The 55,019-nt window shown below is 64.3% G+C and carries 57 protein-coding genes (1 of these 57 running past the window's edge); 38 read left to right on the top strand and 19 right to left on the bottom strand.

Annotated elements, in window-relative coordinates:
• A protein-coding gene (locus AAG821_RS00285; RefSeq protein ID WP_341909135.1) for a branched-chain amino acid ABC transporter substrate-binding protein crosses the window boundary here: on the bottom strand, positions 1-634 show its 5' portion. 572 nt of this gene lie to the left of the window's left edge; 634 of the gene's 1,206 nt are visible here — the first part of the coding sequence; the start codon lies at positions 632-634; its stop codon lies beyond the left edge, outside the window.
• Positions 635-876: 242 nt separating this feature from the next.
• On the opposite strand from AAG821_RS00285, the gene AAG821_RS00280 reads away from it, so the two are divergent.
• Positions 877-1,110 (top strand): DUF1127 domain-containing protein, encoded by a 234-nt coding sequence (locus tag AAG821_RS00280; RefSeq protein ID WP_341909136.1) that lies wholly within the window; start codon positions 877-879, stop codon positions 1,108-1,110.
• Between the two features lie 55 nt (positions 1,111-1,165).
• Here the strand turns inward: AAG821_RS00280 and AAG821_RS00275 are convergent, their stop codons facing one another.
• Positions 1,166-3,442 (bottom strand): NADP-dependent malic enzyme, encoded by a 2,277-nt coding sequence (locus AAG821_RS00275; protein ID WP_341909138.1) that lies wholly within the window; start codon positions 3,440-3,442, stop codon positions 1,166-1,168.
• A gap of 197 nt (positions 3,443-3,639) precedes the next feature.
• Here AAG821_RS00275 and mutS point away from each other — a divergent pair, with 197 nt between their 5' ends.
• Complete coding sequence (mutS, locus tag AAG821_RS00270) at positions 3,640-6,252, top strand: DNA mismatch repair protein MutS (RefSeq protein ID WP_341909139.1); 2,613 nt, start codon at positions 3,640-3,642, stop codon at positions 6,250-6,252.
• Positions 6,253-6,255: 3 nt separating this feature from the next.
• Here the strand turns inward: mutS and AAG821_RS00265 are convergent, their stop codons facing one another.
• Positions 6,256-6,867: a hypothetical protein gene (locus AAG821_RS00265; RefSeq protein WP_341909140.1), complete on the bottom strand. Its 612-nt coding sequence runs from the start codon at positions 6,865-6,867 to the stop codon at positions 6,256-6,258.
• Positions 6,868-7,058: 191 nt separating this feature from the next.
• Between AAG821_RS00265 and AAG821_RS00260 the strand changes: the two genes are divergently transcribed.
• From AAG821_RS00260 to AAG821_RS00245, 4 genes are all read left to right on the top strand, one after another.
• Positions 7,059-7,811 carry a transporter substrate-binding domain-containing protein gene (locus AAG821_RS00260; RefSeq protein WP_341909141.1) on the top strand — a complete coding sequence of 251 codons (753 nt, stop codon included), beginning with the start codon at positions 7,059-7,061 and terminating at the stop codon, positions 7,809-7,811.
• Between the two features lie 279 nt (positions 7,812-8,090).
• Entirely contained in the window at positions 8,091-8,300 is a 210-nt protein-coding gene (locus tag AAG821_RS00255) for a cold-shock protein (RefSeq protein ID WP_341909143.1), read from the top strand.
• Positions 8,301-8,328: 28 nt separating this feature from the next.
• The gene (locus tag AAG821_RS00250) at positions 8,329-8,643 is read left to right on the top strand and encodes a YkgJ family cysteine cluster protein (RefSeq protein ID WP_341909144.1); all 315 of its coding nucleotides are present in this window, start codon (positions 8,329-8,331) and stop codon (positions 8,641-8,643) included.
• 403 nt (positions 8,644-9,046) lie between these two features.
• Complete coding sequence (locus AAG821_RS00245; protein ID WP_341909145.1) at positions 9,047-9,823, top strand: outer membrane beta-barrel protein; 777 nt, start codon at positions 9,047-9,049, stop codon at positions 9,821-9,823.
• 84 nt (positions 9,824-9,907) lie between these two features.
• Here the strand turns inward: AAG821_RS00245 and AAG821_RS00240 are convergent, their stop codons facing one another.
• Positions 9,908-10,273 (bottom strand): GFA family protein, encoded by a 366-nt coding sequence (locus tag AAG821_RS00240; RefSeq protein WP_341909147.1) that lies wholly within the window; start codon positions 10,271-10,273, stop codon positions 9,908-9,910.
• Positions 10,274-10,645: 372 nt separating this feature from the next.
• Here AAG821_RS00240 and AAG821_RS00235 point away from each other — a divergent pair, with 372 nt between their 5' ends.
• Genes AAG821_RS00235 through AAG821_RS00225 form a run of 3 tightly spaced genes read left to right on the top strand, consistent with a single transcriptional unit; the run spans position 10,646 to position 12,938 of the window.
• Complete coding sequence (locus tag AAG821_RS00235) at positions 10,646-11,896, top strand: threonine synthase (RefSeq protein ID WP_341909148.1); 1,251 nt, start codon at positions 10,646-10,648, stop codon at positions 11,894-11,896.
• A 12-nt stretch (positions 11,897-11,908) separates the two neighbouring features.
• Entirely contained in the window at positions 11,909-12,439 is a 531-nt protein-coding gene (locus AAG821_RS00230) for a PAS domain-containing protein (protein WP_341909149.1), read from the top strand.
• Between the two features lie 7 nt (positions 12,440-12,446).
• The gene (locus tag AAG821_RS00225; protein WP_341909151.1) at positions 12,447-12,938 is read left to right on the top strand and encodes a hypothetical protein; all 492 of its coding nucleotides are present in this window, start codon (positions 12,447-12,449) and stop codon (positions 12,936-12,938) included.
• Here the strand turns inward: AAG821_RS00225 and AAG821_RS00220 are convergent.
• From AAG821_RS00220 to AAG821_RS00195, 6 genes are all read right to left on the bottom strand, one after another.
• Positions 12,935-13,447, bottom strand: a complete 513-nt coding sequence (locus AAG821_RS00220) for a DinB family protein (protein ID WP_341909152.1) — start codon at positions 13,445-13,447, stop codon at positions 12,935-12,937. The genes AAG821_RS00225 and AAG821_RS00220 overlap by 4 nt on opposite strands.
• A gap of 69 nt (positions 13,448-13,516) precedes the next feature.
• Positions 13,517-13,870: a VOC family protein gene (locus AAG821_RS00215; RefSeq protein ID WP_341909154.1), complete on the bottom strand. Its 354-nt coding sequence runs from the start codon at positions 13,868-13,870 to the stop codon at positions 13,517-13,519.
• A 70-nt stretch (positions 13,871-13,940) separates the two neighbouring features.
• Positions 13,941-15,095: a TAXI family TRAP transporter solute-binding subunit gene (locus tag AAG821_RS00210; RefSeq protein ID WP_341909155.1), complete on the bottom strand. Its 1,155-nt coding sequence runs from the start codon at positions 15,093-15,095 to the stop codon at positions 13,941-13,943.
• Positions 15,096-15,120: 25 nt separating this feature from the next.
• The gene (locus AAG821_RS00205) at positions 15,121-17,154 is read right to left on the bottom strand and encodes a TRAP transporter fused permease subunit (RefSeq protein WP_341909157.1); all 2,034 of its coding nucleotides are present in this window, start codon (positions 17,152-17,154) and stop codon (positions 15,121-15,123) included.
• Between the two features lie 130 nt (positions 17,155-17,284).
• Positions 17,285-17,701, bottom strand: a complete 417-nt coding sequence (locus tag AAG821_RS00200; protein ID WP_341909159.1) for a hypothetical protein — start codon at positions 17,699-17,701, stop codon at positions 17,285-17,287.
• Positions 17,702-17,772: 71 nt separating this feature from the next.
• A complete protein-coding gene (locus tag AAG821_RS00195; RefSeq protein WP_341909161.1) occupies positions 17,773-18,372 on the bottom strand; it encodes a TetR/AcrR family transcriptional regulator in 600 nt (199 codons plus the stop codon).
• Between the two features lie 166 nt (positions 18,373-18,538).
• On the opposite strand from AAG821_RS00195, the gene AAG821_RS00190 reads away from it, so the two are divergent.
• Complete coding sequence (locus tag AAG821_RS00190) at positions 18,539-19,132, top strand: intradiol ring-cleavage dioxygenase (protein ID WP_341909163.1); 594 nt, start codon at positions 18,539-18,541, stop codon at positions 19,130-19,132.
• Positions 19,133-19,181: 49 nt separating this feature from the next.
• Positions 19,182-19,814 carry a LysE family translocator gene (locus tag AAG821_RS00185; RefSeq protein ID WP_341909164.1) on the top strand — a complete coding sequence of 211 codons (633 nt, stop codon included), beginning with the start codon at positions 19,182-19,184 and terminating at the stop codon, positions 19,812-19,814.
• A 29-nt stretch (positions 19,815-19,843) separates the two neighbouring features.
• On the opposite strand, the gene AAG821_RS00180 is transcribed toward AAG821_RS00185, so the two are convergent.
• Both AAG821_RS00180 and AAG821_RS00175 read right to left on the bottom strand, forming a co-directional pair.
• Positions 19,844-20,374, bottom strand: a complete 531-nt coding sequence (locus tag AAG821_RS00180; protein WP_341909166.1) for a hypothetical protein — start codon at positions 20,372-20,374, stop codon at positions 19,844-19,846.
• Between the two features lie 151 nt (positions 20,375-20,525).
• The gene (locus AAG821_RS00175; protein WP_341909169.1) at positions 20,526-21,008 is read right to left on the bottom strand and encodes a hypothetical protein; all 483 of its coding nucleotides are present in this window, start codon (positions 21,006-21,008) and stop codon (positions 20,526-20,528) included.
• Positions 21,009-21,100: 92 nt separating this feature from the next.
• Here AAG821_RS00175 and AAG821_RS00170 point away from each other — a divergent pair, with 92 nt between their 5' ends.
• From AAG821_RS00170 to AAG821_RS00145, 6 genes are all read left to right on the top strand, one after another.
• On the top strand, positions 21,101-21,880 hold the full coding sequence (locus tag AAG821_RS00170; RefSeq protein ID WP_341909171.1) for an SDR family oxidoreductase: 780 nt from the start codon (positions 21,101-21,103) through the stop codon (positions 21,878-21,880).
• Between the two features lie 49 nt (positions 21,881-21,929).
• Complete coding sequence (locus tag AAG821_RS00165) at positions 21,930-24,710, top strand: [protein-PII] uridylyltransferase (protein ID WP_341909172.1); 2,781 nt, start codon at positions 21,930-21,932, stop codon at positions 24,708-24,710.
• A 117-nt stretch (positions 24,711-24,827) separates the two neighbouring features.
• The gene (murJ, locus tag AAG821_RS00160) at positions 24,828-26,375 is read left to right on the top strand and encodes a murein biosynthesis integral membrane protein MurJ (protein ID WP_341909174.1); all 1,548 of its coding nucleotides are present in this window, start codon (positions 24,828-24,830) and stop codon (positions 26,373-26,375) included.
• Between the two features lie 119 nt (positions 26,376-26,494).
• Positions 26,495-27,505, top strand: coding sequence for a tryptophan--tRNA ligase (gene trpS / locus AAG821_RS00155; protein WP_341909176.1), 1,011 nt, complete (start codon positions 26,495-26,497; stop codon positions 27,503-27,505).
• A 77-nt stretch (positions 27,506-27,582) separates the two neighbouring features.
• Positions 27,583-28,545 carry a DUF2333 family protein gene (locus AAG821_RS00150; RefSeq protein WP_341909178.1) on the top strand — a complete coding sequence of 321 codons (963 nt, stop codon included), beginning with the start codon at positions 27,583-27,585 and terminating at the stop codon, positions 28,543-28,545.
• Positions 28,546-28,606: 61 nt separating this feature from the next.
• Positions 28,607-29,113 (top strand): universal stress protein, encoded by a 507-nt coding sequence (locus AAG821_RS00145; RefSeq protein WP_341909180.1) that lies wholly within the window; start codon positions 28,607-28,609, stop codon positions 29,111-29,113.
• 10 nt (positions 29,114-29,123) lie between these two features.
• Here the strand turns inward: AAG821_RS00145 and AAG821_RS00140 are convergent, their stop codons facing one another.
• Both AAG821_RS00140 and AAG821_RS00135 read right to left on the bottom strand, forming a co-directional pair.
• Entirely contained in the window at positions 29,124-29,693 is a 570-nt protein-coding gene (locus AAG821_RS00140) for a PAS domain-containing protein (protein ID WP_341909182.1), read from the bottom strand.
• A gap of 52 nt (positions 29,694-29,745) precedes the next feature.
• On the bottom strand, positions 29,746-31,026 hold the full coding sequence (locus AAG821_RS00135; RefSeq protein WP_341909184.1) for an adenylate/guanylate cyclase domain-containing protein: 1,281 nt from the start codon (positions 31,024-31,026) through the stop codon (positions 29,746-29,748).
• 173 nt (positions 31,027-31,199) lie between these two features.
• On the opposite strand from AAG821_RS00135, the gene AAG821_RS00130 reads away from it, so the two are divergent.
• The 7 genes from AAG821_RS00130 (at position 31,200) to AAG821_RS00100 (ending at position 37,693) form a co-directional block, all read left to right on the top strand.
• A complete protein-coding gene (locus AAG821_RS00130; protein ID WP_341897964.1) occupies positions 31,200-31,769 on the top strand; it encodes a NifU family protein in 570 nt (189 codons plus the stop codon).
• Positions 31,770-32,026: 257 nt separating this feature from the next.
• Positions 32,027-33,139 (top strand): glucosaminidase domain-containing protein, encoded by a 1,113-nt coding sequence (locus tag AAG821_RS00125; RefSeq protein WP_341909186.1) that lies wholly within the window; start codon positions 32,027-32,029, stop codon positions 33,137-33,139.
• A 181-nt stretch (positions 33,140-33,320) separates the two neighbouring features.
• Complete coding sequence (locus tag AAG821_RS00120; protein ID WP_341909187.1) at positions 33,321-33,818, top strand: RT0821/Lpp0805 family surface protein; 498 nt, start codon at positions 33,321-33,323, stop codon at positions 33,816-33,818.
• Positions 33,819-33,822: 4 nt separating this feature from the next.
• A complete protein-coding gene (locus tag AAG821_RS00115; protein ID WP_341909189.1) occupies positions 33,823-34,836 on the top strand; it encodes a tetratricopeptide repeat protein in 1,014 nt (337 codons plus the stop codon).
• A gap of 12 nt (positions 34,837-34,848) precedes the next feature.
• Entirely contained in the window at positions 34,849-35,826 is a 978-nt protein-coding gene (locus AAG821_RS00110; RefSeq protein ID WP_341909192.1) for a DnaJ C-terminal domain-containing protein, read from the top strand.
• Positions 35,827-35,979: 153 nt separating this feature from the next.
• Complete coding sequence (locus AAG821_RS00105) at positions 35,980-36,816, top strand: N-acetylmuramoyl-L-alanine amidase (RefSeq protein ID WP_341909194.1); 837 nt, start codon at positions 35,980-35,982, stop codon at positions 36,814-36,816.
• Positions 36,817-36,916: 100 nt separating this feature from the next.
• A complete protein-coding gene (locus AAG821_RS00100; RefSeq protein WP_341909196.1) occupies positions 36,917-37,693 on the top strand; it encodes a sulfite exporter TauE/SafE family protein in 777 nt (258 codons plus the stop codon).
• Here AAG821_RS00100 and AAG821_RS00095 read toward each other — a convergent pair.
• Positions 37,673-38,569, bottom strand: a complete 897-nt coding sequence (locus AAG821_RS00095; protein WP_341909198.1) for a LysR family transcriptional regulator — start codon at positions 38,567-38,569, stop codon at positions 37,673-37,675. The two genes, AAG821_RS00100 and AAG821_RS00095, sit on opposite strands and share 21 nt — an antisense overlap.
• Positions 38,570-38,697: 128 nt before the next feature.
• Here AAG821_RS00095 and AAG821_RS00090 point away from each other — a divergent pair, with 128 nt between their 5' ends.
• Positions 38,698-39,864, top strand: coding sequence for a mandelate racemase/muconate lactonizing enzyme family protein (locus AAG821_RS00090; RefSeq protein ID WP_341909200.1), 1,167 nt, complete (start codon positions 38,698-38,700; stop codon positions 39,862-39,864).
• Positions 39,865-39,930: 66 nt separating this feature from the next.
• Positions 39,931-40,173, top strand: a complete 243-nt coding sequence (locus AAG821_RS00085; RefSeq protein WP_341909201.1) for a DUF2798 domain-containing protein — start codon at positions 39,931-39,933, stop codon at positions 40,171-40,173.
• Positions 40,174-40,183: 10 nt separating this feature from the next.
• Here the strand turns inward: AAG821_RS00085 and AAG821_RS00080 are convergent, their stop codons facing one another.
• A complete protein-coding gene (locus tag AAG821_RS00080; RefSeq protein WP_341909203.1) occupies positions 40,184-41,485 on the bottom strand; it encodes a transcription antitermination factor NusB in 1,302 nt (433 codons plus the stop codon).
• A gap of 136 nt (positions 41,486-41,621) precedes the next feature.
• Here AAG821_RS00080 and rpe point away from each other — a divergent pair, with 136 nt between their 5' ends.
• Genes rpe through AAG821_RS00065 form a run of 3 tightly spaced genes read left to right on the top strand, consistent with a single transcriptional unit; the run spans position 41,622 to position 44,494 of the window.
• On the top strand, positions 41,622-42,296 hold the full coding sequence (gene rpe, locus AAG821_RS00075) for a ribulose-phosphate 3-epimerase (RefSeq protein ID WP_341909205.1): 675 nt from the start codon (positions 41,622-41,624) through the stop codon (positions 42,294-42,296).
• A gap of 57 nt (positions 42,297-42,353) precedes the next feature.
• The gene (locus tag AAG821_RS00070; RefSeq protein ID WP_341909207.1) at positions 42,354-43,955 is read left to right on the top strand and encodes a heparinase II/III family protein; all 1,602 of its coding nucleotides are present in this window, start codon (positions 42,354-42,356) and stop codon (positions 43,953-43,955) included.
• On the top strand, positions 43,931-44,494 hold the full coding sequence (locus tag AAG821_RS00065) for a HutD family protein (protein ID WP_341909209.1): 564 nt from the start codon (positions 43,931-43,933) through the stop codon (positions 44,492-44,494). Before AAG821_RS00070 ends, AAG821_RS00065 begins: the two co-directional genes overlap by 25 nt.
• Positions 44,495-44,496: 2 nt before the next feature.
• Here AAG821_RS00065 and AAG821_RS00060 read toward each other — a convergent pair whose 3' ends face one another.
• Positions 44,497-45,492, bottom strand: coding sequence for an adenosine kinase (locus AAG821_RS00060; RefSeq protein WP_341909211.1), 996 nt, complete (start codon positions 45,490-45,492; stop codon positions 44,497-44,499).
• Between the two features lie 65 nt (positions 45,493-45,557).
• Between AAG821_RS00060 and AAG821_RS00055 the strand changes: the two genes are divergently transcribed.
• The 4 genes from AAG821_RS00055 (at position 45,558) to AAG821_RS00040 (ending at position 48,950) form a co-directional block, all read left to right on the top strand.
• A complete protein-coding gene (locus tag AAG821_RS00055) occupies positions 45,558-47,006 on the top strand; it encodes an amidase family protein (protein WP_341909213.1) in 1,449 nt (482 codons plus the stop codon).
• Positions 47,003-47,680 carry an EI24 domain-containing protein gene (locus AAG821_RS00050; protein ID WP_341909215.1) on the top strand — a complete coding sequence of 226 codons (678 nt, stop codon included), beginning with the start codon at positions 47,003-47,005 and terminating at the stop codon, positions 47,678-47,680. Before AAG821_RS00055 ends, AAG821_RS00050 begins: the two co-directional genes overlap by 4 nt.
• A 66-nt stretch (positions 47,681-47,746) precedes the next feature.
• On the top strand, positions 47,747-48,475 hold the full coding sequence (locus AAG821_RS00045; RefSeq protein ID WP_341909217.1) for a polymer-forming cytoskeletal protein: 729 nt from the start codon (positions 47,747-47,749) through the stop codon (positions 48,473-48,475).
• Positions 48,476-48,512: 37 nt separating this feature from the next.
• Complete coding sequence (locus tag AAG821_RS00040; RefSeq protein ID WP_341909219.1) at positions 48,513-48,950, top strand: hypothetical protein; 438 nt, start codon at positions 48,513-48,515, stop codon at positions 48,948-48,950.
• Here the strand turns inward: AAG821_RS00040 and AAG821_RS00035 are convergent.
• Together AAG821_RS00035 and nth are read right to left on the bottom strand one after the other, a co-directional pair.
• Positions 48,947-49,405 carry a hypothetical protein gene (locus AAG821_RS00035; RefSeq protein ID WP_341909222.1) on the bottom strand — a complete coding sequence of 153 codons (459 nt, stop codon included), beginning with the start codon at positions 49,403-49,405 and terminating at the stop codon, positions 48,947-48,949. The two genes, AAG821_RS00040 and AAG821_RS00035, sit on opposite strands and share 4 nt — an antisense overlap.
• Positions 49,406-49,407: 2 nt before the next feature.
• On the bottom strand, positions 49,408-50,055 hold the full coding sequence (gene nth, locus AAG821_RS00030; RefSeq protein WP_341909224.1) for an endonuclease III: 648 nt from the start codon (positions 50,053-50,055) through the stop codon (positions 49,408-49,410).
• Positions 50,056-50,098: 43 nt separating this feature from the next.
• Between nth and AAG821_RS00025 the strand changes: the two genes are divergently transcribed.
• The 5 genes from AAG821_RS00025 to AAG821_RS00005 all read left to right on the top strand — a co-directional run.
• Positions 50,099-50,779 carry a hypothetical protein gene (locus AAG821_RS00025; RefSeq protein ID WP_341909226.1) on the top strand — a complete coding sequence of 227 codons (681 nt, stop codon included), beginning with the start codon at positions 50,099-50,101 and terminating at the stop codon, positions 50,777-50,779.
• Between the two features lie 124 nt (positions 50,780-50,903).
• Positions 50,904-53,072, top strand: coding sequence for a methyl-accepting chemotaxis protein (locus tag AAG821_RS00020; protein ID WP_341909228.1), 2,169 nt, complete (start codon positions 50,904-50,906; stop codon positions 53,070-53,072).
• Between the two features lie 209 nt (positions 53,073-53,281).
• Positions 53,282-54,145, top strand: a complete 864-nt coding sequence (locus AAG821_RS00015) for a hypothetical protein (RefSeq protein ID WP_341909230.1) — start codon at positions 53,282-53,284, stop codon at positions 54,143-54,145.
• Between the two features lie 10 nt (positions 54,146-54,155).
• Entirely contained in the window at positions 54,156-54,548 is a 393-nt protein-coding gene (locus tag AAG821_RS00010) for an STAS/SEC14 domain-containing protein (RefSeq protein ID WP_341909232.1), read from the top strand.
• A 147-nt stretch (positions 54,549-54,695) separates the two neighbouring features.
• Positions 54,696-55,019 (top strand): hypothetical protein (locus AAG821_RS00005; RefSeq protein ID WP_341916187.1); only part of this gene is annotated, 324 nt, incomplete at its 3' end.

Below are 55,019 nucleotides of genomic sequence, written 5' to 3'. Positions count from 1 at the left end.
CATAGGGCGAGAAGTCGTTGATCTTGGCCAGCGGATGCAGGTCGTCGCCCACGATCTCGATATCGGGGCGCAGGCGCTTCAGCATCTCCAGCGCGGCGGCACGCACGGCCTGGCCGAAGGAGTAATCCTGGTTGATCAGGTAGACGCGCTTGATCTGCGGCTGCGTGGCGATGAACTGCGCCAGCGCCATCATCTTCATGTCGGCATGGGCATCGAAGCGGAAATGCGCCGGGCTGCATTTGTCATTGGTCAGCGCCGGATCAATCGCCGAGATGTTGAGGAACAGCACCGCCTTGTCGGGGTTGCGTTCGTTATGCTTCATGATGAATTCATTCAGCGCGCCGGCGGCCGCCGAACTGTTGCCGGCCACGATGATGCGGATGCCGGCATCAATCGCCTTCTGCGCCTGGATGATGCTCTCCTGCGCATTCAGCTTGTTGTCATAGCCGGTGATCTCATAGGCCGTCTGTTTGTCGGACAGCCGCTCAGCCATGAATTTCAGATGGTTCAGCGCATTCTCGGTGACGGCGGCAGCCGGGCCCGACAGCGGATCAATGAAGGCGATGCGCAGGGTTTGTTGCGCATGGGCTGCGGCGGTGACAAGAAACACAGTCAGGAAAGCGAGAATGCGCATGATGGACTCCGGCAAAAAACTGCGCGGAGCCTATGCGAATACCGTGACGGTGCAAGATGTTCGGCGATCAAATAAATGGATGCATACTGATAAAGCGCCATGCATTTCGGCGATTGACTTCACACTGCGCTGTATTACCCTTCACGGCCACCGGGCCTTCGACAACCGCCCGGTCAGCGACCTCCATCCAATCCGCGATCATGGGCCGCCAAGCGTTGTCTCGCTCCTTTCGGAGGTGAGACATGTCTTGTGGACATACCGATTCCCAAATTCAACCGCAGATGTTGCGGCCCGAACTGGCGCTGGAGTGGCAACTGCCAACGCCGCTCGGCTGGCTGGCATGGCTGGTGCACCAGCAGCGGCGCTGGCGCATCCGTGCCGAACTGCATGGCCTGAATGATGCGCAACTGCGCGATGTCGGGCTGACGCGGGCGCAGATCGAATCTGCGCTGGCACGGCCGTTCTGGCAGCCCTGAACGCATAACGGCCCCGGCTGCAGGGCAGCCGGGGCCGTCAAAGCAACAGCCGGTTTCAGCGTGCGTTATACGCAGCCAGTGCGGCGAGGTTGACGATATCGCTCACCGAGGCGCCCATCTGTGCGATCTGCACCGGCTTTTCCAGGCCGATCAGCAGCGGCCCGATCACGGTGCCGCCGCCCAGATCCTGCATCAGCTGCGTCGACAGCAGCGCCGAATGCAGGCCGGGCATGATCAGCACATTGGCCGGACCCGACAGGCGGCAGAAGGGATACAGCTTCATCAGGTCGGGATTGAGCGCGACGCGGGCATTCAGCTCGCCGTCGTATTCGAAATCCACCTTGTGGCCACCGGCATCCAGCGCATCCAGTTCCATCACCGCATGGCGCACCACCTCCACCACGCCGCCCGGCGCGTTGCCGAAGTTGGAATGCGACAGCAGCGCCACGCGCGGTTCCTGGCCCATCTGGCGTGCGGCTTTCGCCGCCTGGATGGCGATCTGGCAGAGATCGCTGGCCGACGGCGTCTCGGTCACCGTGGTATCGGCGACAAACACCGTGCGCCCCTTGGCGACGATGATGGACAGGCCCATCACGCGCTGGCCGCGCTGGGCATCGACCGCCATGCGGATGCCGTCATAGCTGACCGAATAGGTGCGGGTCACGCCGGTGATCATCGCATCGGCATGGCCGTTCGCCACCATGCAGGCGCCGAACACATTGCGGTCGAGGTTGACCAGGCGCTGCACGTCGCGATGCAGCAGGCCGCGCCGCTGGTGCCGCTTGTAGAGGAAGTCGGCATATTCGGCATTGTGCTCGCTGATGCGGGCATTGTGCACCTCGCAGCCATCGAGATTCTGCAGGCCGATGGCCTTCATCGTCGCCTCGATGCGCTCGCTGCGGCCGATCAGGATCGGCGTGCCATAGCCGGCCGCCTTGAATTCAAGCGCGGCGCGGATCACGGTCTCTTCCTCGCCCTCGGCGAAGACGACGCGCTTGGGATTCTGCACCACCTGGTCGAAGAAGATCTGCAGCGAGCCGACGGTGGGATTGAGCCGCGCCCGCAGCTTGGCGGCATAGGCGGCCCAGTCGGTGATCGGCTTGCGGGCCACACCCGACTTCACGGCGGCTTTCGCCACCGCCAGCGGAATCTCCACGATCAGGCGCGGATCGAAGGGCGAGGGGATGATATAGCCCGGGCCGTATTTCGGCCGCTCGCCCTTGTAGGCGGCCGCCACTTCATCGGGCACGTCCTGGCGCGCCAGCAGGGCGATGGCCTCGGCGGCGGCGATCTTCATCTCGTCGTTGATCGTCTTGGCCCGCACATCCAGCGCACCGCGGAAGATATAGGGGAAGCCGAGCACGTTGTTGACCTGGTTCGGATAGTCCGACCGCCCGGTCGCCATGATCACATCGCCGCGGGTGGCCAGCGCATCTTCCGGGGTGATCTCCGGGTCCGGGTTGGCCATGGCGAACACGATGGGGTTCGGCCCCATCGAGCGCAGCATCTCCGGTGTCAGCGCGCCCTTGACGCTGAGGCCGAAGAAGATATCGGCACCCTTCAGTGCATCGGCCAGGGTGCGCGCATCGGTCTTCACCGCATGCGCCGACTTCCACTGGTTCATGCCATCGGTGCGGCCCTGGTAGACCACGCCCTTGGTGTCGCAGAGGATGACATTCTCGTTCTTCATCCCCATCGCCTTGACCAGCTCGGTGCAGGCGATGCCAGCGGCGCCGGCGCCATTCACCACCATCTTGGCGGTCTTGAAGTCGCGGCCGGTCAGGTGCAGGGCGTTGATCATGCCGGCGGCCGAGATGATCGCGGTGCCATGCTGGTCGTCATGGAAGATCGGAATGTCCATCAGCTCGCGCAGGCGCTGCTCGATCACGAAGCATTCCGGCGCCTTGATGTCTTCCAGGTTGATGCCGCCGAAGCTGGGGCCGAGATAGCGCACCGCATTGATGAAGGCCTCGACCTCTTCGGTATCCACTTCCAGGTCGATCGAGTCGACATCGGCGAAACGCTTGAACAGCACCGCCTTGCCTTCCATCACCGGCTTCGACGCCAGCGCCCCGAGATTCCCCAAGCCCAGCACGGCGGTGCCGTTGGAGATCACCGCCACCATGTTGCCGCGCGAGGTATAGTCGTAGGCGGTGTCGGGGTCTTTCTCGATCGCCAGGCAGGGGGCGGCGACGCCGGGGCTGTAGGCCAGGCTGAGATCGCGGGTGGTCGCCATCGGCTTGGTCGGTACGACCTCCAGCTTGCCGGGCTGGCCCATCTTGTGGAATTCGAGGGCGTCGTCGTAAAGAGACTGGCTTTTCGGATCGCTCATTTTTCTCTGCGGTTTTCCGGTTGCTTACGCGGGCGTTGTGCTCCCGTGGCACATCATAAGGCCAAGCGCCGAGGGGTTAAAAGAGCCGCCGCCTGTGCTATGTCTGCGGCCTGCATTATTTCGCATCGAGTCTTCCCGCGACCGCCGACGGCATGAACAAACCCGAACTCGCCTTACCCCCCGGTACGTCCCCCCTGATGGCCCAATATTTGACCATCAAGGCGGCATACCCCGAATGCCTGCTGTTCTATCGCATGGGGGATTTCTACGAATTGTTCTTCGACGACGCCGCCCGGGCGGCGCGGGCGCTGGATATCGCGCTGACCAAGCGCGGCGAACATGATGGCGAGCCGATCCCGATGTGCGGCGTGCCGGTGCATGCGGCAGAAGCCTATCTCTCCCGCCTGATCCGCCAGGGCTTCAAGGTCGCGGTCTGCGAACAGGTGGAAGATCCCGCAGACGCGAAGAAGCGCGGCTCCAAATCGGTGGTCAAACGTGACGTCGTGCGCGTGGTGACGCCGGGAACCATCACCGAAGACAGCCTGCTGGATGCGCGGCGCAACAATTATCTTGCTGCACTTGCACAAAGCGGCGGCAGCGAGGGCGCACTGGCGCTGGCCTGGCTCGACCTGTCGACAGGGGAATTCGGCCTGACGGAAACAACCTCAGCAGGCCTTGCGGCCGATCTGGCCCGGGTCAGCCCGCGCGAACTGGTGCTGCCCGAGGGGCTGCTGGCGCGGGCGGAACTGCGGGCGATCCTTGAGCAGAGCGAGGCGGCCCTCTCGCCGCTGCCCTCGGCCCGCTTCGACTCGGTGGCCGGCGAACGCCGCCTGAAAGCCGCGCTCGGCGTTTCGGCGCTGGATGCCTATGGCGATTTCAGCCGCGCCGAATTCTGCGCCGCCGGTGCCCTGCTCGATTACGTCGACCTCACCCAGTGCGGCAAGCTGCCGCGCCTCGATCCGCCGGTGAAGCAGCCGCCGCTCAGCGTGATGGCGATCGACCCGGCCACCCGGCGCAATCTCGAACTGGTGGAAACCACATCGGGCCAGCGCGACGGTGCGCTGCTCGACTGCATCGATGCCACCCTCACCGGCGCCGGTGCGCGGCTGCTGGCGCAACGGCTGCAGGCGCCGCTCACCGATATTGCGCTGATCGCCGCGCGCCACGATGCCGTGGCCTGCCTGGTCGACACCCCGCGGCTGCGCGACGATATCCGCACCGCGCTGTCGAAAGTGCCGGACCTGGCGCGTGCACTCTCAAGGCTTTCGCTGGGCCGCGGCGGCCCGCGCGATCTGTCGTCCATGCGCGATGGCCTCACCCAGGCCGGCGACCTGCGCCAGCGCCTTGCCGCTGAAACCGCGCTGCCGCCCGAACTGGTTGGCCTGCGCGATGCGCTCGGCGACCATGCGGCGCTGGTGCAGTCCTTAAGTGAAGCGCTGGCCGATGAACTGCCGCTCATGCAGCGCGATGGTAATTTTGTCCGCCCAGGCCATCACCCGCCGCTGGATGAACTGCGCGTCCTGCGCGATGAAAGCCGCCGCCATATCGCGGCGCTGCAGGACAAGTATGCGGCGGAGACCGGCATTTCCGGCCTGAAGATCCGCCACAACAACGTGCTGGGCTATTACATCGAGATCACGCCCACCCATGCGGCGAAGATGGGCCAGCAGTATATCCATCGCCAGACCATGGCCAATGCCATGCGCTATGCCACGCCGGAGCTGGGCGAGCTGGAAAGCAAAATCAGCCAGGCCGGCGACCGCGCGCTGGCGCTGGAGCTGGAGATCTTCGATCGCTTGGTCAGCGCGGTGTTGTCAGAAGCCCAGGCGATCACCCGTGCCGCCAACGCACTGGCGGCGCTGGATGTGGCCGCCGCGCTGGCGCATCTGGCCATGCAGCGCCGCTGGGTGCGGCCGCGCATCGACGACAGTCTCGATTTCCGCATCACCGGCGGCCGCCACCCGGTGGTGGAAACCGCGCTCGAACGCGCCGGTCAGGGCGAACGCTTTGTCGCCAACGACTGCGACCTCTCCGAAGGCCAGAAGCTCTGGCTGCTCACCGGTCCCAACATGGCGGGTAAATCCACCTTCCTGCGCCAGAATGCGCTGATCGCGATCCTGGCGCAGATGGGCAGCTTCGTGCCGGCCATGAAAGCCGAGCTTGGCGTGGTCGACCGGCTGTTCAGCCGTGTCGGTGCCGCCGACGATCTGGCGCGCGGCCGCAGCACGTTTATGGTCGAGATGGTGGAGACGGCCGCCATCCTGCATCAGTCCGGCCCGCGCGCGCTGGTGATCCTCGACGAGATCGGCCGCGGCACCGCCACCTTCGATGGTCTCTCCATTGCCTGGGCGGTGGTGGAATACCTGCATGAAAAGAACCGCTGCCGCGGTCTGTTTGCCACCCACTATCACGAACTCACCGCGCTCAGTGAAAAGCTGCCGCAGCTGTCCAATCATACGCTGAAGGTGAAGGAGTGGGATGGCGAGCTGATCTTCCTGCATGAGGTCGGCCCGGGCGCCGCGGATCGCAGCTACGGCATCCAGGTGGCGAAGCTCGCCGGCCTGCCCGATGGCGTGCTGCAGCGCGCCTCGCAGGTGCTGCATACGCTGGAACAGTCCGACCAGACCGGCAAATCCGCCAAGCTGATCGATGACCTGCCGCTGTTCTCGCTGGCCGCGCCAGCCAAGGCATCCGTCGTCGCACCGCCCTCCGCCGTCGAAGCGGCGCTGAAAACGGCCGATGTCGATGCGCTGTCGCCGAAACAGGCGCTCGACCTGCTGTACCAGCTCAAGGCGCTGCTGAAGGGCTGATACTCAAGGATGAGCGGTTGCTACTAAAGTGCCGATAACGGCGGACAGCATCTGCTCGACCTTTTCGTCGTCGATATCGCTGCGGCCGAGTGCCATCATATAGTTGCTTCGCCAGTAATTGCGCTGATCTGACAGATTCCAGAGAGATGCCTCGAAGGTCAGCGAAGATCCGAAGGTGCTTGTCTCCCCGCTGGCCGGCCATATCAGCAACCAGTATATCGGCCTTTGCGGATCGCGGGCTTTTGCATCCTCGGCCTTGGATTTCATTTCATCAAACATACGATGCTGGGTCACATAGGTGGTCACAGTCCCTTGCAATCCGTTGCGCTGAAAGATTTCGGGTGCCAGTTTCATAATCTTTGCGTCCACACTATGGACGCCTTTGCTATTGAGCTTGGTTGCGGCAGCGTTGGCGCGCTGCGTCTGCAGAGCTGCATTCATCTCGCCGTAAATGGAAAAGCCGGATGGCATACGCGAATAATCTGGCTGCAAGCCGCTGCTGACATAAACGATATGAATGGTGTCGAGAGCAGCAGGTAAGGCAGCTATGAGGCGCGTCTGCGGGGCCGTGGTTTTTGAGCACCCACCGATAAAGGCAAGCAGGATAGCCGTCATCAGGGCCATCCAGGTTCGGTTTCGTCCCAAGTCATCCCCCGGAAGTGCGATTAGAACAATGATAGTTCGACCTGCTGTACCAGCTCAAGGCGCTGCTGAAAGGCTAAAGCGGAAAGCGGGGATGCCACGGCTAAGCCCGGGCATCCACGAGTTGCTTGGCACCGGTTGCAGGCCAGCGGTAAACTGGTGCCATGCTTCTGCGCGCCGCCCGTCTGCTTCTGCTGCCAGCCTGTTTTGCTGCGGCACTCCTGTTGTCTTTCGCCGCTGCGGCGCAGACGACTGCTCGTGTACTTATAAACGATGCGCCGCCCTATCGGATCGTCGGCTCGGCCAATGGCGCGCCGTATTACAGCGGCATCTATGTCGACATCCTGCGTCTGGTGGCGGCCGAAACCGGTCTGCAGCTGGACTTCATCGAGCTGCCCTTTGCGCGTGCCTTCCGCGTCATGCAGGCGGGCGAGGCCGATATCATGCTCGGCCCCAACCGGTCGGCCGAGCGCGAGGGCTATCTGCACTATCTTGAACCGCCGCTGCCGCAGGAGCCGAAGATTTTTCTCCACGCGCGCACGGCATCACCGATCCGCGACTATGACGATCTGCGGGGCCGCAGCATCGCCGTGTTGCGCGGCGCCACCTATTTCGACCGCTTTGATGCCGACGAAGACCTGGTCCGGATTGCGGTCGATGATTATACCTCGGCGCTGCGACTGGCCGTGGTCGGGCGCGTCGATGCCGCGATCATGCCCGAGCTGCAGGCGCTGTGGCTGCTGCGCCAGACCGGCTTCCCGCTGCAGATGTCGCCCTATCACGTGCCGGGCCGCGACTCCTATATCGTGGTGTCGCGGCAATCGCCGATGGTGCAGCAGGCCGGCCGCCTCGAAGCCGCCCTGCGCCGCGTTGTCGGCAGCGGCGCGGTGCGGCGGATCCTCGAACGCTACGAATAGACCGCCACGCCACCCGGAATTTGGCGGTTTGGCGGCGGATGCAATGCTCCGGTCTGCAGCGAAGATCGGCCTTGTATTCGCCGCAATTAAAGCCTAGGGTCCGCGCCATCGACATTTTGGCCGGACCTTCTGGCTGTCCGCTCTGGTTTTGCCGGGCGCACCTCCAGGCTCTTATTAAGAGAGCCGACTCTCTCTCCAAAACATCGAAAGCCATATGGGGGCCACGGCATCGTTGTGGCTTGTGCATCTGGCTCATCTCTACGGACTAAGGAATATCCCATGCAGACTGGTATCGTTAAGTTTTACAACTCCACCAAGGGTTTTGGTTTCATTCAGCCGGAAGACGGCGGCAAGGACGTGTTCGTGCACGCCACCGCTCTCGAGCGCGCTGGCATGAGCATGCTGTCGGAGGGCCAGAAGGTCTCCTTCGACACCGAGCAGGACAGCCGTTCGGGCAAGGTTGCCGTGCGCAGCCTGCAGGCCGCCTGATCTGACGCCTGCCTGATCGAGCCATCGCTTGATCAAACAGACGAAAGAAGACCCGGGCGCGGCGTCCTTCGATTGCCAGAGCTGTGGTGCCTGTTGCGCGTATTCGCGCGACTGGCCCCGCTTCTCGCTCGAAGACGATGCCGCGCTCGCGCGCATCCCGGCCCGTTTTGTCGATGACGAAGCGGGCCGGATGCGCTGCGATGGCGACCGGTGCTCGGCGCTGTCTGGAAAACTTGGCGAGCATGTCGCCTGCGGCATCTATGATGTGCGCCCCATTGTCTGCCGCGACTGCCAGCCCGGCGACGAGGAATGCCTCATCGCGCGGGCCTATCACCGGTTTTAGGTGACGTAAAACAAAGAACCGTCGTCCTCGGACTTGATCCGAGGACCCATCTGTCCCATCCCGCCTGCGATAACCATGGGATGGACCCTCGACACAAGGTCGAGGGTGACGATGTTTTTAATCGGGGCGTCTCGCGCAAGCCACCTTTGTCATCCCGTTTGAATCCGGCCTTCTCATGGGCGCGGATGGCGCGGGCGTTTTTCCGGATCGGGATCGGTCACCGCATGGGGTGTGCTGTGTAAATAGTTTGGCAATTAAAGATTGTGCCTCGGGCGTAAACTCCATTTAAGCGACCTTAACTATAGATTCACCCGGGTAAAATGAGTTAATCAGTCAGCCTGTGGGGATGCAGAGCGAAAACGCTATCGCGTCCAAGGCGGGGTTTTTGCCGGGGAATTGGGTCATGCGTAACACATCGGTCAGAATGACGATGGCCTGCATCGGGCTTGTTTGCTGTGCCGGCACGGCCCAGGCTGCGGACCCCGACTGGACCGGCTTCTATACCGGCCTCACCGTCGGCACCGCCATGGGCAAGGCAGAGATGAGCCTCAACCCGACCGGAAGCTTTAACGGCCCGAGCGCCACTGACATCAACGACGGTAATTTCTGGCGCCGCACGACGGACCTCGATTCTACGGCTTTCACCGGCGGCCTCTATGGCGGCTATCAGGTCATGCGCAGCAGGATCGTCTATGGCCTGGAAGGCGAGGCGGGCTATCTCGGCCTGAAGGAGTCGTCGTCGGTTACGGCCAGGGTGCCGGCGACCGGCGGCGTCTACCGGCTAGACCAGAAGGTGGAAACCGATTTCTTCGCCAGCCTGCGCCCGCGCGTCGGATATGTGCCGGAGGCTTTCTCCGGCAGCCTGCTGCTGTTCGCCACCGGCGGTGTCACCCTGACCCATGCCCGGGTGGACCAGACCTTCACGCAGCTCAACATCGCTTACCAGTCCAAGGGCCTGGCGGAAGACAAGATGCTGGTCGGCTGGACCGTTGGCGGCGGCATGGAATATGCCCTGTCGAAGGCCTGGAGCCTCAAGGCGGAATATCTCTATGCCGAGCTGGGCACGATCGAAAACAATAATGTCCCCGGCAGCCCGGCTGCGAATGCGGCCTACCGGACCAACAACAAGGCGGAGCTGACCTCGCATGTCCTCCGCATCGGCACCGCCTGGCACTTCTGATCCGGTGTCTGCAGCCATTGCCGCAGCATCGGCAGGTCGGCTTCCGTCATGGGGCGGAAGCTGTAGCGGTGCTGCATGGCCGTCTTACAGACTCTTGCCGTCGTATTTCACCGGCTCCAGCGAGTCCAGATCGAAGCCTTCCAGGCAGCGCACATTGATCGCCACCATCTTGGCGCCGTTCGGCGCGGTGCCGGTGGCAAAGGATTCCACGCCGCAGGTTTTGCAGAACAGGTGATGGATGTTCATGGTGTTGAACTGGTAGTCGCTCACCGCATCCTTGCCGGCCATCAGCTTGAAATCGTCGGCAGGCACAAAGCTCAGCAGCGAGCCCTTCTTCGAACAGATCGAGCAGTTGCAGGAAATCACCGGCGGATTGTGGCCGGTGATCACGCTGTAGCGCACCGCGCCGCAATGGCAGCCGCCGTTGTAGGTGTTCTTCTGCTCGCTCATGCCGGTCTCCGGTTTGATACTTAACCCAATGGTTATATGCAGCACCGGCCGTGCGGACGCAAGCCTGACGGCCACCGCTTGTTTTGCCACCCTCTCGTACTATTTATGTTCTTTTCAGGCAAGCCGTTCGGCCGGCCGGGCCGGCACACACATATTATTGTATGCATCCGTGCCGAACCCGCATGAGCCTCCAGCGAACCCTGGCGAAGCCCAGCGAACCGCAGCGAATGCCAGGGAATGCCAGGGAAGGTCAGGGAATGCCGGGGAACCGCAGCGAAGCCGGACGAAGCGCGGCGGGAATCTTCCCTCCCGCCCCCCGATGACCCTGTGTAAACTGGTATTCCGTCCGTTTTCCGAGTGAGCAGCCAGCAGATGAGCATCGACCGCAGCCTGATCCCCGAGGCGCCGCATTTCGTCACCCATCTGGAATGCGGCATGACCGGGGAGCGGCTGCCAGCCGGCCAGCTGCACAATCTCTCGCCCCAGGGCTATCCGATCCTGGTGCGCTACGACCTCGCCGGCGTGAAGGCGACCCTGACCAAAGCCAAGATCGCGGCGCGGGCGCCGAACTGGTGGCGCTATCGCGAACTGCTGCCGGTGCGCAAAACCGAGAATATCGTCTCGCTGGGCGAGGTGATGACACCGATCCTCAGCCTGCCGCGGCTGGCGCAAAAGCTCGGCCTGCGCGGCGATGGCGAGATCATCGTGAAGGATGAAGGCCGGCTGCCCACCGGATCGTTCAAGGCGCGCGGCCTGGCGCTGGCTGTCTGCATGGCCAAAGAGCTTGGCGTGAAAAAGATGGCGATGCCGACCAATGGCAATGCCGGTGCCGCGCTCGCCGCCTATGCCAGCCGCGCCGGCATCGAAAGCGTGGTGTTCTGCCCCGACGACACGCCGCAGGTCAACATGAACGAGATCGTGCTGCAGGGGGCGCGGCTCTACAAGGTCAACGGCCTGATCAACGACTGCGGCAAGATTGTCGGCGCCGGCAAGGAAGCGGCCGGCTGGTTCGATACCTCGACATTGAAAGAGCCCTATCGCATCGAGGGCAAGAAAACCATGGGACTGGAACTGGCCGAACAGCTCGGCTGGGACCTGCCCGATGCGATCTTCTATCCCACCGGCGGCGGCACCGGGCTGATCGGCATGTGGAAGGCGTTTGAGGAACTGGAGGCCATCGGCTTCATCGGCAGCAAACGCCCGAAGATGATCGCGGTGCAGGCGGCGGGCTGTGCGCCGATCGTGCGCGCGTTCGAGGGCAACGAACGCCATGCCAAGCTCTGGGAGAATGCACATACGGTGGCCGCTGGCATCCGCGTGCCGGCCGCGATTGGGGATTTCCTCATCCTCGATGCCGTGCGCAATTCCGGCGGCTTCGCCATGGCGGTGGAAGACGCCGCCATCACGGCAGCCCTTGATGAGGTGGCGAAGCAGGAAGGTTTCCTGATGTGCCCCGAAGGTGCGGCCACCTATGCCGCCTACAAACAGGCCCTGGCTGCCGGTCGGGTGAAGCCCACTGATCGCGTGGTGCTGTGGAACTGCGCGGCGGGCCTGAAATACCCGATGCCCGATGGCGGCACACCGCTCGACCGGCACGGTCCGATCGACTACGCCCGGCTCTAGGGGAGGGCGGCGATGGCGGACAGGGTCCGGGAGCTGCGGTACGGCATCCTTGATTCGCCCGCCCGGCTCGCGCATCCGCTGCTGCGTCGCCTGCATGCCGACTGGATTGCCGCGACGCCCGCCGACGGCAGTCTGCCCGGCCATGCTTTCATCGACCCAGCCAAGCTGAGCTATCTGCTCGGCCAGCTGCTGATCGTTGGCGTTGAGCGACCGCTGGCAGACATCACGCGCTTCCACTACCGGCTGATCGGCACCGATGTGGTGGCGCGGCGCGGGCGTGATTCCACCGGCTTATGGATGGATGAGCATGACGACCCCACCGTAGCCGCCAGCGGCCCGCTGGCCTGCCGCCTCGCTGTCGACGCGCGCCAGCCGGTGCATATCACAGCGGCACGCCGGATCGACGGCAAACGCTATGCGTTGGAATACTTGCTTCTGCCGCTGGTCGGTGACGAGAATGGCGTCATCGACCGTCTGGTGATCGCCCAGCTCTATCCGGCCGATGCGCCGCGCCTGCCTTACGGCGCGCGACAGTCAGGATGACGCGACCATGACCTTCACCAGCAGCGGCGCCAATTTCACCACCCTGGCCGCAGGCGAGCAGCTGGAAACCCTGCGGCTCAACCGGCTCTACCGCGACTGGCAGCAGGCGGCGCGCGATGACGTCCTGCCGGGCGTGGAGTTCCTCGACCCGCAGCGCCATGGCTATCTGGATGGCATGCTGGTAATCGTCGATGTCGAGCCGGGGCCCGAGCGCCGGCGCTATCGCTATCGCAGTGTCGGCCACCATTTCATCGCGCATCTGCAGGTCGATCCGGCCGGCATGTATATGGACCAGCATCCGGAATCGGAATTCGCCATGCAGGCGCTGCGGGCCTGCGACCTGGTGGTGCAGACGCGCAAGGCGATCCACGCCCGTATCGACCGCGATATCGACGGCCGGCTGTTCACGGTGGAATTTTTGCTGCTGCCGGTGGTGGGCGCCGATGGCGCGGTGGCCACGCTGCTGATTGCGCAGATCTTCACGCCGGTCGAAGGCTAACGCGCCGCGCGCAGGAAATAGATCATGTCGAGTTCCGGCGGGCTGATGCCGGCATGACTCAGCAGGCCATGCACCTGGCCGCGATGATGGGTCTGGTGGTTGAAAAAATGCATCAGCGGCGGGAACAGCGGATCGGTGAAGCGCTCACCGCGCATGTTGGCATAGGAGAAGCTGGCGCTGATGCCAGCCTCTGTCAGAGAGTCACAAAAGGCGATGATCTCGGCATCCTTCGCCTCGCGGGCGGCATGCAGCGGCGCAAACTCCGCATGCAGGATCTGGTCGAGCCGGGTGACGCCGGGCGGCGGGTTGCCGGTGAAGCGGCCGAGCCAGATGCTGTCGCCGACCAGGATGTGATTCAGCGTCGCCATGATGCTGCCGAAAAAACTCGGTCGCGGCGCGCTGAACTCCGCCGCCGGCAGCGTGCCGCAGGCTTCATAGAGGCGCCGGTTGGCCCACTGGTTGTAACGGCCGAAACGGCGGACATGCTGCAGCATCAGATCATCGGGCATGGGCGCAGCCTAAGCCGACAGCGGGCGGCTTTGAAAGCGCGGAATTGTCCCGCTGCAATTGCGCAAAATTCAAGCCAGCGGATGGCCGACACGGATCAGGTTGCCGTCGGGATCGACGAAATGGAATTCGCGCAGGCCCCAGGGCTTGCCCTCTATGGCGCTGAAGCGCGGCAGACCGAGCGGCTGCCATTCGCGATGCAGGATATCGGCATCGCTACAGCGGAAATAACAGGCCGACACGCTGTTCTTCGGATCCAACAGGATCGGTGCGGCCCCGCTGCAATCGGCGAAATGCAGTTCGAAGTCGTCGCGCACCACCACCAGATAATCGGGATAGCGGTTCTGCCGCTCGAATCCCAAGCGGCGGTAGAAGGCTGCCGTGCGGTCGAGATTGACGGATGGCAGGATGGCGATGGCAGGCATGACGGCTCCCGGAATGGAAACGGCCCGCCGGTGAGGGCGGGCCGCTGTAGTCTAGCATCCGTCCGAGTGATTACCACTCGGTCAGGAACACATCCATCTTGGCCTTGACCAGCGCATCGGCGCGGGTCTTCTGCCAGGCCTTCATGAAAGCGGCGTCATCGGCATGGCTCGCCTTGCTATGGACGGCCCAGGCTGCGGCCAGGGTCTTCTGGCGCTCGACCAGGGCGGCATTGGCCTTGTCGAATTCCGGCTTCCAGACGCCGATTTCCTTGAAGTACTTGATGGCGCCCTCATGCACCGGCACCACCCAGTCGAACACCTGGCGCTTGATATCCCAGCCATTGTTGCCGGGTGCGGCATCCTTGTAGTCGCCGAACAGTTCGACCATCGCCTTGGTCATCGCATAGACCAAGCCGGCATCGATATTGTCGTAGGTCATCAGCACCGGATAGGGATAGGTGGCGGCCTCCACCTTCTTGGCGGCGCTCATCTCGGCGCCCTCGGCGCCCATGAAGGGCACGAAGAACGGCGCCTTGGCCTTCAGGCGCTCCCAGCCGGCCTTGTCGCCGTGCGGCACGGTCGGATAGGCGACGCCGCGCGGGCTGGAGGCGAGCTGGTAGACCGGGCCGGAGATGGTGGACGAGAAAGCCGCATCGACCTGGCCGTTGATGATGCCCTGCATGGCCTGGCCGAAGCCGCCGAACTCGACCTTCTGCACATCGTTCCAGGTCAGGTTGGCATAGGCCAGCAGCGCGGTGATGTTCTGGTTCAGCGACGGCGCGCCGATCACCCAGGCTACGCGCTTGCCCTTCAGATCGGCCATGGTCTTCACGCCGGTATCCTTGGCGGCGACGATGGTGAGCAGGGCATCGGAATTGTTCAGCAGCAGGGTGCGCACCGGCTGCGGGCCCCATTCCTTGGCACCGAATTCATAGACGGCTTCCTGCGCCATATAGGTGCCGCCGACACCATTCGCCGAGAAGGGCACCTTGCCCTCGCGCAGCGGCACAGTGCGCGATACGTCATTCTTGCCGGGCAGCACGCGCAGCGTGATGTTCTGCTTGTTCTTGAGCGCATTGCCAACGGCAACCGCCTGGTTGTAGCCGCCGGAGCCGACGTCATAGGCCGTCCAGGTCAGCTGGTCGGGCAGTTTCTGCGCGAAGGCCGATGCAGACAGGGCCAATCCGGCGACAGCACCGAGCAGGGCATAAGTATAGTGACGCATTGTAGTCCTCCCGTTTATGTCTTGTTTATGCGTTGAGTGTGTCGCGGTTACTGAGTTTGAGCAACAGGAAAGCGCCCAGCGCGAGCGCCGCGCCGATCACCGCCAGTAACATGTTGCTGATCGGGATCAGGTTGCCGCCCGGTGCTGCAAGTGCGAGACCGCCGAGCGCCAGCATGATGCGCGCCAGCAGGCGCAGCCATGTGCCGTCCAGGCGGCCGGCACCGATCAGCCAGCCCTGGATCGCAGCCGCGATCAGTCCCACGCCGATGAAGGCGGTGACGATCACCGACACCACTTCCATCGGGTCGCCTTTCAGGATCAGCGCCGGGTTGAGCGCGAAGAAGAACGGCACGATGTAGATGACGGCGCCGAGCCGCATCGCCTGGAAGCCGATCTTGAACGGCGAGGCGCGGGCGAGCGGTGCCGCAGCAAAGGTGGCCAGCGCCACCGGCGGCGTGATGAAGGAGATCATGCCCCAGTACATGATGAACAGATGCACGGCGAGCGGATCGAGGCCGGCCTTGACCAGCGGCGGTGCCAGCACGATGGCGAGGAAGATGTAGCAGGCCGTCACCGTCATTCCCATGCCGAAGATGAAGCTGGTGACGGCGCCCATCAGCAGCAGCACGATCGGCTTGTCGCCGGCGATGTAGACCAGATCGTTGGCCAGCGTGCCGGCCAGGCCGGTGACCGAGAAGGCGCCGATGATGAAGCCGACACCGGCGAGGATTGCCACCAGTTCGGCCAGCGCGCGGCCAGTGGCCAGCACCAGCTCGACCAGGCTTTTCCAGCTCAGGCGGTTCTTCGGCAGGATCTGGTTGATCACCAGCAGCAGCGCGGTGGCCACGAAGGGCGCCGTGGCCTCCTGCTGTTCGTTGATCATCAGCCAGACCAGCACGGCGAAGACGAGGATATACAGCCAGCCGTCTTTCAGCGTCTGCTTCAGCGACGGCAGTTCCTCCTGCTTCATGCCTCTCAGCCCGAGGCGGGCGGCATAGGCATCGATCTGCATGGCAAGACCGAAATAGAACAGCAGCGCCGGCACCGCGGCGGCCAGCGCGATCTCGCCATAGGAGATGCCGAGGAAGCTTGCCATCACGAAGGCGGTGGAGCCCATCACCGGCGGCATCAGCACGGCGCCGGTAGACGCCACGGCCTCGACGCCGCCGGCATAGTCGGCGCGGAAGCCGGTGCGTTTCATCGCCGGTATGGTGACGACGCCGGACGAGATCACGTTGGAAATCACGCTGCCGGAAATCGAGCCCTGCAAGGCCGAGGAAATCACGCCGACCTGGGCGGCGCCGCCGCGCCAGCGGCCAACCAGCGCGAAGGCGATGTCATTGAAGAATTTGCCGCCGCCGGTGTGGTTCAGCGCCACGCCGAAGACGATGAAGCCGATGACGATCTCGCCAAAGGCCCGCATCGGAATGCCGAAGGCGCTTTCGGCCGAGACGATGTGATAGGCCAGCGTGTCATCCAGCGGCTGGTCGATGCCGTTCAGCGGACTGGGCAGCTTGCCGGCCACCACCGGATAGAGCGAGACGATGGTGACGATGATGAAGATCGGCGTGCCGCCGGTGCGGCGCAGCGCTTCCAGGATCAGCACCCATAGCAGCGCGCCGAGGATTTTCGCCATCGCCGGTGCAGCGAATTCCCAGCCTTCGCCCAGAATGGCTTCCGCCTTCCAGGAGAACCAGAACAGCGCCGCCATGGTGACAAGGCTGAGCAGCACATCGAAGCCGAGCCAGGCGGCTGAGCGCATCACGCGCGGATGCCAGGGATAGGCGAGGAAGACCAGCGGCAGGGTGGCGGCGGCGAGCAGGAAGAGATAGCGGTTCTCGACCAGCGTGATGCCGAACAGATGCAGGTTGAACTGCTGGTTCAGCACCAGCACCATCACCGCCAGGGTCAGGGTGCCGAAGGCAGCCTGCAGCCAGCCGGGCAGAATGCGATAGGCCAGCTCTTCGACCATGCGGTCGGCAGCAGAAATGTCCGGCGCAGCTGTAATGTCGGCGCGAACGCCCTTGTCGGCACCATCGGTGCCGGCACGCTTCTGCATTATGATCCTCCCTGCGCCGACTTATGACTGTCGGTCGGATTGTCGGACCGACAGTCTAGGGAGCGGGCCGCAGCGGATCAATACATCCTGCGGCATCTCGAAGATGCCGCAGGATGAAATCGGCGTGTGATTAAGCGCTGGCCTTGTCGGCCGGATAATCGCGCAGCTCGATCGGCGCCTGCCAGAAATGCTGCGCGGCTTCGAAAGCTGCGGCGCCGGGCGAGATGCCGGCATCGCGCAAGCTGCGGGCATCCACCTTGGTGAGATCGCGCCGGATGCGGGCGCGCTCGATCCAGGTTTCCACCAGGCTGTTCAGCGCCGGCAGAGTCAGCTGCCACCAGGGCGCATCGAGCCCATCGAACACGGCAGGTTCGTTCACGCCATTCAGCCAGCCGAGTTCGGCTTTGGTCGGGCTGAGCACCGGGCGGGGCCCGAGCCAGGCCGGCCGTTCGCCGGTCGGCTGCAGGCGGCGGGCGTGCTGCAGTGCGTCAGAACGATCGTGCTTTTTTAGCAGGGTCTGCGGGGCGGAGGGGGCGGTGGTCGTCATGGGGAGGCTCTTTTTGTTGTTTGGTCTGGGGGATTAACGCAAAGACTAACGTGTACCGGTGTCAAAACCTGTCAGTGAAGAGGCAGGGCACGGGCAATCAGGCTGCGGAAACTGTCTTCGGCGCGGTCGACGGCCGACCCGTCACGCAGCAGGCGGCGGTAATAATTCATCGCCAGGAAAATGCCCTGGAGATCGTAGGCAAACTGCTTGGGGTCGAGATCGGCGCGGAAATGCCCTTCCTGAACCGCAATCTGGGCACTGCGCGTCAGCATCGACTGCCACTGGCCCTGCATCTCGGCCAGATGGTCGCGCACCGGACCGGGCTTGTCGTCCACTTCCACCGCCAGCGCCACAAATAGGCAGCCACCCGGCAGATCCTCATGATTCAGGCTCCAGCCGAGCCAGGATTTGAACAGCACCTCGATGCGCGGCCGCCCACGGGGGGCCTTCATCGCCGGCTGCCATACCGTGTCCATGAACCGCTGGGCGGCCTCGTCCAGCAAGGCCATTTCCAGCTCTTCCTTCGAGCCGAAATGGGCAAACAGGCCGGATTTCGACATCTTCAGCCGGTCGGCCAGCATGCCGATCGAGATGCCCTGAAAGCCCTCAACGCTGGCGGCGCGGAGGGCCTCGGTCAGGATGGCGGCACGGGTTTGCTGTCCTTTGCTCATGGTCAAAATATTACGAACGACCGTTCGTTAAGTCAAATCCAAACCGGCCTCCGGCTGTGACGGTGGCCACAAACCGGCTGTTCCGGCCTGTCCCGCGGCGCAGGTTGGCTGATGCTGGGCCGTGAAGCTGGCCAAATCCTCCGCCACCCCCATCTTCAGGAGCATCATGATGAAATCCCGCCGCGCCCTGCTGCTGCAGGCCGCCCTGCTCGGCAGCCTGCCCTTTGCGGCCCATGTGCCGGCCCAGGCCCAGCAACGGCTGCTCGAGCCGACCCCGGCCTGCGGCGACGACCATGGCGTGACACCCGAACAGACCGAGGGGCCGTATTTCAAGCCGCAGTCGCCGCTGCGGGCCAGCCTGCTGGAGGCCGGCATGACGGGCACCCGCCTGCGTGTCGGCGGCCTGGTGCTGGGCCGCAACTGCCGGCCGCTGCCCAACGTGCTGGTCGATCTGTGGCATGCCGATGCCGCCGGCCAGTATGACAACACCGGCTATCGCCTGCGCGGCCATCAGTTCACCGATGCACAGGGGCGTTGGCAGTTCGAGACCATCGTGCCGGGCCTGTATCCGGGCCGCACCCGCCATATGCATGTGAAGTTGCAGCCGCCGCGCAGCGACATTCTCACCACGCAGCTGTATTTCCCCGGCGAAGCCGGCAACGCGCGCGACCGGATCTTTGACCGGCGCCTGCTGCTCAGCGTGGCGGGTGATCAGGACCAGGCCATCGCGCGCTATGATTTTGTGCTGCCGGTCGGTTGATCGAATCACGGTGTCCCAGCATCATCGGCGCTGACAGGAGTTCGCGCCAATGATGGATCTCGCCACACTGCTTACTTTCACTATCGCCGCCTTTGCGCTGGTGGTCACGCCTGGTCCCGACATGCTGCTGATCATGACGCGCAGCGTGGCGCAGGGCCGCGTTGCTGGCTTCGTCACGCTCGGTGGCATCAGCGCTGGCTGTTATTTCCACGCGGTGATTGCCGGCCTGTCATTGAGCGGCGTGCTGCTGCTGGCGCCGGTGATGTTCGAGATCATCCGCTGGGCTGGTGCGGCCTATCTGCTGTATCTGGCGGTGCAGGCGCTGCGCGGCAGTGGTGGCTTCCAGCCGCCGGCCGGCGATGCGCCGGCCGTGCCGCTGCTGGCACTGTTCCGTCAGGGCCTGCTCACCAATATCCTCAATCCGAAAGTGGCGCTGTTCTTTCTCGCGCTGTTTCCGCAGTTCATGCGGCCCGATCCCGATACCGCGGTGGCGCAGGCGCTGATCCTGGCGAGCGTGCTGAATGTGGCGGGCGGCATCGTCAATGGCGCGATCATTCTGGCGGCAGGACGGCTGGGTGAATTCCTCGGCGCACGACCGGGTTTCGTGCGCTGGCAGAACCGTCTGCTGGGCGGCGTGTTTGCCGCACTGGCGCTCCGCCTCGCGCTCGACGCGCGGCGCTGAACCGGCGCCGGCGCGGCGCCTGATCCCGTTTACAGCTGGGCGACCTTGACGCCGGCCACTTCCGCGGTGCCGTCCAGGATGGCGGTCTTGATGGTTTCCAGGCCGCGTTCGAATTCCTCGATCCGTACGCGCAGGCCACGCAGCTCTTCCAGCGCGACCGTGCCGATCGGGCGCTCGTTCTGCGCATATTCCAGCACCAGGGTGGCGTAACGGCCGCGCATCTTGGCCAGCGAGCGCAGCATGTTGTCGATTTCATTCGGCTCGATGCGACCCAGCGCCCAGACCATCTGGGCGCGGGTGACCTCGCGCTCCTTGGCGACGATCTGCTGCACATACTGGCGGGCGTTCAGGGCGGCGGCGACGGCCTCGGCCGGCCCCTCACGCAGCGCCAGACGCTCGCGGGCACTCAGGCCGGCTTCGGCCAGGGTCTTGGGCTTGGGCGCGGCTGCAGTGGCGGCCTGGGCCAGGGCTTTCTGGGCCAGCGGCACGGCCTTGATGGCGGCCTTGAGCTGGGGTTCGACCTTTTCGGCCTGGCGCAACGACAGCAACGCAATTCCCATGACGGCAACTCCTGTCCCGGACATCATTTTCCTGATCCGGACGGAGCAAGCCGCGTGCCATGGTTAAAATGGCGGATTTCCCGTACTTCCTGATGGGGCAGCGATGGCCTGGCGGCAGCTTTTACCTAGGCTGTCCGGCGCTTAAGGCCGTTCACGGCAACGGCGGCGCGGCCAGGGTGCTGACCCGGCTGCCGAAATTCAGCTCCAGTAGCCAGTCGCCGGGCCGGGCACGGTATTGTGCCAGCAGGGCCGGATCGAGGGCGAATTCCACCTGGGTGGATTGCCCACTGGCACGACCGCCGCCACCGCCAATGGGGAAACTGAGGCCGATGCCGGTGCCGAAACCGCCACTGGAGCCGGCCGAACCGCCGACGCCCACGCTGGGCCGGCCCCAGCCCTCGCCACTGCCGCTGGATGCCGGTTCAGGCTGGCTGATGCGCTGGGCCAGGATCTTCTGGCCATCGGGCGTGGTCAGCCGGGCATCGCGCAGGGCATCCGTGGCGATCACGCGCATGAACAGCAGGCCGGTGCTGTCGCCCTGCCACACCGCCACACGGGGCGGCGGCGGTGTCGTTGGCGTAGAACAGGCTGCCGCAACGGCAAGCAAAAGCAGGCAGGCCAGGCGTTTCATCATCGCAGATATATAGGTGTATCGGCCGGCAGTTCCCATAGGACGGGCGCCGTGTTTAAGCTGCATCGCCAATCAGAAACGCAGGAAACGCCAACATGTCCGACACGCTGTTCGATCTTTCCGGCAAGGTCGCCGTCATCACCGGTTCAAGCCGCGGCATCGGCCGCGCGATTGCCTTGCGCATGGCGCAGCATGGCGCGAAGGTGGTGGTGACCAGCCGCAAGGCCGAGGCCTGCGAAAAGGTGGCGGCGGAGATCAAAACCGCAGGCGGCGAAGCGATTGTCGTGCCCTGCAATGTCTCGGACAAGGCACAGCTGCAGGCACTCGTCGATGCCACGGTGAAGCAGTGGGGCAGGATCGACGTGCTGGTCTGCAATGCGGCGGTGAATCCCTATTTCGGCCCGTCGAAGGACATCCCCGACGATGCCTTCGACAAGGTGATGGATGTCAACATCAAGTCGAACCACTGGCTGTGCAACATGGTGGCGCCGGGCATGGCCGAGCGTGGCAATGGTGCCATCATCATCATCTCCTCGGTGGGCGGCCTGTTCGGCTCCAACACGCTGGGCGCCTATGCCATCTCCAAGGCCGCCGACATGCAGTTGGCCCGCAACCTGGCGGTCGAATGGGGGCCGCAGAATGTGCGCGCCAACTGCATCGCGCCGGGCCTGATCAAGACCGACTTCGCACGTGCACTCTGGGAGAACCCGGAGATCGCCAAGAAGGCGACCAAGGGCTATGCGCTGCGCCGGGTGGGCGAGCCGGACGAGATCGCCGGGGCGGCGGTTTTCCTAAGCTCCGCCGCCGGCAGTTTCATGACCGGGCAGACCATGGTGATCGATGGCGGCGGCATGGTGAATTTCCAGTCGGTTTAAGCGCAGGTTCAGTAGCGATATGGCATCGGATCGCTATATATAGAGCACCATGTCCGTCCGCCCGCTGATAGCCGATCCCCGTGCGATCATCGACCGCAAGTCGCTGACCCTGCAGCTCGATGCGCTGGGCGCGCCCGGCAGTGCCGAGCAGCGCGCCCAGGCGCTGGTGCTGCTGAAGGCAGCGCTGGCCCAGGGGCGGCAGGTGATCCACCAGCGCTTCCAGGCCGGCACCGCGGCGATGGCCACCCGGCAGTCCTTTGCCTTCCTGATCGACCAGGTGATCCGCCTGGTACATGACTTCACGGTCAACCGGGTCTATCGCCTGCCGAATCCGACCGCGGCCGAGAAGCTGTCGATTGTCGCCGTCGGCGGCTATGGCCGCGGCGAGATGGCACCGTTTTCCGATGTCGATCTGCTGTTCCTGTTCCCCTACAAGCAGACCCCCTGGGGCGAGCAGGTGGTGGAGTTCATGCTCTACCTGCTGTGGGATCTCGGCCTCAAGGTCGGTCATGCCACGCGCTCGGTGGATGAATGCATCCGGCTCTCGCTGAGCGACGTCACCATCCGCACCGCCATCCTGGAACAGCGCTGGATCTGGGGTGATCAGGATCTGGCGGCGCAGCTGAAGGCGCGCTTCCAGACCGATGTGGTGGCCAAGACCGGCCCCGATTTCATCGAGAAGAAACTGGCCGAGCGCGACGAGCGCCATCGCCGCATGGGCGACTCGCGCTACGTGGTCGAACCCAATGTGAAGGAAGGGAAGGGCGGCCTGCGCGACCTGCACACGCTGGTCTGGATCACCAAATATGTCTACGGCATCGAGGACAGTGCCGAACTGGTGGTGCGCGGCCTGCTGCATGCGGAAGAACAGCGCCGCTTCGTGCAGGCGATGGAATACCTGTGGACCGTGCGCATTCATCTGCATTACCTGGCCAACCGCGCCGAAGAGCGGCTCACCTTCGACATGCAGGTCGAGATCGCCAAGGCGATGGGCTATGCCGACCGGCCGGGCCGCAGCGATGTCGAACGCTTCATGAAGAAGTATTATCTGATCGCCAAGGAAGTGGGCGATCTGACGCGCATCTTCGCCGCCGCACTGGAAGAGCGCCACAAGAAGAAAAAACCGCTGGCGGCGATCAAGGCCAAGATCAAACGGCCCAAGACCATCGATGGCTTCGAGATCGCCGGCGGCCGGGTGAATGTCGGCAGCGAGACGATGTTCGAGAAACAGCCGGTGAAGATGCTGCGGCTGTTTCATCTGGCGCAGGAGCAGGGGCTGGATATCCATCCCGAGGCGCTGCGCCTGGTGCGGCGCCATCTCAAGCTGCTGGATGGCAAGATCCGCAATGACCCGGGTGCCAACCAGCTCTTCATGGACATGCTGTGCTCGAAGCAGGATCCGGAAACCACCCTGCGGCGCCTGAACGAGGCCGGCGTGTTCGGCCGCTTCGTGCCCGATTTCGGCCGCGTGGTGGCGCAGACCCAGCATGACATGTACCACACCTATACTGTGGACGAGCATACCATCCGCGCCATCGGCATCCTGTCGCGCATCGAAAGCGGCGCGCTGAAGGAAGATCACCCCTTATCCGTGAATGTGATCAAGGAGGTGCTGTCGCGCCGCGTGCTCTATGTCGCCGTGCTGCTGCATGACATCGCCAAGGGCCGGGGCGGCGACCATTCGATGCTGGGCGAGAAGGTGGCCGAGAAACTCGGGCCGCGCTTTGGCCTGACGCCGGCGGAAACCGAAACCGTCGGCTGGTTGGTGCGCTGGCATCTCGCCATGTCGGCCACGGCCTTCAAGCGTGACATTGCCGATCCCAAGACAGTGGTCGACTTCGCCCAGCTGGTGCAGAGCCCGGAGCGCCTGCGTCTGCTGCTCTGCCTCACGGTTGCCGATATCCGCGCCGTCGGGCCGACGATCTGGAACGGCTGGAAGGGCCAGCTGTTGCGCGAGTTGTATTACCGCGCCGAGGAATATCTCTCGGGCGGCTTTGCCGGCCGTGGCCGCGATCAGCGCATCGCCGAAACCAAGGAGAAGGTGCGCGCGCAATTGAGCGACTGGAGCAAGGCCGAGATCGATCGCCTGCTCAAGCGGCATTACGAGAATTACTGGTACTCGAACGATGTGGATGTGATCCTGCGCCATGCGCGGCTGATGCGCGAAGCCGATGCGGCCAAGCGCACGCTGACCACGGCGACGCGACCTGACACCTTCCGCTCGGTCACTGAATTCACGCTCTATGCGCCCGACCATCCGGGCCTGTTCGCCCGTGTCGCCGGCGCCATGGCGGCGACCGGCGCCAATATCGTTGATGCCAAGATCTTCACCACCAATGACGGCATGGCGCTGGACAGTTTCTATATCCAGGACACCGAGGGCGGCGCCTTCGACAAGCCGGACCGCATCAAGAAGCTGAGCACCGCCATCGAGCGCGCGCTGTCGGGCGACCTGAAGCTGCGCTCGGCTATCGCCTTGGAAAAGCCCGGCATGCCCAGCCGCACCCGTGTGTTCAAGGTGGCGCCGCGTGTGCTGATCGATAACCAGGCGTCCAACCGCTACACCGTGGTCGAGGTGAATGGCCGTGACCGCCCGGGCTTCCTCTATGACGTCACCCGCGGCCTCTACGACCTCAACCTCACCATCGGCTCGGCCCATATCGCCACCTATGGCGAGCGTGCGGTGGACGTATTCTATCTGCAGGATCTGACCGGCATGAAGCTGACCGACAAGCGCCGGCTGCAGCAGATCGAAAAACTGCTGATGAAGCAGATCAGCCCGGTCGAGGATAAACCGGCCGCGGCTGCCAAGACCGCGAAGGCGGCATAAGCCGCACCCGCCTCCCGAGGGTGTGATGCCCGGCACGGTGGTCTGACGGCGGAATAGTGGTGCGGCTGTAACGACTTCCCTATACTCGCGGCGCCCCTGGAACCTAGCCGCCCACCGATGTCCCTCTTCCGCGCCATTGCCACTGTCGGCGGTCTGACCATGATCAGCCGTGTCGCGGGATTCGTGCGCGACCTGCTGATTGCGCGCTATCTGGGCGCCGGTCCGGTGGCGGATGCCTTCTTCGTCAGCCTGCGGCTGCCCAATTTCTTCCGCTCGCTGTTTGCCGAAGGCGCCTTTACCGCCGGCTTCCTGCCACTGTTCAGTCGCACCGAGGCCAAGGAAGGTCGTGCCGCCGCCCAGCATTTTGCCGAGCGTGCCCTGTCGCTGCTGCTGGTCACCACGCTGGCCTTCACCCTGGTGGCGCAGATCGCCATGCCGCTGGTGATCCTGGTTTTGGCGCCGGGCTTTGCCAACGACGCCGTGCGCTTCCCGCTGTCGGTCTCGCTCACCATCATCACCTTCCCCTACCTGCTATTTATCAGCCTGGCCTCGCTTTACGGCGCAATCCTGAACTGCTTTGGCCGCTTCTTCGCCATGGCGGCGACGCCGATCATGCTGAATCTGGTGATGATCGCCGGCATGCTGTGGCTGACGCCCTATACGCCCAATGCCGGCTATGCGCTGGCCTGGTCGACCCTCATCGGCGGTATCCTGCAATTCCTCTGGCTCGCCTGGGATGTGCGGCGCGCGGGCCTCAGCCTGCGGCTGCGCCGCCCCTTGATCAACGACAAGGTCCGCCGGCTGTTTCGTCTGGTATTGCCGGCGGCATTGGGTGCCGGGGCCACGCAGGTCAACCTCGTGGTCGGATTGATCCTGGCCTCCTTACTGCCGGCGGGCGCGGTGTCGTATCTGTTTTATGCCGACCGCATCAACCAGCTCACCGTCGGCGTGGTGGGGGCTGCCATTGCCACCGCCCTGCTGCCCACCCTGGCCGGCCAGCTGGCGCGCGACAATCACGCGGCGGCGCGCTACACGCAGAACCGCGCGATGGAATTCGGTCTGCTGCTGGCAATGCCATCCTGCATCGCCCTGCTGGTGATCCCGTTCCCCATTGTCTCGATCCTGTTTCAGCGCGGTGAATTCGATCTGGCCACGGCACGTGAAACCGCCAGCACGCTGTTTGCCTATGCCTTCGGCCTGCCGGGCTTCGTGCTGTCGCGCACCCTGACCCCCAGCTTCCATGCACGCCAGGATACCAAGACGCCGGTCAAGCTCGCCCTGGTGACGATCGCGGTGAATGTCGGCCTCAGCCTGGCGCTGCTGCCGGTCCTCGCCCATGCCGGGCTGGCGCTGGCAACCGCGGTGGCGGCCAATGTGAACACCCTGCTGCTGCTGATCACGCTGCACCGGCGCGGCCACTGGCAGGCCGATGACCGCCTGAAACAGCGGGCGCCCCTGATTCTGGTCTCTGCCGCGGCGATGGGCGTGCTGCTGGTGCTGCTGGATCGCTTCGCGCTGCCTGAGTGGTATGCCGGCGGGTTCTGGCTGCGGGTCTCGGCCCTGGTCGTCCTGGTCGGCAGCGGCCTGCTGGTCTATCTGTTCAGCACGATCTTGCTGGGCGCCACCCGGCCGGGCGAATGGAAGGCGATCCTGCGGCGCAGCTGACCTGACGCTGACGACTCTGCCGGCCATTGACGTTGCCGGGCAGCCCGGCGATAACCGCGCTCGATTTTCTTTTCCCACCATCGGGGCCTTCCACCGCCCCATCGTCCAAGGGACATTGCATGGCCTTCCAACGGCGCATCTTCTCGGGCATCCAGCCCACCGGAAACCTCCATCTCGGCAACTATCTCGGCGCGGTGCGCAACTGGGTCGCGCTGCAGAAGGACTACGAGTGCATCTTCTGCATGGTCGACATGCATGCGATCACCGCGTCCCTGCTCGATCCCGACGAGCTGCGCCACAGCACGCGCGAACTGGCCGCGGCCATGATCGCCTCGGGCATCGATCCCGAGAAGAACATCCTGTTCAACCAGTCCCAGAATCCCGATCACGCCACGCTAGCTTGGATTTTCAACTGCGTCGCCCGCATGGGCTGGATGAACCGCATGACGCAGTTCAAGGAAAAGGCCGGCAAGGACCGCGAGAATGCCTCGCTCGGCCTCTATGCGTATCCGGCCCTCATGGCGGCAGACATCCTGGTCTACAAGGCGACCCATGTACCGGTCGGCGAGGATCAGAAGCAGCATCTGGAACTGACGCGCGATATCGCGCAGAAGTTCAATCATGACTACGGCAAGGAGTTCTTCCCGCTGACCGAGCCGCTGATCTTCGGCACCGCCACGCGCGTGATGAGCTTGCGCGATGGCGCAAAAAAGATGTCGAAGTCGGATGCGTCTGACCAGTCGCGCATTAATCTCACCGACACCGCCGACATGATCGCCGACAAGATCAAACGGGCAAAGACCGATCCCGAGCTGCTGCCGGAAACGGTGGACGGCCTGGAGGGCCGGCCGGAGGCGCAGAACCTGATGGGCATCTATGCCGCGCTGTCTGACCAGACGCTGGAACAGGCGGTGGCGGCCGCGGCCGGCAAGGGCTTTGGCGACTTCAAGAAGCTGCTGACCGAAACCGCCGTCTCCGTGCTCGGCCCGATCACCGCAGAGATGCGCCGGCTCACCGCCGATCCGGGATATGTCGACGGCATCCTGCGCAAGGGCGGCGAGAAGGCGCGCGCACTTTCGGCACCGATTGTTGCCGAAGTGTACGATACGGTTGGCTTCTTGCGGCCGTAATCGCAGCGCGCAACCTTGAATGAGGCTGGCGGCGGGCCCACATTAGGGGCCCGCCGTCTTTTTGTGGCTGTCACCCGATGATGAACGACACGGTTTCCCGCTCCGCCCTCACTGCATGGCTGCGCAGCCGCTGGCTGCCGGCCAGCGTGATCGCCGTCGTGCTGGTGTTCGGGCTGTATTTCCCGGTCGGCATGCTGATTGCCCACAAGATCGACGACCGCATGGATTACGAAGTGCCGGCCGCTGATCTGCCACCCGGCGGCAGCCGCACGGTGGCGATGGCGGCCGCCCTGATCGATCGCGAGGTCAATCGCAACGGCTGGGTTGCCAACGATCCGTTCTTCATGCCGGGCTCGATGCTCGACAATATGCCGAACTACCAGCTCGGCATGATCCATGCCCTGGGCCGTTTCGCCTTTCAGATGGTCGACCAGATCGGCCGCACGCGCGGCTCGAGCCAGACTGATCGCGATCTGCAGGAAGCCGCCGGCTTGCTGCAGTATTCCGGCACCAAGTGGATTTTCGATTTCTCCACCTCCCTGCTGCCGACGGCGAAATCGGAAGACCAGTATCGCAAGGCGCGGTCGGCGCTGCTCAGCTATAACCAGCGCCTCGGTGCCGGCCAGGCGGTGTTCGAGCGCCGCGCCGACAACCTGCAGGCTACGCTGGAGCGTATCGCGCTGGATATCGGGTCATCCTCTGCAGCGCTCGACCGCCGCATCCGCGAAGGCAACGACACGCTGGTCGACTGGGAGGCGGATGACGTTTTCTACAGCGTCAAGGGCCAGCTCTATGCCTATTACCTGATCCTGCGCGAGCTGAAGCAGGATTATCCGAACCTGGTGCGCGATCGCGAACTGTCCGGCACCTGGGATCAGATGCTGGCCTCGTTTGCCGCCGGTGCCGGCCTGAAGCCGCTGGTGGTTTGGAATGCCAAGCCGGATGCGATGATCCTGCCCAACCATCTGGGCTCGATGGGCTTTTACGTCGAACGATCCCGCACCCAGATCTACGAGATCATCAACATCCTGCAGAAGTAGGCGCGACTCGCAATCGTATCGGCCATTGCCTTCGGGCCGGCGGCAGGGCAACCTCTCCCGCATGAGTGAAGCCAAACCGATATCGGCCGCCGAACAGCGGCGCCGCAGCAAGTTCCTGGTCGTCGTCGACGATACGGCGGAGGTGCGCGTTGCCGTGCGCTATGCCACGCGGCGCGCCCGCAACCTCCGTTGTGGCGTGGTGATGCTGCGCGTGATCGAGCCGGTGGACTTCCAGCAATGGGCCGGGGTTGCAGAGATGATGCGCTCCGAGGCCCATGAAGCCGCCGAGGATCTGCTGCAGAAGCTGGCCGAACAGGTCAACCAGGAGTCCGGTCTGATGCCGGAACTGGTGATCCGCGAGGGCGTCGCCAAGGATGAACTGCTGAAGCTGGTCGATGAAGATCCCGATATCCGCATGCTGGTGCTGGCCGCCGCGCCGGGCAAGGGCAGCGAAGGTCCGGGTCCCCTGGTCTCGGCGCTGGCCGGGCAGATGGCCGGCGATCTGAAATTCCCCATCACCGTGATTCCCGGTGCGCTCACCGACGAGCAGATCGATCGCCTGACCTGATCCCCCTGATCTAGTCGTCTTCAGCCATCGCAAGATCGATGACATTCTCGGCGATCACCGTGGTGGTTACCGGATCATGCAGGTGGTCGATCGGGCGACCGTCATGGCCGGGCAGCCGGTCGTAAAGCGCAAAGCCAAGCACCGCATCGATACGCGTGCGATCAGCCGCCAGCGGCAGCAGCAGGCGGCGGAACTGCATGATCGGCCTGCCGCGCTGGCTCCAGTGCTGCACCACATAATGGCCATAGCCAGTCATCACGGTGCGGTAATTGGCGGTCACGCGGTTGAGCTGTTCGCCGGTAAAGATCTCGTCGAGATGGCGGTGGCTCAGCTCGAAGCCAAGCTGTTCGCGCACGGCAACGCCCGTCAGCACATAGCGGAAGCGTGCGCCATCATCGATGGCCTCGACCATGAAGATGTTGGGCAGCAGCTGCTTGAGATCGAAGGGATCGATATCGTCGCGTGCCGGGCAGAGCTGAACACCGCGCCAGCGCTGCCAGCAGGACAGCACATGACTGAGACGCGCATCATCGACCAGCTGTTGCGGCGTGGCGTTCATGCGCCAAGTCTGAACCGCCATGCGGGCGGCGGCAATCGCAAATCTCGCGGTTGCAAGCCGATGTGATCGGGAATTACTCGTAGCCGGCGAGGCGCGCGGCCGGCAGGGTGAACAGCTCCTGCGGCTCGCGAACGCCCCGTAAGACATGGAAGCCGACCGATTCCAGCCGATAGGCGGCGTCGCTGGCGCGATTGATTGCATCGGCAAAGGCCGCTGAAGCCAGCAGCGGCCGGTCGACGGCCTTGGTCTGCGCTTCCAGCCGCGCCACTTCGTTAACGGCGCGGCCGATCACGGTGAAGTCGAGGCGGTCGCGCGCGCCGATATTGCCGAACACCACCTTGCCGACATGCAGGCCGAGGCCGACCTTGAGTGGCGCCACGCCGGCGATGGCACGGCCCTGGTTGAGTTCATGCAGGCCGGCAAAGGCATCCTCGCCGGCGGTCAGGGCGCGGCGGCAGGCGGCTTCCAGGGTGCTGCCATCCTCGACCCGGAAGATCGCCAGCAGACCGTCGCCGATGAATTTCAGCACCTCGCCGCCATGGGCGTGGATCGGACCGGCCATGGCATCGAAATAGCGGTCCAGCGTCGCCACCACCTCGACCGTCTCGTTGCGGTCGGAAAAGGCCGTGAAGCCGCGCAGGTCCGACAGCCAGATCGCCGCCTCCACCTCGTAGCCCTGGCCACGCCGCAGATCGCCCTTCAGCACCCGCTCGGCCGGACTCTGGCCCAGATAGGTGGTCAACAGGTCGTGGGTCATGCGCCGGCCGGCCTCCAGCTCCATGCGCAGGGCGATCAGGGGCATCAGCTCCATCAGATAGCTGAGTTCCTCGGGCCGGAAGCCGCCCGGCCGGTCGGTGGCGAAGCTCATGAAGGAGACATTCTGGCCCTTCTTGCCCATGCCCGGTCCCTGGGTGAACCGCATGGGCAGAACCAGATAGTCGGTCACCCCGAGTGCCTTCAGCTCGGGCAGGATGCCGAAATCCATCGGGGCATCGGGCTGTTCGAGCTGGCGGCGGATGGCGGCCGCCCCCTCATGGATCACTGCGATCGGGCTTTTCAGGTATTCGTCGGTCTGGAACACGTCATGGCCGCGCTCGGCCATCTTTACCCCCTGGTCGCGCTGCCAGACAAAGGCTCGTGTGGCGGTCAATGGGTGCATCGAGGGCAGGCCGGTGGTGACCCGAAACAGCGGGATGCCTTCCTCGAGCAGATGGCGGCAGAATCCATCGAACAGCGCGGTCATCGGCATCACTTTGCCGTCGTGATCGAGCAGCCAGCGGGCGGCCGGAGTGAGAACAAGCCGCGAATCGGGCCAGCTGGGCAGGCGCTTCACGCCGGCCACCGGGTCGCTCATCACTCCACAGCCCTGGGGACAACCTGCAATTTTATCCACATCGGTTTAAAATCTTCCAAAACTTGCGCCGTTTGCGCAATTTCCTGTCTTGGCCATGGTTTTGCCACAGCCTTTAGCCTTGATATTTGCGGACCCCGCGACCAATTTCCAGTCCACCTTACGAGACCCAATGAATGTTCATCCAGACTGAAACCACGCCGAACCCGGCGACCCTCAAATTCCTCCCTGGCCGCGATGTGCTGGGCGGGGCCTTTGTCGGCGGCTCGGTCGACTTCACCGAGGCCGAATCGGCCAAGGTGTCTCCGCTCGCCACCCGCCTGTTCGCGGTGTCGGGCGTCGAGGGGATTTTCCTGGGATCTGACTTTGTCACCGTCACCAAGGGCGACGCCCGCGACTGGACCGAGCTGAAGCCGGCCCTGCTGGGCGCGATCATGGAGCATTTCATGTCCGGCCTGCCGGTCATGGATGCCGGGGCGGGCAGCCAGGATGTCGAGGAGACCTTCGATCCGGCCGACAGCCAGATCGTCGTCCAGATTAAAGAATTGATCGAAACGCGGGTTCGTCCCGCGGTGGCCCAGGATGGCGGCGACATCATTTTCCGCGGATTCGAGCGCGGAGTCGTTTTCCTGCAGATGCAGGGGTCCTGTTCCGGTTGCCCCAGTTCAACGGCAACCTTGCGCTACGGCATTGAGAACATGCTGAAGCATTACGTGCCCGAAGTATCCGAAGTACGGGCCGTTTGAGTCTCCGTCGGTTCCGGCGTTTCGGAACTATCGGTAGTTCACCGCGTTTCCTGATGGGGGATCGCACATAGGGCAGCGCCCGGTAGAGTCCGACGTGTTGTGTCGGCTGTGCCGTGGGACTGGCGCTGATAACTGTGGAGGTTTGACCCATGACGGCACATCGCGATCGGCGATTGCTTGCCATTGGATCGGACGTACGTCTGATTTTTGCCGGTTTCGGCCTGTTGCTGGCCGTCGGCTTGGTTTCCGGAGTGGGGGTGGGTTGGCTTTCGAGCCGCCAGCTTTCGCATGTTCCCGAGGTGCAGGTGGCGCAGGCCACCTCGAATCTCTCGGTGGGCGAATCCGTACATGAAGCCTGGGATCGTCTGCGCCAGATTGCGCAGCTCGACTGGCGTTCGGTGGTCGAACCGCGCGCCGTCGTGGCTGATGCCAATCCGGCCGGCGTTGCCAAGAAAGCCAATGATGCGCCGGCGGTGAGCGCCGCCGATGCCTCGCGTCGTATCGCCGAGGTGCGCCAGCTTTCGCCTTACCGCACGGCGATGCGCGCCGATACCGACCGCACCGTCGATGCCATGCTGCGTCGCTTCGAACAGGAAGGTTTCGACCTGGTCGAATTGCGCAATGCCAATGGCCAGGTGGAAGTGCCGCGCATTTTCCTCGCCTCGCTGCCGGTCGATATCGCCGACGTCAACCTGACCGAGAAGCGCAAGCGCGCGTTTCTGAAGGTGATGCTGCCGCATATCCTGCGCGAGAATGAGCGCATCACGGCTGATCGCGAACGCCTGACCCAGCTGCACCAGCGCATCCAGTTCGGGGCCACCTTGAGCGTGCGTGACCAGCGCTGGCTCGAACAGCTGGCCGAACAGTATGGTGTCGATGACGTCGACACTGCCGAACTGCTCAACCGCGTCGATGCCGTGCCGCCGGCCCTGGCGCTGGCGCAGGCGGTGGAAGAATCGGGCTGGGGCACCTCGCGTTTCGCGCTGATGGGCAATGCCGTCTTTGGCATGTGGACCTGGAATCCGGGCAGCGGCCTGGTGCCGGAAAACCGTCCCGATGGCGAAACCTACGAAGTGCAGCGCTTCAAGAGCCTGGAGCATTCGGTTGCCGCCTATATGCGCAACCTGAACTCCAAGACCAGCTACCGCGAGTTCCGCGACAAACGCGCGGGCATGCGTGACCGCAATGCGACGCCTGACAGCTATCAGCTGGCCGGCACGCTGCATCGCTATTCGGTGCGTGGCCCCGATTACATCCGCACCATCCGCTCGATCATGAAGTCGAACGGCTTGGAGCAGTTCGATGCTTCGCGCCTGACCGACGAACCGAACCCGCTGCTGACCACGCTGGATCTCTTCGGCAAGTCGTAGTCGCAACGCTCTGATAACCATAAAAAGCCGGCCGACACTGATTCGGCCGGCTTTTTTGTCGCCAGCCATCGTCTCGGCCCGCCTTGCAGCCGTGTTAACCGCACCAATATACTGTCAGGTAAAGGATTCGCCGGCCGAGAGGCCCGGCGCATACAGATTCGGTTGACCCAAGAGGATAGTCATGACCACCCGTGTTTCGCGCGTTCTGCTGGTGCCCGTGCTGCTCGGCAGCCTCGCCCTCGCCGCCTGCCAGAATAATGGCCAGGGTCCGGAGATGAACAAGGAGAATATCGGCACCGTGCTCGGCGGCATCGGCGGTGCTGTGCTTGGCGCCCAGTTCGGCAAGGGCACCGGCCAGCTGGTCGGCGTTGCCGCTGGCGCCCTGGCCGGCGCCTATCTCGGCAACCAGATCGGTTCCTCCCTCGACAAGGCCGACAAGGCCCAGATGGAGCAGGCCAGCCAGAAGGCCACCACTGCGCCGATCGGCCAGCCGATCTCGTGGCGCAATCCCGACAGCGGCAATTCCGGCACTGTGACGCCCACCCGTGAAGGCACGGCGGCAGACGGCGCCTATTGCCGCGAGTTCCAGCAGTCGGTGACGGTCAGCGGCAAGACCGAACAGGCCTATGGTACGGCCTGCCGTCAGCCCGACGGCAGCTGGAAGATCGTCAACGGTTGATCGCATGACCCCTGCCGGGCGTAGCAATCGGAGGTGGGGTGCATCGCACCCGCTGCTGGCCGCTGCGTTCGGGCTGGCCCTGGTTGTTGCGCCGGCTGCCGCGCATGCCGATTTTGCCCAGGGCGTGCGGGCCTATGAAGCCGGCGACCACAAGGCTGCCCTGGACGCCTGGCTGCCGCTGGCCGAGCGTGGCGATGTGGCCGCGATGCGCAATGTCGGCCATCTCTATCGCTGGGGGCAGGGCGTCGAGAAGGATGTGCCGCAGGCCATGCAGTGGTACCGCAAGGCGGCGGAAACCGGCTTTGCGCGGGCCCAGGCCAATCTTGCCGCCATCTATCTGCAGGGCGACGAAGGCGTGCCGATCGATTACCCCGAAGCCCGCAAGTGGTTCGAAGCCGCCGCCAAGCAGGGCCATGCGGTGGCGCAATATAATCTTGGCCTGATGTATGAACTCGGCCTGGGTGTCGAGAAAAACGATGCGGTGGCGCTCGGCTGGTACAACAATGCCGCCAAGGCCGGTCAGCCTGATGCGCTGGAGCGTCTGTCGCTGCTGGTGATGCGCCGCGACGATGCGACAAAGGCGGCAGCCGCAACGGCGCCGACCCAGACTCCCTCCGATGCACCGCGCGCGGTATCGGCCGACGAGCGCACCGAAAGTGCCGGCAGCAGTGCGTCGCCGGTCGCGGCTGCGCCGCCCGCCGCGCCAGCATCAGCCCCGGTGACGGAGTCTGTGCCGGTTCCGGCACTGGCCTCGCCGACTGAAATGTCGCCGGCCATGTTCGAGCCGCCTGCTGTGGTCGCCGCCCCGGCGCCGGCGCCAGCGCCAGCGCCAGCGCCAGACAACAAGCCACAGGAAACAGGCTTCCCCTGGTTGTTCGGGCGTATTTACTCGGCGATTTCTTCCGGTGGCGGTGTCTCGATTCCGGATATATTCGAGGGCTCACCGGCAACCCCCGAAACCCAGCCGGTTGAACCGGAGAATGGCCGCAAGGCCGATGAACCGGTTTCACGGCCATGAGGACTCACCGCGATGCGTGATCCCTATCAAGTGCTGGGCGTGGCGCGCGGTGTAAGCGCGGAAGACCTGCGCAAGGCCTATCGCAAACTCGCCAAGGAATTCCACCCCGACCGCAACCAGGGCAACGAAAAGGCGTCTGAGCGGTTCAAGGAAATCTCCGCTGCCTATGATCTGCTGGGCGATGCCGAGAGACGCGGCAAATATGATCGCGGTGAAATCGATGCCTCGGGCCAGCCGCGGGCGCGCGGCTTTGGCGGTGGCGGTTTCCGCCCCGGTGGGGCTGCCGGCGGCGGTGCTGGCGCCGGCCCCGGCGGTCCTTTCGGTGGCTTCGGCTTCGATCCCCATGCCGGCGGCGAGGATATCTTCGACGAGATCTTCGGCCAGATGCGGCGCAACCGTAGCGGCGCCGCGGGGGCCGGTCCGCGCAATGCCAACCGGCCGATGCGCGGGGCCGACCGCCATTTCAATCTCAAGATCGGCTTCCTGGATGCCGCGCGCGGCTGCAAGCGCCGGCTCACCATGCCCGATGGCAAGCAGCTCGATGTCGCCATCCCGGCCGGTCTGGTCGACGGCCAGCAGATCCGCCTGCGCCACCAGGGCGATGCCGGCCGCAATAAGGGCGAAGCCGGCGATGCGCTGATCGAAGTGACCGTCGAGCCGCATCCGTTTTTTGTCCGGCAGGGCGATGACCTGCATCTGGAATTGCCGCTGACGCTGGACGAAGCCATCCTCGGCGCCAAGATTCCGGTACCGACCATCGACGGCATGGTGGCGGTGAGCGTGCCCAAGGGTGCCAGCTCGGGCACCACGCTGCGGCTCAAGGGGCGCGGTTTTCCGCTCAAGGGTGGGGCGTCGGACCAGCGCGGCGACCAGTATGTGAAGCTGAAGATCGTGCTGCCGGAAAAGCCCAACTCGGCGCTTGAGAAACTGATCGAGGGCTGGGTCAAGTCGAACAAATACGACGTGCGGGCCAAATACACGGTCGATTGAGACGCCCCGGGCCTCTTAACGAAGCCTTCACCATCTCCTGACAGCCTAGACTGAGGTTCTCCCTTTACGCGCCAATCTTGTTGCGGGGGAGTCCTGTGGACTCTATCGTCCGCACCAACGGTCGCCGATTCGCGGTGGGCATACGCTTCGGTCATGTATACGCGTCGTCTCGTCCTTACCTCTCTGCTCGGCCTGCTCGGCACCACTGCCCTGCCGGCTTCGGGGCTGGCTGCCGCCGATCGGAAGGTGCCGCTGCCCGGTCGCAAGCCGGCACCGGGAGCTGCACCGAAACTGCCGCCGCGTCCGCCGGCCATTGTCATCCTCGATCCCGGCCATGGCGGCCGCGACCCGGGCGCCATCGGCGTCACCGGTACCGAGGAGAAGGATGTCACGCTGTCGATCTGCCTGGGCATCCGCCAGATGCTGGCCGGTCATCCCGATATCAAGGTATTTCTCACCCGTGACCGCGACAGCTATATCCCGTTGCCCAGCCGCGTCGCCTTCGCCCATGAGAAGAACGCCGACCTGTTCATCTCGATCCATGCCGATGCGGCGCCCAACCGGGCCGCCCGCGGCCTCTCGGCCTATACGCGCGCCGACAAGGCGACCGATGATTTCGCCCGTCGCCTGGCCGACCGCGAAAACCGGGTCGATGCCGTCTATGGCTTCGATGCCGGTGCCACCGACAGGCAGACGGCCGCCATCCTGATCGACCTGGCCCGCCGCCACGGCCATAACGCCTCACTGGCGGCCAAGCGCCGCATCGTCACCGGCGTCGGCAATCGCGTGCTGCTGCTGGAGAATCCGATGCGTGCGGCGAATTTCGCCGTGCTGCGCTCGCCGGCACTGCCCTCGGTGCTGATCGAGACGGGCTTCCTGAGCAATCCGCAGGATGAGAAAATCCTGCGCAGCCCGAAAAGCCGCGCCGAACTGGCGCGCTATCTGGCCGACCAGATCGCGCCGGTTGCCGTCGATCTGCGAGAGGCGTGACATAAGCCGTCATGCCCGGACTTGATCCGGGCATCCCATTCCGTTTATTTGCGCCAGGACAAATGGGACCCTCGGGTCAAGCCCGAGGGTGACAAGGAACATGCTGCCTGATCTGTTTCCCTTTCTCATCGCCGCCTCCGGCGTTTTCCTGATCGCCTTCATGCGCGGCGCCTTTGGCGGCGGCTTTGCCATCGTCGGCATTCCGCTGCTCTCGCTGGCGATGGACCCGATCACGGCCGGCGCCGTGCTGGCACCGCTGTTCATCGCCATCGATATCGTCGCCTTTTTCTACTGGCGGCCCGGCACCTGGTCGAAGCCGGATGCCAAACTGCTGCTGCCGATGCTAGCCCTCGGCATCGCCTGCGGTTTCTGGCTGATGAGTATCCTCAACCGCCATGCCGTCGAGGTGGCGATGGCGCTGATCACGCTGGTCTTCGCCGGCCTGTGGTTCCGCAGCGGCGGCCAGGTACGGCAACAGCCGCGCGTACCGGCGAAAGGCCTGCTGGCCGGTTTCACCGCCGGCATTACCACGATGGTGGCGCATTCCGGCGGACCACCGCTGGCGATGTATCTGCTGCCGCTGGGCCTGGCGAAAGTGGTCTATGCCGGCACGACGAGTCTGTTTTTCACCGTGGGCAATGCGCTGAAGGCCGGACCCTGGCTGTATCTGGCGCAGCCCGATGCCCGCACCTGGATCCTGATGGCCTGCTGCCTGCCGGCCGCACCGCTTGGCGTCTGGCTCGGCTGGCGCCTGCATGAACGGCTCAACCAGCGCCAGCTGTATCGCATCTGCTACGGCCTGCTGGTGGTGACGGCGCTCAAGCTGTTATGGGATGGCCTGGAAGGATTTGGCCTGTCAGGCTTCCTGCACGGCTGACCAGAAATCCTCGGCGATGCGCGTGCCGCGCTCCCGCTGCCGGTACAGTCGGATATCGACCGGAATGCTCCAGGCCTCATTGCCGGCCGGCACCAGGGTCTTGGCCGCGAGATCATCAACGATCAGGCTCTGTGGCAGCCAGGCGATGCCGCGGCCATCGCGCGCCATGGCGCGCAGCACCGTGCCCTGCGGCGCGATGAAGCTCACCCGCAGCGGCAGACTGGTTTCGCGCCGGCCCAGCATCGCAGTGACGATGCGGCCCAGCCCGGAATCCTCGGCATAGGCCAGATAGGGCAGGGCCTGCGATGCATCATCCAGCGCGTGGCGGGGTTTGCCACCGCCATCCGGTGCGCAGACGGGCAGCAGCCGGTCCTGCGCCAGGCGGCGATACAGAAAGCGGTCGGGCGGCAGGCGATTGGCCACGGCATCGTGGCCGTGACAGAGCAGGAACTGGCTCTGGCCCTGCAGCAATGCTTCCTCGCCGGCCTGCATGCTGCCCGACATCAGGCGGATGGCGCCGAGCCGGGCTGCGATCTCCAGGCCGCGCAGCCAGTCGGGGAAGAAGGTGAGCGACAGCGCCTGGGTGGCGGCAAAGATCAGCGTGGCGGTCTCCGCCTGTTCGGCCTGGCGTGCCTCGTCGCGCGCCTGCGCCAGCCGCCGCAGCATGTCGCGCACGGCCGGCAGGAACTGCTCGCCGGCCGCGGTCAGCCGCACCGGCTGGGCCGAGCGATCAAACAGCATGACGCCGGCCCAGTCTTCCAGTGCGCGGATGCGGCGGCTGAAGGCCGGCTGGGTCATATGCCGGGCCTCGGCCGCGCGGGAAAAGTTGCCCGCTTCGGCCAGCGCCAGGAAATCCTCGAGCCAGTTGAACTCCATAGCCGTCCGGTGCCGTCCTTACGCGGGGTGATGCGATTGGGGAATAATCAATTCCGAATCTGGCATTGGCCGCGGCCCGCTGTCCATGACTAGGATGGCGTCATCACAGAAGGAGCCTGGATTTAGCCATGCGTATCGTTGAAGTCCGCGAAAAAACCGTCTCGATCGCCTCGCCGATCGCCAATGCCTATATCGATTTCTCCAAGATGACCTGCTCGGTGGTGGCCGTGATCACCGATGTAATCCGTGACGGCAAGCCGGTGGTGGGCTTCGGCTTCAATTCCAACGGCCGCTACGGGCAGGGCGCGCTGATGCGCGAACGCTTTCTGCCGCGTCTGACGGAAGCCAAGCCTGACACACTGATCGACACCGTGCATGACAACCTGGACCCGTTTGCGATCTGGAAGACGCTGATGAGCAACGAGAAGCCCGGCGGCCATGGCGAGCGCTCGGTGGCGGTCGGCACGCTGGACATGGCGGTGTGGGATGCGGTGGCCAAGATCGAGGGCGTGCCGCTGTGGCGCCTGCTGGCCAACCGCTATCGCGGCGGTGTCGCCGATGACAAGGTCTGGGTCTATGCCGCCGGCGGCTATTACTATCCCGGCAAGGATCTCACGGCGCTGCAGGACGAGATGAAAAGCTATCGCGACCGCGGCTATCGCGTCGTGAAAATGAAGATCGGCGGCGAGCCGCTGGCCGATGACCTCAAGCGTATCGAGGCGGTGCTCAAGATCGTCGGTGACGGCCAGAATCTCTGCGTCGACGTGAATGGCCGCTTCGACATCAAGACGGCGATCGAATACGGCAACGCCATCCGGCCCTATAATCTATACTGGTACGAGGAAGTGGGCGATCCGCTGGATTATGCGCTGCAGGCCGAGCTGGGCCGGCATTACGACAAGCCGATGGCGACCGGCGAGAATCTCTTCTCACACCAGGATGCACGCAACCTGATCCGTTTCGGCGGCATGAACAAGGACCGCGATTTCCTGCAGTTCGACTGCGCGCTGTCTTACGGCCTGGTGGAATATCTGCGCACGCTGGATGTGCTGAAGGAGCATGGCTGGTCAAGCCGGCGCGTGGTGCCGCACGGCGGTCACCAGATGTCGCTGAACATTGCCGCCGGGCTGCATCTGGGCGGCAACGAAAGCTATCCCGATGTGTTCAAACCCTTCGGTGGTTTCGCCGATGGCATTGCGGTGCATGACAGCTATGTCAGCTTGCCGCAGATTCCCGGCGTCGGCTTCGAGGCCAAGGCAGAACTCTACGCGGTGATGAAGACGCTGCTCGATTGATCGGGCTCTGGCTGCAGGGCAGGCGATGCGCTAAACATTGCCTGCCCCCCTCGAGCCGGATATCCGATGCAAAAGAAACTCCCCGCCCGTTACAATCTGGTCGCCATGCCGCTGGCGCTGTCTTTCCTGATGACCTTCATCGTCTCGGGAATCTCGACCTTCAATGGCGTGGGCTTTACGCCAGGCGTGGTCGAGAAATGGATGCAGGCCTGGGGCCTGTCCTGGATCGTGGCCTTCCCCACCATGCTCTTCGTGTTTCCGCTGGTGCGGCGCCTGGTCGGCCTGATCGTCGAGCCGCCCAAGGGCTGATCGCGGGAAGTCAGGTTTTCTGCACACAGACGGCGAAGAAGCCGTCCATGCCGCCGCGGCCCGACCACATGGAGGGCAGGGTGCGCAGCGCGCCATCATGGGCCACGGCTTCCGATGGCAGATGCAGTTTGCCGGCATCGGCCGGAATCAGCTCGGCGCCCTGCAGCGCCAGCAGATGGCGGATCTGGTATTCGGCCTCTTCGGGCTGCAGCGAACAGACGCAGTAGACCAGCTTGCCGCCGGGCTTCAGCAGGCTCCAGCTTTTGGCGATCAGCCGGCGCTGCAGGTCGGCCAGCTTGGCGATATCGGTTTCGTCTTTCAGGTAGGGCAGGTCGGGATGGCGGCGGATCGTGCCGGTCGCCGAGCAGGGCGCATCCAGCAGGATGGCGTCAAAGCTCTCCTCCGGCTGCCACTGTTCGATCTCGGCGGTTCTCACGTCGACTTTGAGATGCAGGCGCTTCAGGTTTTCCTTCAATCGCTTCAGCCGCGGCTCCGAGCGGTCGACCGCCATGACACTGGCGCCCAGGGCGGCCAGCTGTGCGGTCTTGCCGCCGGGTGCGGCGCAAAGATCGGCCACGCGCTTGCCGGCCACATCGCCCAGCATTTTCACCGGCAGGGCGGCCGCCGCATCCTGCACCCACCATTCGCCATCGCTGAAGCCCGGCAGGGTTTCGACACCACCGGCGGCCATGCGGCGCAGGCTGCCGGTCGGCAGGATTTCGGCCTCCAGCTTTGCCGCCCAGCCGGCGGCATCGCTTTTCACGCTGATATCCAGCGGCGCTTCCTGCAGATGCGCCAGCGCGATGTCGCGTGCGGTATCCTCGCCATAGGCATTGATCCAGCTGCGCCACAGCCAGTCCGGCGTGTTGGCTTTGGCGGCATCCTGCTCGGCCACAATCGCCGCACCCTCGGTGGCCACCTTGCGCAGCACGGCGTTGATCAGGCCGCGCGGCTTTTTCTGTTCCGGATGCATCAGTTCGACGGCGGAATCGACCGCCGCATGGGCCGGGGCGCCGAGGAACAGCAGTTCGGCGGCGCCCAGCCGCATGGCCTCGCGCGGCAGACCCTTGGGCCACAGGGTGAGGAACTTGCGCAGGACACCGTCGATCTGGCCGCGGCGGCGCAGCGTGGTGGCGACCAGGCGGCGGACAAAGCCGCGATCGCGCTCGCTCAGGTCGCGGAAGCCGCTTTTGCCATCGAGCAGCGCATCATCCAGCGCGCGGCCCTTGCCCAGCACCATGTCGACCAGATTGGCGGCCACGCGGCGCGAGGTGATGACAGGAACGGTGGGGAAGGCGGAGTTGTCGGACATCGCCGTGTTCTAGCCCCCGTCCGGCCGGGAGGAAAGGCGATTCGGCCATAAAAAGCCCGGATTCGCCGTGGTTTGTGACCGGATGCCGCGATCCCGCTTGCTTGGCGTAGACCCCCAAATTTGCTAAGCCTGCCCCATGCCGCAGCAAGCCACCCGAATCGCCCCCTCGATCCTCTCGGCCGACTTCGCCCAGCTGGGTGCCGAGGTCGCCGCCATCGACAAGGCCGGCGCCGATTACATCCATATCGATGTCATGGACGGCCATTTCGTGCCGAACCTGACCATCGGCCCCAGTGTAGTGGGTGCGCTCCGCAAGCACACGAAAAAGCCCTTCGACGTGCATCTGATGATCTCGCCGGTCGATGCCTTCGTGCCGCAGTTTGCCGAGGCCGGCGCCGATATCATCACCGTGCATCCGGAAGCCGGCCCGCATGTGCATCGCACGCTGCAGCTGATCCGCTCGCTGGGCAAGAAGGCCGGCCTGTCGCTCAATCCCGGCACTCCGGTGGAAACGGCCCTCGCCGTGCTCGACATGGTCGACCTGGTGCTGGTGATGAGCGTCAATCCCGGTTTCGGCGGGCAGAAGTTCATCCACACCCAGCTCGACAAGATCCGCATCCTGCGTCGGGCGATCGATGCCTCGGGGCGCGCCATCGATCTCGAAGTCGATGGCGGCATCAATGCCGAAACGGCGCAGCTGGCGGTCGATGCCGGCGCCGATGTGCTGGTGGCCGGCACCGCCACCTTCCAGGGCGGCCCCTCGGCCTATGCCGAGAATATTGCGCGGGTGCGCGCAAAATCATCCAAGTGAGATAACGTGACTGCGGCATCGCTGCAGGATTCCCCCGGAGCAAGATTGCGGCGTCGGGTGGCGGCTGCCTGGCATGGCACGCGGTTTTATGCGCTGACGCTGCCGCGCCAGGCCCCGCTTGAACTGCCGGCGCTGCCCGATGATCCATGGCCCGGCAGTGCGTCCAATGCCGACCGCCTGTTCCAGGGCCGTTTCCTGTTTGCCGGCGCCGAGGTTGTCTCGCCGCATGCCGCGCCCTGGTCGCTATCGGCCGCCGATGCTGGGCTCGATCCCGTCAGTCATGCCGCCTGGGCCGCCGGTCTGCATGGCTTTGTCTGGCTGCGCGATTTTGCCACCCAGGGCGGCGACATGGCCCGTCGCATGGCCCGCAGCCTGGTGGCCGACTGGATCGCCAAGCATGCCCAGGTGATCCATGGCCTGCCCTGGAAGCCCGAGATCGCCGGCCGTCGCCTCACCCAATGGCTGCTGGCGGCGCATTTCCTGCTCGATGGCGCCGACGACACCTTCGGCCATGATTTCCTGCTCAGCATTGCCCGTCATGCGGCGCATCTGAAACGCGCCATGGAGATGGCACCGCCAGGCCTGCCGCGTTTCGAGGCTGCGCTTGGCGCGGTCTATGGCGCGGAGGCACTGGGCGCGGCGCAGGATACAGTGGCGATCCGCGCCCTCGATGCGGCGCTGTCAGCGCAGGTCTTTGCCGATGGCGGCCATGCCTCGCGCAATCCGTCCGCGCTGTATCGCGTACTGCGCGATGTGGTGGCGCTGTGGCATTTCCTGCGCGCGGTCGATCCCGAACGTGCCGCGCTGCTGCAGCCGCATCTGGACCGCATGGCGCCGATGCTGCGCTTTTTCCGCCACGGCGATGGCGGCCTGGCGCTGTTCCATGGTGCCGAGGAAGAGGTCGCGGCGCAGATCGACCTGGTGCTTGATCTGTCCGAGGCCAAGGGCAAGCCGCTCACCTCCGCCACGCTCAGCGGCTATGAGCGCGCCGCCGCCAAGCGCGCCCTGCTGCTGCTGGATGCGGGGGGGCTGCCACCGGTGCTGTCTGGCACCCAGCCGCATCGCGGGCTGTTGGCCTTCGAGTTCAGCTGGGGCAAGGATCGCCTGATCGTGAACTGCGGTGCCGCGCGCCGGCCGGGCGGCAACTGGGCGGCGGCCCTCAGCGGCGCGGCAGCCCATTCCACCCTCTGCCTGGGCAATGTCGAGCCGACAGCGACGGCGGCCGTGCGGGTCACCCGCAACGAGCAGGATGGCGCCATCTGGTTCGAGGCCGACCATGACAGCTGGCGCACCGCCTACAACCGGTTGTATCGCCGCCGGCTTTACCTTTCGGCCGGTGGAGAAGATCTCCGCGGCGAGGAAATCGTCACCGAAGCATCTGCCTCGGCGACTGGTGGCATGCCCGTGGAAGCGGTGCTGCGCCTGCATCTGCATCCCGGCATGCATGCCTCATTGATCGGCAGCGGCGATACCGTGATCCTGAAAAGCGCCAGCGGCCAGGGCTGGCGCTGGCGCGGCATGGGCGGCATGGTGCGGCTGGAAGACAGCGTGTATCTTGGCAGTGGCGGCGACGTGCGCCGCACGCAGCAGATCGTTATGGCCGGATCGGCCGGGGCAGAAGAGCTGATATTCAAATGGGCCCTGACAAAAATCAATTAGGCAAATCACGCACCGGCGGTGCCGAACCGCCGCGCACGTCTGCGGCCGATGCCAACACGCTGATCGCGCTGTCGGCGCTGGATGCGCAGCCATGGAAGAATGGCGGCGGCACCACCTACCAGATTGCGGTCGATCCGCCGGGCGCGGACACCACCGGATTCCGCTGGCGCATCAGCCGCGCGGTGATCGAAAAAGATGGGCCCTTCTCGTCCTTCCCCAATGTCTCGCGCTGGATCACGCTGATTTCCGGCCCCGGCTTCACCATGGATTTCGCCGACGGCACCAGCTTCGAGGTGACCAAGCCCTTCGTCGCCTACTGGTTCGATGGCGGTCTGGGCGTGACCTGCCGCCTGAAGGACGGCCGCCCGGCCACGGTGATCAATGTGATGGCGCAGAATGACGTGGTGATGCGGGTCAACGTCTCCGCCAACCGCGCCGCGCTGCCGACCTCTGGCCACGCCATCATCTCGGCGTTTGGTGCCTCGGTACGGCTGGATGACCGCCACGTGCTGACCGCGGCGGTCGATCGGCCCTTTTAGGATCAGCCCTTCAGGGCTTCGGCGACGAAGGGCTTGAGCGGCTTTTGCGGCCGGGGGCCGATATGGGCGATCACCTCGGCGGCGCAGAGCGAGCCGAGCCGGCCAGCGGCATGCAGGTCGAAATCATGGGTGAAGCCATAGAGGAAACCGGCGGCATAGAGATCGCCGGCGCCGGTGGTGTCGATCACCTGCACGCCCTTCACGGCGTCGATGATATGCACCTCCTCGCCGGCCAGGATCACCGAGCCCTTCTCCGAACGGGTCAGCGCCGCCACATCGACATGATGGCGCACGTGCTGCAAAGCGGAGTCGAAGTCCTTCACCTGGTACAGCGCGGTGATCTCGGCCTCATTGGCGAACAGGATGTCGATATGGTGTTCGACCAGATGGCGGAACTCGTCGCGATGACGGTCGACGCAGAAACTGTCGGACAGCGACATCGCCACCTTGCGACCGGCATCATGCGCCAGACGCATCGCCTTGCGCATGCCTTCCTTGGCCATCGGCTGGTCCCAAAGATACCCTTCCAGATAGGTGATCTCGGCGGCATTCACGGCCGCGGCTTCGATATCGTCCGGCGTTAGGTCGATCGAGGCGCCGAGATAGGTGTTCATGGTGCGCTGCGCATCCGGCGTCACCATGATCAGGCAGCGCGCGGTGGATGGCCCGTCAGTGGCCGGCGTGGTGTCGTACTGCACGCCCATGGCCTTGATGTCGCGGGCAAACACATCGCCAAGAGAGTCGTTGCGCACCCGGCCGATGAACTGCACGCTGCCGCCCAGCGCGGCAATACCCGCCGCGGTGTTGGCCGCCGAGCCGCCGGACACTTCCACCGTTTCACCCATGGCACCATAGAGCTGCTCGGCCCGGCCGCCATCGATCAGGGTCATGCCGCCCTTGGGCATGCCATGCTCGTCGAGGAAGGCGTTGTCGACGCGGGCCAGCACGTCGACAATGGCATTGCCGATGGCGAGCACGTTATTGCGGGGCTTGGTCATAGGATGCTTTCCCGGAGCGGATGATTCTCGTTACTCTCTACCGGTTCGACAGAAGGAAGGCAAATATGGACGCGTTGATTAAGATGACCGCCCGCCAGGCCGTGGCAGCCCTCAAGGCCCGCGAGGTAACGCCGGCCGAGCTGATCGATGCCGCCGCCGCCCGGATTGCCCAGGTCGAACCCAAGGTCAATGCCCTGCCCACGCTGTGCCTGGATCGCGCCCGGGCGCTGGCGGCCAAACTGGTGCCGCCCGATCCGGCGCCGCCGGGCTATCTCTACGGCCTGCCGATCGCCACCAAGGATCTGGTCGATGTGGCCGGCGTGCGGTCCACCCAGGGCAGCCGGGTGTTTGCCGATCATGTGCCGACCAAGTCCGGCTGGTCGGTAGAACGGCTGGAAAGCAATGGCGCGCTGATCATCGCCAAGTCCAACACGCCCGAATTCGGCGCCGGCTCGCAGACCTTCAACGATGTGTTTGGCACCACCACCAATCCGTGGAACACGGCGACCACGCCGGCCGGGTCATCGGGCGGCGCCGCCGCAGCGCTGGCAGCCGGCGAGGTGTGGCTGGCCGATGGTTCCGATCTCGGCGGCAGCTTGCGCATCCCGGCCAGCTTTACCGGCGTGGTCGGCCTGCGCCCGTCGCCCGGCCGCGTCGCCTTCGGGCCGCGTGCCCTGCCGTTCGATGCCCTGTCGGTCTATGGCCCGATGGGCCGCACGGTGGGCGATACCGCGCTGATGCTGGATGCGATGAGCGGCCTCGATCCGCGCGATCCGCTCAGCCTGCCGGCGCCCGAGCGCAGCTATGTCTCCGTGGTCGATCACGCCATGGTCACCGGCCGGCTGCCGAGCCGTTTCGCCGGCGGCTGCCGCGTCGGCTGGACGCCTGATCTGGGCCTGTCGCCGGTCGATCCTGAAGTGCTGGCGCTGTGCGAGGCGGCGGTGAAGCGGATCGCCGGTCTGGGCGCCGCCGTCAGCGAGGATGTGCCCGATTTCAGCGGCGCGGAGGAGTGTTTCCAGACGCTGCGCGCCGCCAATTTCGCCGTCACCGTCTGGCCCAAGATCAAGGACAAGACCGATCTGGTGAAGCCGGAAGTGATCTGGAATGCCGAGAAGGGGCTCAAGCTCACCGGCATCGAGAAGGCCGATGCGCTGCGTATCCAGGGCCTGATCTACAACCGTCTCGTCGCTTTCTTCGAGAAACACGATTTCCTGGTGCTGCCCACCTGCGTGGCGCCGCCCTTCGACCACCGCAAGCGCTATCTGGAAGAGGTCGCCGGCCGCAAGTTCGACACCTACATTTCCTGGCTGGTGCTCACCTTTGCCATCACCATCACCGGCACGCCGGCGATTTCGATCCCCTGCGGCTTTACCCGCAGCGGCCTGCCCGTCGGGCTGCAGATCGTGGCGCGGCCGCGCGGCGAAGCCGAGCTGCTGGCGTTTTCGGCGCTGCTGGAAGCCGATTTCGGCCTCAGCGGCCAGGTGCCGGTCGATCCGCGAGACGGCACTGCATGATCGCACCGGCCTTCACACGCGCCCTGGCGCAACTGCCCGACCCGGCCTTCCGCAGCGTGCTGGTCAAGTCGCTGCTGGTCAGCGCCACGGTCTTCGTGCTGCTGGCCATCGGGCTCTGGGCCGGCCTGCTGGTGGTGCCGGAAACCGGCTATGGCTGGCTCGACTGGGTGATCGGCGCCCTGTCCAGCCTCGGTTTGCTGATCGGCATGATGTTGCTGTTTCCCGCCCTCATGACCGCGGCAATCAGCCTTTTCCTGGATGATATCGCGGCAGCCGTCGAGGCACGCTATTACCCCACTGACGCGCCGGGCCGTCCCGTGGCCACCGCACCGGCGCTGTGGGCGGCGCTGCGCTTTCTCGGCATCGTTCTTGTGGTCAATATCGTGCTGCTGCCGCTCTATGCCATTCTGCTGTTCTTCCCGCCGCTGCTGTATGGCCTGTCGCTGCTGGTGAACGGTTATCTGGTCGGGCGGGAATATTTCGAGGCGGTTGCGTTTCGCTATCAGCCTAGGCGTGAGGCTGATCTGCTGCGTCGTCGCCGGCGGGGCGATGTCTGGCTCTGCGGTGTGCTTATTGTCCTTCTGTTAACCATTCCTCTCGTAAATTTTCTCGTCCCGATTGTGGCAACTGCTTTCATGGTTCACGTCTACAAACGGTTGCGGGCGACGGGCTGACCATCAATTCCGGCATTGCGGGTTGGCTGCCGGGTGGCGCATGTTGGGGACCAGAGGAGACCGTCCATGTTTGGTCGCAAGAAGCCGAGCACCGATAGTGCCGCGATGATGCCGCCGGCACCGCCTGCCCAGGGCGACTCAAAACAGGCCGAGTTGATGCCGATCGAACCGAAGCAGCCCGAACTGGCTGCTGCTCCGATCAAGGCGATCGATGATGAATTGCCGCCGATGCCCAGTCACCTGCGTGCCGTCGGCAAACCCGTTCTGCCCGCCACCGCCCCCGTTACAGCAACCGCAGGAGCCACCGTTATGGCCGAAGTTACACCGCCCACCCCGACCTTCCGTCCCGAGATCGCCAAGCGCCCGGTCGATCTGGCCCCCAAGACTGTGGTGCAGGCTGGCGGCTCTGGCGCGCCGGCGGGCAAGTCCGAACATCATGCCGAGCCGAAGGTGCTGTTGATCGGCCGCGAAATCAGCCTCACCGGCCAGATCACCGCCTGCGACAAGGTGGTGGTGGAAGGTCGCGTCGAGGCCCAGCTGACCGAGAGCCGGTTTGTCGAAATCACCGAAACCGGGCAGTTCAAGGGCTCGGCCGAGGTCGATGAAGCCGAAATCCGTGGCCGTTTCGAGGGCCGCCTCAGCGTGCGCGGCCGCCTGCTGATCCGCGGCACCGGCAAGGTTTCGGGCGAGATCGCCTATGGCCAGGTCGAGATCGAATGTGGCGGCGAGATTTCCGGCACGGTGCAGACCGTGGCCGCGGGTGGCCGTCTGGCTTCGCCGGCTGCTGCCGAATAGTTGTCCTGATCATATCGTTGCGTTTAAGCTGCGCGGCGTGAAAACGCCGCGCATTCTTTTTGCCCTGCCTTTGCTGCTCGCGCTTGTCGCCTGCGGCAGCCGGCCGGCCCCCACCACCACCGGCGTCATGCCCGGTGAAGAGCTCGATCTGTCACTGGTGCATCAAAGCCCCAATGAGGCGCCGCGCCGCGCCGTCAGTGCCGATGTGGTGCGCAAGACCGAGGCCGAGGCGCGCGCCCTGTTCGGTACACCCACCGCGTTGCGACGCGAGCCGCCGGGCGAGGTCTGGCAGTATCAGTCCGAAGTGCCGCGCTGCACCCTGCTGCTGTTCCTCTATCCCGACGATGCCGCCGCACGCCTGCGCGTGAGCCATGCCCAGGTGCTGAGCCGCGTGCGGGGCCAGACGGTGGATGACAGCGACTGCCTGGCTGCCTTGCTGAAGACCACGCCGCCACCGGCGCGGCCGGTTTCCTAAGTCAGAAATTCGGCACGGAAGGCGCTGTATGTCAGCACGCGTATATGTGGCGCAGCTGATGTAAGGCGTGCTGCAAACTTTTTGTCTTCAGTAACGAACACATCACAGTATTTCTCAGCTGCGGTTCCCAGAACCTCATCTTCCGATTTTGTTGGACGATTTCTTTGTATTGCGCTCAGGCGAAAGGATTCCTCTGGGCCCGCCCAGCTACTTTCTCCCCATTTTGATAAATCCCAAAGGGCAGACGGTGTGTTTTTCCGATTGGTTGTTAGTCGAAAGAAAATACTCAGCAACGCTTCTCTCTCGTCTTTTTCTGGATTCTTTCTTATTTCATCTTCCTGAATGTGAGTTGTTATCACGCTGATTTTGTCGGCAGAAATGAGTGCGGAAATCCGTTCGGCATCGCCATGCTTCAGGATCGCGTCATAGGCATTGCTGTCAAACATCACGCGCATGGTCAGGCTTCGTCCGGGGCCCTGGTCTTGGGCTTGAAGCTGCAGTCGACGGCCACCACGCAGCGCCAGCAGTCGGGTTTGCGCGCCTTGCAGATATAGCGGCCATGCAGGATCAGCCAGTGATGGGCATGCTGGCGGTATTTCGCCGGCACCACCTTTTCAAGTTTGAGCTCCACCTCCAGCGGGTTCTTGCCCTTCGCCATGCCGGTGCGGTTGCCGACCCGGAAGATATGCGTATCCACCGCAATCGTCGGCTCGCCCCACAGCACGTTCAGCACTACATTGGCGGTCTTGCGGCCCACGCCGGGCAGGGCCTGCAGCGCATCGCGGTCGCGCGGTACATCGCCGCCATGCCTGTCCACCAGGATCTGCGACAGGGCGATCACATTCTTGGCCTTGGCATTGAACAGCCCGATGGTCTTGATGTGCTGTTTCAGACCGTCTTCGCCCAGTTTCAGCATCTGTGCCGGCGTGGTCACGATCTTGAACAGGTCTTTGGTCGCCTTGTTCACGCCCACATCGGTGGCCTGGGCCGACAGCACCACGGCCACCAGCAGGGTATAGGCATTCACAAAATTCAGCTCAGTCTGCGGCTCAGGATTGGCGGCCGACAGCGTGGCGAAGAAATGCTCGATCTGGGCGGGTTTCATGAGGCTTGTCTGACAGGGGCTGGTCAGTGATCTTTAGACCCTGATGAAAGTCTTAGGCAAGCTTGCCCTGCTGCTGATCCTGCTCGCCGCGCCGGTGCCCGCATCCGTGGTGGTGGCGCAGGAGCAATGCCGGCTGCCCTCGCGCATCACCGTCGCGCCCTGCCCGAACCAGAGCCGCGAGGAGGCGCGCGGCACCAAGGGCGATTTCGACCATTACATCCTGAGCTTCAGCTGGTCGCCGGCTTTCTGCACCAGCCCGGCGGCCAAGCGGGCCACGCTGCAATGCCGCGACAACCAGTTCGGCTGGATCATCCACGGGCTGTGGCCGCAATATGCGCAGCCGCGGGCCGGCCAGCGCTGGCCACAATATTGTGCGGCCGTGGCGCCGGTGCCCGAGGCGGTGCTGCGCCGCCATCTGTGCAGCTCACCTGATCCGCGGCTGATGCAATGCGAATGGGCCAAGCATGGCAGCTGCAGCGATTTTGCCACGCCGGCCGAGTATTTTGCCGCCCAGGTGGGGGTCGCCACCAGATTGACCCTGCCCGAGCCGCGGCCGGGCCAGTCGGTGCAGGCCTTCATGGCTGCCGTTGTCGCCGCCAACGATGATTCCCACGGACATGACCGCCTGCAGCAGCGGCATCTGCGGGTGATCGGCGGGTCTGAGGGTATTCGTGAATTACGCATCTGCCTGGAGCGTGACCTGGTGCGGTATCGCGCCTGCTGATGTCTTCTATTCAAAAACCACAGAGGGAATAAAAGAGCGGTCTATACCCCCGTGGCTATTGTTAAGCCCGCACGCTTCCTGTGAAATCCTGCCTGCAACTGTATGTTGCCGGGAGGAAACCATAATGTTGAAGCGCTCCATCGCGGCGCGGCTGATCGCCGCCATGCTCGGGATCACCGTCGCCGCCATCGCGGTTATCGCCGGCTACATGTTCATCAAGCAGGTGAGCACCGCCGAGGGCGATCTGCGCGATGATCTGCTGGCGAATTACGCCGCGGTGCTGGAGGCGATCGATTTCGAAGGCCGCACGGCGTCGAGCGTCAGCAGCGCGTTGAGCGGCCTGCGCGCCCTGCAGGAAGCGGTGGCGAGCGGTGATCGTGCGGCCGGCCTGGCCCTGCTGGCCGAGCCGATGAAGACGGTGCGCGAGCGCGAGGGTATCGGCCTGATCACTGTCCAGACCCCCACCGGTGTGGCTTTCCTGCGCGCCCATTCGCCGGCCAATTTCGGTGACAATGTGCTGAGCCGGCGCCAGACGGTGAAGCAGGCCATCGATACCGGCAAGGCGCATACCGGCATCGAACCGGGCCGCGAAACCCTCAGCCTGTTCTCGTCGCATCCGTTGCGCCTGGACGGCAAGCTGATCGGCGTGGTCGATACCGGCATCGCGCTGGGTGAGGAATTCCTCCAGCGCATGAAGCGCCGCCTCAATGTCGAACTCACCATTCACCTGCTGGCGGATGACAAGCTCAGTGTCTATTCCAGTACCTTTGCCGAAAAGACCACCATCGGCGAGGCCGAATACCGCGCCGCGCTGAATGGCGAAACCGTGCTGCGCCATACCCGGCTGAAGGGCCGCGACAGCGCCACGTTGGCCATGCCGCTGAAGAACTTCTCCGGTAAGCCAATTGCGGTGGTCGAGATCGTTGCCGATCGCGAGAAACAGGCCGCACAGCAACGCCAGGAATTGCTGATCCTGTCGCTGCTGGCCCTGGTCACGCTGATCGCCACCGGTGCCGTGGCCGTGATCTTGTCGCGCGGCCTGGTTCGTCCGATCGCAGCCATGACCGGCGCCATGCAGACGCTGGCCGCCGGCAATCTGGACAGCGAGATTCCCGCGCAGGATCGCGTCGATGAACTGGGCGCGATGGCAAAGGCCGTGCAGGTATTCCGCGAGCAGGCGATGGACAACCGCCGCATGTCGGCCGAACGCGCCAGCCAGCGCCAGGCCTTCGAGGAGCAGCGTCAGGCCCAGGAGGCCGAGCTGGACCGCTCCATCGGCACCATTGTTGCCGCCGCTGCCGAAGGCGACATGAGTGCGCGCATCGCCGTCGACAACATGGAGGGCGTGATGCGGCGTCTGGGCGATGGCGTCAACACGCTGGTCGCCACCACCGATGCGGCGCTGAAGGAACTGGGCCGTGTGCTGGCGCGGTTGGCCGATGGCGATCTCAGCGGTCGCGTCGAAGGCAGATATGCCGGCGTGTTCGCCGAACTGCAGCAGGCGACCAACCGCATGGCCGAGCGCATCAGTGAAGTGGTGCGCGGCCTGTCGGAGAATGCGGAAGCGGTCAATGCCGCGGCTGCGGAAATCTCCACCGGCAGCCAGGATCTGGCCAGCCGCACGGAATCACAGGCCGCCTCAATTGAAGAGACAGCCGCGTCGATGCACGAAATCACCACCACAGTGAAGCAGAATGCGGATAACGCCCAGGCCGCCAACCAGCTGGCGGTTGTTGCGCGCGACACGGCGCAAAAGGGCGGCAGCGTGGTCGCCGAGGCGGTCACCGCCGTGACCCAGATCGAGGACAGTGCCCGCAAGATCAGCGACATTGTCGGCCTGATCGACGAGATCGCCTTCCAGACCAACCTGCTGGCGCTGAACGCCAGCGTTGAGGCTGCGAGGGCAGGTGAAGCCGGCAAGGGCTTCGCTGTCGTGGCGCAGGAGGTGCGTGCGCTCGCGCAGCGCTCGGCCAATGCATCGAAGGACATCAAGGCGCTGATCCAGGCCTCCAATACCCAGGTCAAGACCGGCGCCAGCCTGGTCAACCAGACCGGCGGGTCGCTCACCGAGATCGTCGGTGCCATCAAGAAGGTGGCTGATATCGTGGCCGAGATCGCGGCGGCCTCGCGCGAGCAGGCCACCGGCCTGGAGCAGGTCAACACCGCGGTGGGCAGCATGGACGAGATGACCCAGCGCAACGGCGCCCTGGTGGAAGAGACTTCGGCTTCGGCCCAGGCGCTCGCCGGACAGGCGCGCCAGCTGGCGCAGCTGGTTGGTTTCTTCCGCCTTTGAGCTGGGCCGCACCCGTACACCGTGTCATGGTGCCGATCCGGACGTGAAAACAGGCCGGATCGGCAGGGTTGCCGGCAGCGGGATTCCCTAAGTTATTGATTCTTAATGTCTTGGCTTGCGTCGATTCTGATAGAATCTGACATGGATTAATGCAACCTAAATCGCTAATGTTGCTTTATTAAGCGATAGAATCAGTCAAAGGTAGTGTTGTGACCCAGACGGTGGAGACAGCCAGATTGCGGCGCGAAACATTGCGCCTGCTGGCCCAGGTCGAGAAGCAGGGCCTCGATATCGCCGAGGCCTATCGTCATGGCTATGAAATCTCTGCCCAGTTCACCGACTTCAAGCGCTTCATTGAGAAGGTCGACCATTTCTATGTCTTCATCGATCTGGTCGAGGAACGCCTGCCGGGCTTTGACGGTGACAAGCGGCAGTCGCTGACCCGCCATCTCGCCGATATCCGCTGGCGCATCACCATTGTCGAAGTCGACACCACGCAGATTTTCCTGGTGCGCATCGGCGAGACGCGTAAGCCCTGGCCGCTGGGCAGCCGCGAATTCCTGCAGCGCCGGCTCAGTCGCCTGGGCGATATCGCCGCCTATTACGACCAGTTTGGCGAACGCTATCAGCTGACGCCATTGAGTGATGTGATGCTGCGCGCGGTGGAAAACCTGCTGAAGGCGCAGATTGAACTGGCGCCGGCGCTGGCCGATTTCTCCGACTATGCCGCCAGCTACATGGTACCGACCGGCGATGCCGTGCGGCCGCAGGACATGGCCTTGCGCCTGGATCGCGGCAGTACCCGTCGCCCGGCGCAACCCAAGGCACCGCCACGACTGCCGCCGCCGCCATTCCGCGTGCGCGAGATGGAGGGGCGCTTTTATGCCGAGCGCGACGGCATCGTCGCGGTGAGCGAGGTGTGCCGCAATGCCAATTTCTCGCTCGATCAGTTGGCCAGCCGCATGGGCGTCAGCCGGCCGACTCTGGTGCTGATGTTGAACGGCAGCGATCCGATGACGCGGCCGATGATGGAGCAATTGCAGACTTTCCTCGACAAGCACGGCCATATCTGACGGCAATCGCGTGTCTGCCACCTGCGAGCATCTGGCCTATGAGATCGATGCAGCAACGCGCATCATCACGGTCGTCTATATTGGCGCGTTAACGGATGATGAGGTTGTCGCCTTCTATGCCAACCTCGTCGAGCAGCATGCCGATGCACCGAATTACGATTATCTGATCGACATGCGTTACACCGACTGGCTTGCAACACCGGCTGCGATTGCCGGGATCGATGCTGTGTACAGCCGTATTGGCTCGGACTATCGCCGGCATGTTGCCATCGTGCGGAAGAATGCGGCGACAACCAATAAGCTGCAGGAAAATGTGCTGCGGCAGGGCCTGAAAGATCGCGTTATCCGCTATTTCACCGATATAACCCTGGCGCGGAGCTGGCTGAGGGCACTCTCGACATAACCTCGACATTGCAGCAGGCGGCAGTTGTTCGCGCTATAGTCATGCGAGGCATTACCATTTGGACACTCTACCCGGAAAGTAATATCGGCCGCGGGGATTGTTCTCTACTCTGGGGTCACGGCGATTTGTCGTGACGGGAGGTCTGCCATGCAGGCGACCACAAACAAAGTTTCGGGCCGGGATGCAGCCCTGGCGATGATCGCGCAGGTCGAGCGCCAGGCCATGGGCATTGCCAAGCGCTATGCTGGTGGCAGCGGCATCACTGACCGCTATGCCGATTTCCAGACCTTCATCGGCCAGCTGGGCGAATTCCAGCTGTTCATCGACATGGTGGAAAACCGGCTGGGTGCATTCGAGCCGGAGAAGCAGGCGGCCCAGGCCAAGAATCTGGCGGTCATCCGCTGGGGCATGCTGCAGATGGAAGTCGAGGCGAGCAGCATCTTCCTCGATCGCATGCTCGCCAGCGGCAAG

The organism is Ferrovibrio terrae, from assembly GCF_943372915.1.
GTDB classification, from domain to species: domain Bacteria; phylum Pseudomonadota; class Alphaproteobacteria; order Ferrovibrionales; family Ferrovibrionaceae; genus Ferrovibrio; species Ferrovibrio terrae_A.
The sequence above is the reverse complement of the archived record's forward strand: the minus strand, read 5'-3'. Positions and strand labels throughout refer to the sequence as shown.

Excerpts from the sequence above, each read along its gene's own strand:
- AAG821_RS00220 (WP_341909152.1), bottom strand. The coding sequence starts at position 13,447 with ATGCCCGATGATCTGATGCTGCAGCATGTCCGCCGTTTCGGCCGTTAC.
- AAG821_RS00090 (WP_341909200.1), top strand. The coding sequence starts at position 38,698 with ATGCGTATCGTTGAAGTCCGCGAAAAAACCGTCTCGATCGCCTCGCCG.
- AAG821_RS00060 (WP_341909211.1), bottom strand. The coding sequence starts at position 45,492 with ATGACCAAGCCCCGCAATAACGTGCTCGCCATCGGCAATGCCATTGTC.
- AAG821_RS00120 (WP_341909187.1), top strand. The coding sequence starts at position 33,321 with ATGACCACCCGTGTTTCGCGCGTTCTGCTGGTGCCCGTGCTGCTCGGC.
- AAG821_RS00215 (WP_341909154.1), bottom strand. The coding sequence starts at position 13,870 with ATGCCTGCCATCGCCATCCTGCCATCCGTCAATCTCGACCGCACGGCA.
- AAG821_RS00065 (WP_341909209.1), top strand. The coding sequence starts at position 43,931 with ATGGGCCCTGACAAAAATCAATTAGGCAAATCACGCACCGGCGGTGCC.
- AAG821_RS00175 (WP_341909169.1), bottom strand. The coding sequence starts at position 21,008 with ATGATGAAACGCCTGGCCTGCCTGCTTTTGCTTGCCGTTGCGGCAGCC.
- AAG821_RS00165 (WP_341909172.1), top strand. The coding sequence starts at position 21,930 with ATGTCCGTCCGCCCGCTGATAGCCGATCCCCGTGCGATCATCGACCGC.
- AAG821_RS00050 (WP_341909215.1), top strand. The coding sequence starts at position 47,003 with ATGATCGCACCGGCCTTCACACGCGCCCTGGCGCAACTGCCCGACCCG.
- AAG821_RS00055 (WP_341909213.1), top strand. The coding sequence starts at position 45,558 with ATGGACGCGTTGATTAAGATGACCGCCCGCCAGGCCGTGGCAGCCCTC.
- AAG821_RS00275 (WP_341909138.1), bottom strand. The coding sequence starts at position 3,442 with ATGAGCGATCCGAAAAGCCAGTCTCTTTACGACGACGCCCTCGAATTC.
- AAG821_RS00140 (WP_341909182.1), bottom strand. The coding sequence starts at position 29,693 with ATGGCGGTTCAGACTTGGCGCATGAACGCCACGCCGCAACAGCTGGTC.
- AAG821_RS00045 (WP_341909217.1), top strand. The coding sequence starts at position 47,747 with ATGTTTGGTCGCAAGAAGCCGAGCACCGATAGTGCCGCGATGATGCCG.
- AAG821_RS00255 (WP_341909143.1), top strand. The coding sequence starts at position 8,091 with ATGCAGACTGGTATCGTTAAGTTTTACAACTCCACCAAGGGTTTTGGT.
- AAG821_RS00100 (WP_341909196.1), top strand. The coding sequence starts at position 36,917 with ATGCTGCCTGATCTGTTTCCCTTTCTCATCGCCGCCTCCGGCGTTTTC.
- AAG821_RS00170 (WP_341909171.1), top strand. The coding sequence starts at position 21,101 with ATGTCCGACACGCTGTTCGATCTTTCCGGCAAGGTCGCCGTCATCACC.
- AAG821_RS00190 (WP_341909163.1), top strand. The coding sequence starts at position 18,539 with ATGATGAAATCCCGCCGCGCCCTGCTGCTGCAGGCCGCCCTGCTCGGC.
- AAG821_RS00145 (WP_341909180.1), top strand. The coding sequence starts at position 28,607 with ATGAGTGAAGCCAAACCGATATCGGCCGCCGAACAGCGGCGCCGCAGC.
- trpS (WP_341909176.1), top strand. The coding sequence starts at position 26,495 with ATGGCCTTCCAACGGCGCATCTTCTCGGGCATCCAGCCCACCGGAAAC.
- AAG821_RS00240 (WP_341909147.1), bottom strand. The coding sequence starts at position 10,273 with ATGAGCGAGCAGAAGAACACCTACAACGGCGGCTGCCATTGCGGCGCG.
- AAG821_RS00130 (WP_341897964.1), top strand. The coding sequence starts at position 31,200 with ATGTTCATCCAGACTGAAACCACGCCGAACCCGGCGACCCTCAAATTC.
- AAG821_RS00150 (WP_341909178.1), top strand. The coding sequence starts at position 27,583 with ATGATGAACGACACGGTTTCCCGCTCCGCCCTCACTGCATGGCTGCGC.
- AAG821_RS00080 (WP_341909203.1), bottom strand. The coding sequence starts at position 41,485 with ATGTCCGACAACTCCGCCTTCCCCACCGTTCCTGTCATCACCTCGCGC.
- AAG821_RS00280 (WP_341909136.1), top strand. The coding sequence starts at position 877 with ATGTCTTGTGGACATACCGATTCCCAAATTCAACCGCAGATGTTGCGG.
- AAG821_RS00105 (WP_341909194.1), top strand. The coding sequence starts at position 35,980 with ATGTATACGCGTCGTCTCGTCCTTACCTCTCTGCTCGGCCTGCTCGGC.
- AAG821_RS00210 (WP_341909155.1), bottom strand. The coding sequence starts at position 15,095 with ATGCGTCACTATACTTATGCCCTGCTCGGTGCTGTCGCCGGATTGGCC.
- AAG821_RS00265 (WP_341909140.1), bottom strand. The coding sequence starts at position 6,867 with ATGACGGCTATCCTGCTTGCCTTTATCGGTGGGTGCTCAAAAACCACG.
- AAG821_RS00115 (WP_341909189.1), top strand. The coding sequence starts at position 33,823 with ATGACCCCTGCCGGGCGTAGCAATCGGAGGTGGGGTGCATCGCACCCG.
- rpe (WP_341909205.1), top strand. The coding sequence starts at position 41,622 with ATGCCGCAGCAAGCCACCCGAATCGCCCCCTCGATCCTCTCGGCCGAC.
- AAG821_RS00230 (WP_341909149.1), top strand. The coding sequence starts at position 11,909 with ATGGCGGACAGGGTCCGGGAGCTGCGGTACGGCATCCTTGATTCGCCC.
- AAG821_RS00085 (WP_341909201.1), top strand. The coding sequence starts at position 39,931 with ATGCAAAAGAAACTCCCCGCCCGTTACAATCTGGTCGCCATGCCGCTG.
- AAG821_RS00235 (WP_341909148.1), top strand. The coding sequence starts at position 10,646 with ATGAGCATCGACCGCAGCCTGATCCCCGAGGCGCCGCATTTCGTCACC.
- AAG821_RS00035 (WP_341909222.1), bottom strand. The coding sequence starts at position 49,405 with ATGCGCGTGATGTTTGACAGCAATGCCTATGACGCGATCCTGAAGCAT.
- AAG821_RS00195 (WP_341909161.1), bottom strand. The coding sequence starts at position 18,372 with ATGAGCAAAGGACAGCAAACCCGTGCCGCCATCCTGACCGAGGCCCTC.
- mutS (WP_341909139.1), top strand. The coding sequence starts at position 3,640 with ATGGCCCAATATTTGACCATCAAGGCGGCATACCCCGAATGCCTGCTG.
- AAG821_RS00110 (WP_341909192.1), top strand. The coding sequence starts at position 34,849 with ATGCGTGATCCCTATCAAGTGCTGGGCGTGGCGCGCGGTGTAAGCGCG.
- AAG821_RS00245 (WP_341909145.1), top strand. The coding sequence starts at position 9,047 with ATGCGTAACACATCGGTCAGAATGACGATGGCCTGCATCGGGCTTGTT.
- nth (WP_341909224.1), bottom strand. The coding sequence starts at position 50,055 with ATGAAACCCGCCCAGATCGAGCATTTCTTCGCCACGCTGTCGGCCGCC.
- AAG821_RS00205 (WP_341909157.1), bottom strand. The coding sequence starts at position 17,154 with ATGCAGAAGCGTGCCGGCACCGATGGTGCCGACAAGGGCGTTCGCGCC.
- AAG821_RS00185 (WP_341909164.1), top strand. The coding sequence starts at position 19,182 with ATGATGGATCTCGCCACACTGCTTACTTTCACTATCGCCGCCTTTGCG.
- AAG821_RS00020 (WP_341909228.1), top strand. The coding sequence starts at position 50,904 with ATGTTGAAGCGCTCCATCGCGGCGCGGCTGATCGCCGCCATGCTCGGG.
- AAG821_RS00025 (WP_341909226.1), top strand. The coding sequence starts at position 50,099 with ATGAAAGTCTTAGGCAAGCTTGCCCTGCTGCTGATCCTGCTCGCCGCG.
- AAG821_RS00095 (WP_341909198.1), bottom strand. The coding sequence starts at position 38,569 with ATGGAGTTCAACTGGCTCGAGGATTTCCTGGCGCTGGCCGAAGCGGGC.
- AAG821_RS00260 (WP_341909141.1), top strand. The coding sequence starts at position 7,059 with ATGCTTCTGCGCGCCGCCCGTCTGCTTCTGCTGCCAGCCTGTTTTGCT.
- AAG821_RS00135 (WP_341909184.1), bottom strand. The coding sequence starts at position 31,026 with ATGAGCGACCCGGTGGCCGGCGTGAAGCGCCTGCCCAGCTGGCCCGAT.
- AAG821_RS00180 (WP_341909166.1), bottom strand. The coding sequence starts at position 20,374 with ATGGGAATTGCGTTGCTGTCGTTGCGCCAGGCCGAAAAGGTCGAACCC.
- murJ (WP_341909174.1), top strand. The coding sequence starts at position 24,828 with ATGTCCCTCTTCCGCGCCATTGCCACTGTCGGCGGTCTGACCATGATC.
- AAG821_RS00200 (WP_341909159.1), bottom strand. The coding sequence starts at position 17,701 with ATGACGACCACCGCCCCCTCCGCCCCGCAGACCCTGCTAAAAAAGCAC.
- AAG821_RS00225 (WP_341909151.1), top strand. The coding sequence starts at position 12,447 with ATGACCTTCACCAGCAGCGGCGCCAATTTCACCACCCTGGCCGCAGGC.